At 73.8% G+C, this 55,012-nt stretch carries 49 protein-coding genes and 2 pseudogenes (1 of these 51 cut by a window edge); 25 read left to right on the top strand and 26 right to left on the bottom strand.

The genetic code is table 11. The annotated features are described in order from the left end of the window. From ACZ55U_RS26880 to ACZ55U_RS26870, 3 genes are all read right to left on the bottom strand, one after another. Positions 1 to 392, bottom strand: the 5' portion of a protein-coding gene (locus ACZ55U_RS26880; protein WP_465529833.1) for a MerR family transcriptional regulator. 367 nt of this gene lie to the left of the window's left edge; the window shows 392 of its 759 coding nt (coding positions 1-392); its start codon is at positions 390 to 392; its stop codon lies beyond the left edge, outside the window. Between the two features lie 219 nt (positions 393 to 611). Further along, on the bottom strand, positions 612 to 1,682 hold the full coding sequence (locus ACZ55U_RS26875) for a DUF2332 domain-containing protein (protein ID WP_465529831.1): 1,071 nt from the start codon (positions 1,680 to 1,682) through the stop codon (positions 612 to 614). 523 nt (positions 1,683 to 2,205) lie between these two features. Next, positions 2,206 to 3,144: a hypothetical protein gene (locus ACZ55U_RS26870; RefSeq protein WP_465529829.1), complete on the bottom strand. Its 939-nt coding sequence runs from the start codon at positions 3,142 to 3,144 to the stop codon at positions 2,206 to 2,208. 89 nt (positions 3,145 to 3,233) lie between these two features. Here ACZ55U_RS26870 and ACZ55U_RS26865 point away from each other — a divergent pair, with 89 nt between their 5' ends. After that, positions 3,234 to 3,797, top strand: coding sequence for an ATP/GTP-binding protein (locus tag ACZ55U_RS26865; protein WP_465529827.1), 564 nt, complete (start codon positions 3,234 to 3,236; stop codon positions 3,795 to 3,797). A gap of 187 nt (positions 3,798 to 3,984) precedes the next feature. Here ACZ55U_RS26865 and ACZ55U_RS26860 read toward each other — a convergent pair whose 3' ends face one another. After that, entirely contained in the window at positions 3,985 to 4,575 is a 591-nt protein-coding gene (locus tag ACZ55U_RS26860) for a DinB family protein (RefSeq protein WP_465529825.1), read from the bottom strand. A 137-nt stretch (positions 4,576 to 4,712) separates the two neighbouring features. Here ACZ55U_RS26860 and ACZ55U_RS26855 point away from each other — a divergent pair, with 137 nt between their 5' ends. Beyond that, positions 4,713 to 5,552, top strand: a complete 840-nt coding sequence (locus ACZ55U_RS26855; RefSeq protein WP_465529823.1) for a class I SAM-dependent methyltransferase — start codon at positions 4,713 to 4,715, stop codon at positions 5,550 to 5,552. 148 nt (positions 5,553 to 5,700) lie between these two features. On the opposite strand, the gene ACZ55U_RS26850 is transcribed toward ACZ55U_RS26855, so the two are convergent. After that, on the bottom strand, positions 5,701 to 6,273 hold the full coding sequence (locus ACZ55U_RS26850; RefSeq protein ID WP_465529821.1) for a dihydrofolate reductase family protein: 573 nt from the start codon (positions 6,271 to 6,273) through the stop codon (positions 5,701 to 5,703). A gap of 752 nt (positions 6,274 to 7,025) precedes the next feature. On the opposite strand from ACZ55U_RS26850, the gene ACZ55U_RS26845 reads away from it, so the two are divergent. From ACZ55U_RS26845 to ACZ55U_RS26835, 3 genes are all read left to right on the top strand, one after another. Further along, positions 7,026 to 7,721, top strand: coding sequence for a hypothetical protein (locus ACZ55U_RS26845; protein ID WP_465529819.1), 696 nt, complete (start codon positions 7,026 to 7,028; stop codon positions 7,719 to 7,721). A 1-nt stretch (position 7,722) separates the two neighbouring features. Continuing rightward, on the top strand, positions 7,723 to 9,516 hold the full coding sequence (locus tag ACZ55U_RS26840) for a DNA polymerase Y family protein (protein ID WP_465529817.1): 1,794 nt from the start codon (positions 7,723 to 7,725) through the stop codon (positions 9,514 to 9,516). Positions 9,517 to 9,734: 218 nt separating this feature from the next. Beyond that, positions 9,735 to 13,073, top strand: a complete 3,339-nt coding sequence (locus ACZ55U_RS26835; protein WP_465529815.1) for an error-prone DNA polymerase — start codon at positions 9,735 to 9,737, stop codon at positions 13,071 to 13,073. A gap of 106 nt (positions 13,074 to 13,179) precedes the next feature. Here ACZ55U_RS26835 and ACZ55U_RS26830 read toward each other — a convergent pair whose 3' ends face one another. Further along, positions 13,180 to 13,872: a hypothetical protein gene (locus tag ACZ55U_RS26830; RefSeq protein WP_465529813.1), complete on the bottom strand. Its 693-nt coding sequence runs from the start codon at positions 13,870 to 13,872 to the stop codon at positions 13,180 to 13,182. A gap of 232 nt (positions 13,873 to 14,104) precedes the next feature. Then, entirely contained in the window at positions 14,105 to 14,923 is an 819-nt protein-coding gene (locus tag ACZ55U_RS26825; protein WP_465529811.1) for a TIGR03084 family metal-binding protein, read from the bottom strand. Between the two features lie 186 nt (positions 14,924 to 15,109). On the opposite strand from ACZ55U_RS26825, the gene ACZ55U_RS26820 reads away from it, so the two are divergent. Continuing rightward, complete coding sequence (locus ACZ55U_RS26820; protein ID WP_465529809.1) at positions 15,110 to 15,886, top strand: helix-turn-helix transcriptional regulator; 777 nt, start codon at positions 15,110 to 15,112, stop codon at positions 15,884 to 15,886. Positions 15,887 to 15,893: 7 nt separating this feature from the next. On the opposite strand, the gene ACZ55U_RS26815 is transcribed toward ACZ55U_RS26820, so the two are convergent. Then, the gene (locus tag ACZ55U_RS26815; protein WP_465529807.1) at positions 15,894 to 17,429 is read right to left on the bottom strand and encodes an AMP-binding protein; all 1,536 of its coding nucleotides are present in this window, start codon (positions 17,427 to 17,429) and stop codon (positions 15,894 to 15,896) included. 302 nt (positions 17,430 to 17,731) lie between these two features. Here ACZ55U_RS26815 and ACZ55U_RS26810 point away from each other — a divergent pair, with 302 nt between their 5' ends. Then, a complete protein-coding gene (locus ACZ55U_RS26810; RefSeq protein WP_465529805.1) occupies positions 17,732 to 18,262 on the top strand; it encodes a GNAT family N-acetyltransferase in 531 nt (176 codons plus the stop codon). Between the two features lie 19 nt (positions 18,263 to 18,281). Beyond that, positions 18,282 to 18,668: a VOC family protein gene (locus tag ACZ55U_RS26805; protein WP_465529803.1), complete on the top strand. Its 387-nt coding sequence runs from the start codon at positions 18,282 to 18,284 to the stop codon at positions 18,666 to 18,668. A gap of 9 nt (positions 18,669 to 18,677) precedes the next feature. Here ACZ55U_RS26805 and ACZ55U_RS26800 read toward each other — a convergent pair whose 3' ends face one another. Next, on the bottom strand, positions 18,678 to 19,271 hold the full coding sequence (locus tag ACZ55U_RS26800) for a maleylpyruvate isomerase N-terminal domain-containing protein (RefSeq protein WP_465529801.1): 594 nt from the start codon (positions 19,269 to 19,271) through the stop codon (positions 18,678 to 18,680). A gap of 123 nt (positions 19,272 to 19,394) precedes the next feature. Between ACZ55U_RS26800 and ACZ55U_RS26795 the strand changes: the two genes are divergently transcribed. Beyond that, entirely contained in the window at positions 19,395 to 20,042 is a 648-nt protein-coding gene (locus tag ACZ55U_RS26795; RefSeq protein ID WP_465529799.1) for an NAD(P)-dependent oxidoreductase, read from the top strand. Positions 20,043 to 20,130: 88 nt separating this feature from the next. On the opposite strand, the gene ACZ55U_RS26790 is transcribed toward ACZ55U_RS26795, so the two are convergent. Beyond that, the gene (locus ACZ55U_RS26790) at positions 20,131 to 20,913 is read right to left on the bottom strand and encodes a dioxygenase family protein (RefSeq protein WP_465529797.1); all 783 of its coding nucleotides are present in this window, start codon (positions 20,911 to 20,913) and stop codon (positions 20,131 to 20,133) included. 170 nt (positions 20,914 to 21,083) lie between these two features. Here ACZ55U_RS26790 and ACZ55U_RS26785 point away from each other — a divergent pair, with 170 nt between their 5' ends. Continuing rightward, positions 21,084 to 21,548 (top strand): MarR family winged helix-turn-helix transcriptional regulator, encoded by a 465-nt coding sequence (locus ACZ55U_RS26785; RefSeq protein WP_465529867.1) that lies wholly within the window; start codon positions 21,084 to 21,086, stop codon positions 21,546 to 21,548. Positions 21,549 to 21,560: 12 nt separating this feature from the next. Here the strand turns inward: ACZ55U_RS26785 and ACZ55U_RS26780 are convergent, their stop codons facing one another. Together ACZ55U_RS26780 and ACZ55U_RS26775 are read right to left on the bottom strand one after the other, a co-directional pair. Next, positions 21,561 to 22,793 (bottom strand): RNA polymerase sigma factor, encoded by a 1,233-nt coding sequence (locus ACZ55U_RS26780; protein WP_465529795.1) that lies wholly within the window; start codon positions 22,791 to 22,793, stop codon positions 21,561 to 21,563. A 52-nt stretch (positions 22,794 to 22,845) separates the two neighbouring features. Next, positions 22,846 to 23,217 (bottom strand): YciI family protein, encoded by a 372-nt coding sequence (locus tag ACZ55U_RS26775; protein WP_465529793.1) that lies wholly within the window; start codon positions 23,215 to 23,217, stop codon positions 22,846 to 22,848. Between the two features lie 238 nt (positions 23,218 to 23,455). Here ACZ55U_RS26775 and ACZ55U_RS26770 point away from each other — a divergent pair, with 238 nt between their 5' ends. Both ACZ55U_RS26770 and ACZ55U_RS26765 read left to right on the top strand, forming a co-directional pair. Beyond that, on the top strand, positions 23,456 to 23,917 hold the full coding sequence (locus ACZ55U_RS26770; RefSeq protein ID WP_465529791.1) for a molybdopterin-dependent oxidoreductase: 462 nt from the start codon (positions 23,456 to 23,458) through the stop codon (positions 23,915 to 23,917). Between the two features lie 106 nt (positions 23,918 to 24,023). Next, a complete protein-coding gene (locus ACZ55U_RS26765; protein ID WP_465529789.1) occupies positions 24,024 to 24,542 on the top strand; it encodes a GNAT family N-acetyltransferase in 519 nt (172 codons plus the stop codon). A gap of 16 nt (positions 24,543 to 24,558) precedes the next feature. On the opposite strand, the gene ACZ55U_RS26760 is transcribed toward ACZ55U_RS26765, so the two are convergent. Further along, on the bottom strand, positions 24,559 to 25,584 hold the full coding sequence (locus tag ACZ55U_RS26760) for a LacI family DNA-binding transcriptional regulator (protein WP_465529786.1): 1,026 nt from the start codon (positions 25,582 to 25,584) through the stop codon (positions 24,559 to 24,561). Positions 25,585 to 25,794: 210 nt separating this feature from the next. Between ACZ55U_RS26760 and ACZ55U_RS26755 the strand changes: the two genes are divergently transcribed. Then, positions 25,795 to 26,748: a DUF4436 family protein gene (locus tag ACZ55U_RS26755; RefSeq protein WP_465529784.1), complete on the top strand. Its 954-nt coding sequence runs from the start codon at positions 25,795 to 25,797 to the stop codon at positions 26,746 to 26,748. A 714-nt stretch (positions 26,749 to 27,462) separates the two neighbouring features. Here the strand turns inward: ACZ55U_RS26755 and ACZ55U_RS26750 are convergent. The 4 genes from ACZ55U_RS26750 to ACZ55U_RS26735 all read right to left on the bottom strand — a co-directional run bounded on the left by ACZ55U_RS26750 (position 27,463) and on the right by ACZ55U_RS26735 (position 32,319). Then, positions 27,463 to 28,215 (bottom strand): GNAT family N-acetyltransferase, encoded by a 753-nt coding sequence (locus ACZ55U_RS26750; RefSeq protein ID WP_465529782.1) that lies wholly within the window; start codon positions 28,213 to 28,215, stop codon positions 27,463 to 27,465. A 168-nt stretch (positions 28,216 to 28,383) separates the two neighbouring features. After that, positions 28,384 to 29,478, bottom strand: a complete 1,095-nt coding sequence (locus ACZ55U_RS26745) for a WD40/YVTN/BNR-like repeat-containing protein (protein WP_465529780.1) — start codon at positions 29,476 to 29,478, stop codon at positions 28,384 to 28,386. A gap of 228 nt (positions 29,479 to 29,706) precedes the next feature. Then, positions 29,707 to 31,149 (bottom strand): dihydrolipoyl dehydrogenase family protein, encoded by a 1,443-nt coding sequence (locus tag ACZ55U_RS26740; protein WP_465529778.1) that lies wholly within the window; start codon positions 31,147 to 31,149, stop codon positions 29,707 to 29,709. A gap of 435 nt (positions 31,150 to 31,584) precedes the next feature. Further along, a complete protein-coding gene (locus ACZ55U_RS26735; RefSeq protein WP_465529776.1) occupies positions 31,585 to 32,319 on the bottom strand; it encodes an alpha/beta fold hydrolase in 735 nt (244 codons plus the stop codon). 245 nt (positions 32,320 to 32,564) lie between these two features. Here ACZ55U_RS26735 and ACZ55U_RS26730 point away from each other — a divergent pair, with 245 nt between their 5' ends. Then, positions 32,565 to 33,527 carry a helix-turn-helix transcriptional regulator gene (locus tag ACZ55U_RS26730; protein WP_465529774.1) on the top strand — a complete coding sequence of 321 codons (963 nt, stop codon included), beginning with the start codon at positions 32,565 to 32,567 and terminating at the stop codon, positions 33,525 to 33,527. 147 nt (positions 33,528 to 33,674) lie between these two features. Here the strand turns inward: ACZ55U_RS26730 and ACZ55U_RS26725 are convergent, their stop codons facing one another. After that, on the bottom strand, positions 33,675 to 34,064 hold the full coding sequence (locus ACZ55U_RS26725; RefSeq protein ID WP_465529772.1) for a thioredoxin family protein: 390 nt from the start codon (positions 34,062 to 34,064) through the stop codon (positions 33,675 to 33,677). Between the two features lie 308 nt (positions 34,065 to 34,372). On the opposite strand from ACZ55U_RS26725, the gene ACZ55U_RS26720 reads away from it, so the two are divergent. Further along, on the top strand, positions 34,373 to 34,642 hold the full coding sequence (locus tag ACZ55U_RS26720; protein WP_465529770.1) for a DUF1876 domain-containing protein: 270 nt from the start codon (positions 34,373 to 34,375) through the stop codon (positions 34,640 to 34,642). 128 nt (positions 34,643 to 34,770) lie between these two features. Here the strand turns inward: ACZ55U_RS26720 and ACZ55U_RS26715 are convergent, their stop codons facing one another. The 4 genes from ACZ55U_RS26715 to ACZ55U_RS26700 form a co-directional block, all read right to left on the bottom strand. Continuing rightward, positions 34,771 to 35,211: a PPOX class F420-dependent oxidoreductase gene (locus tag ACZ55U_RS26715; RefSeq protein ID WP_465529768.1), complete on the bottom strand. Its 441-nt coding sequence runs from the start codon at positions 35,209 to 35,211 to the stop codon at positions 34,771 to 34,773. 30 nt (positions 35,212 to 35,241) lie between these two features. Further along, entirely contained in the window at positions 35,242 to 36,852 is a 1,611-nt protein-coding gene (gene qcrB / locus ACZ55U_RS26710; protein WP_465529766.1) for a cytochrome bc1 complex cytochrome b subunit, read from the bottom strand. Positions 36,853 to 37,057: 205 nt separating this feature from the next. Next, the gene (locus ACZ55U_RS26705; RefSeq protein ID WP_465529764.1) at positions 37,058 to 38,584 is read right to left on the bottom strand and encodes an MFS transporter; all 1,527 of its coding nucleotides are present in this window, start codon (positions 38,582 to 38,584) and stop codon (positions 37,058 to 37,060) included. A 164-nt stretch (positions 38,585 to 38,748) separates the two neighbouring features. Continuing rightward, positions 38,749 to 39,426 (bottom strand): TetR/AcrR family transcriptional regulator, encoded by a 678-nt coding sequence (locus tag ACZ55U_RS26700; RefSeq protein ID WP_465529762.1) that lies wholly within the window; start codon positions 39,424 to 39,426, stop codon positions 38,749 to 38,751. A 671-nt stretch (positions 39,427 to 40,097) separates the two neighbouring features. Here ACZ55U_RS26700 and ACZ55U_RS26695 point away from each other — a divergent pair. Continuing rightward, on the top strand, positions 40,098 to 40,886 hold the full coding sequence (locus ACZ55U_RS26695; protein WP_465529760.1) for a VOC family protein: 789 nt from the start codon (positions 40,098 to 40,100) through the stop codon (positions 40,884 to 40,886). A 34-nt stretch (positions 40,887 to 40,920) separates the two neighbouring features. Here the strand turns inward: ACZ55U_RS26695 and ACZ55U_RS26690 are convergent, their stop codons facing one another. Continuing rightward, the gene (locus tag ACZ55U_RS26690) at positions 40,921 to 41,379 is read right to left on the bottom strand and encodes a hemerythrin domain-containing protein (RefSeq protein WP_465529758.1); all 459 of its coding nucleotides are present in this window, start codon (positions 41,377 to 41,379) and stop codon (positions 40,921 to 40,923) included. Between the two features lie 260 nt (positions 41,380 to 41,639). Continuing rightward, a complete protein-coding gene (locus ACZ55U_RS26685; protein ID WP_465529756.1) occupies positions 41,640 to 42,236 on the bottom strand; it encodes a TIGR03086 family metal-binding protein in 597 nt (198 codons plus the stop codon). Positions 42,237 to 42,448: 212 nt separating this feature from the next. On the opposite strand from ACZ55U_RS26685, the gene ACZ55U_RS26680 reads away from it, so the two are divergent. Both ACZ55U_RS26680 and ACZ55U_RS26675 read left to right on the top strand, forming a co-directional pair. Then, positions 42,449 to 43,018, top strand: coding sequence for a DoxX family protein (locus ACZ55U_RS26680; protein WP_465529754.1), 570 nt, complete (start codon positions 42,449 to 42,451; stop codon positions 43,016 to 43,018). Between the two features lie 344 nt (positions 43,019 to 43,362). Then, the gene (locus tag ACZ55U_RS26675; RefSeq protein ID WP_465529752.1) at positions 43,363 to 45,612 is read left to right on the top strand and encodes a M9 family metallopeptidase; all 2,250 of its coding nucleotides are present in this window, start codon (positions 43,363 to 43,365) and stop codon (positions 45,610 to 45,612) included. 106 nt (positions 45,613 to 45,718) lie between these two features. Here the strand turns inward: ACZ55U_RS26675 and ACZ55U_RS26670 are convergent, their stop codons facing one another. Beyond that, a complete protein-coding gene (locus tag ACZ55U_RS26670) occupies positions 45,719 to 46,480 on the bottom strand; it encodes a PP2C family protein-serine/threonine phosphatase (protein ID WP_465529750.1) in 762 nt (253 codons plus the stop codon). A gap of 186 nt (positions 46,481 to 46,666) precedes the next feature. Here ACZ55U_RS26670 and ACZ55U_RS26665 point away from each other — a divergent pair, with 186 nt between their 5' ends. From ACZ55U_RS26665 to ACZ55U_RS26635, 7 genes and pseudogenes are all read left to right on the top strand, one after another. Next, on the top strand, positions 46,667 to 47,773 hold the full coding sequence (locus ACZ55U_RS26665) for an LLM class flavin-dependent oxidoreductase (RefSeq protein ID WP_465529748.1): 1,107 nt from the start codon (positions 46,667 to 46,669) through the stop codon (positions 47,771 to 47,773). Further along, positions 47,770 to 48,393: an FMN reductase gene (locus tag ACZ55U_RS26660; RefSeq protein WP_465529746.1), complete on the top strand. Its 624-nt coding sequence runs from the start codon at positions 47,770 to 47,772 to the stop codon at positions 48,391 to 48,393. Before ACZ55U_RS26665 ends, ACZ55U_RS26660 begins: the two co-directional genes overlap by 4 nt. 348 nt (positions 48,394 to 48,741) lie before the next feature. After that, positions 48,742 to 49,023 (top strand): annotated as a pseudogene (locus ACZ55U_RS26655) (aspartate-alanine antiporter-like transporter); the annotation flags it as partial. A gap of 2 nt (positions 49,024 to 49,025) precedes the next feature. Continuing rightward, positions 49,026 to 49,649: pseudogene (locus ACZ55U_RS26650) on the top strand (aspartate-alanine antiporter-like transporter); the annotation flags it as partial. Positions 49,650 to 49,682: 33 nt separating this feature from the next. After that, positions 49,683 to 51,338 (top strand): bifunctional aspartate transaminase/aspartate 4-decarboxylase, encoded by a 1,656-nt coding sequence (locus ACZ55U_RS26645; RefSeq protein WP_465529744.1) that lies wholly within the window; start codon positions 49,683 to 49,685, stop codon positions 51,336 to 51,338. Positions 51,339 to 51,367: 29 nt separating this feature from the next. Next, positions 51,368 to 52,462 carry a Dyp-type peroxidase gene (locus ACZ55U_RS26640; RefSeq protein WP_465529865.1) on the top strand — a complete coding sequence of 365 codons (1,095 nt, stop codon included), beginning with the start codon at positions 51,368 to 51,370 and terminating at the stop codon, positions 52,460 to 52,462. Positions 52,463 to 52,488: 26 nt separating this feature from the next. Continuing rightward, positions 52,489 to 53,286: a family 1 encapsulin nanocompartment shell protein gene (locus tag ACZ55U_RS26635; RefSeq protein WP_465529742.1), complete on the top strand. Its 798-nt coding sequence runs from the start codon at positions 52,489 to 52,491 to the stop codon at positions 53,284 to 53,286. Positions 53,287 to 53,478: 192 nt separating this feature from the next. Here ACZ55U_RS26635 and ACZ55U_RS26630 read toward each other — a convergent pair whose 3' ends face one another. Then, positions 53,479 to 54,891, bottom strand: coding sequence for a tetratricopeptide repeat protein (locus tag ACZ55U_RS26630; RefSeq protein WP_465529740.1), 1,413 nt, complete (start codon positions 54,889 to 54,891; stop codon positions 53,479 to 53,481). Between the last annotated feature and the right edge of the window lie 121 nt (positions 54,892 to 55,012).

The following is a 55,012-nucleotide window of genomic DNA, read 5'->3' as shown; positions in this document are numbered from 1 at the left end:
GGCTGGATGCCCTCGAACAGGTTCTCGGGGCGGTTGATGGTCATGGGCGTGCCGTCCTTCCGTGAGCGTTCCAGGTCGGCGATCGTGCGGGACACGGTGGCGGCCAGGGCGTCGAGTCGGTCGCGCTCGGCGACCAGCCGCCGCCGGTGGCCCCGTAGGGCCTCCAACTCGTCCACCTGATCGCCCAGGATCCGGGCGATCTCGGTGAGCCCCACACCCAGGGCCCGCAGTACCAGGATCTGCTGCAGCTGGAGCAACTGCCGTTCCTCGTAGTAGCGGTGGCCGTTGGAACCGACCCAGGCCGGGGGGAGCAGTCCGATCTCGTCGTAGTGCCGCAGGGTCCGGGCTGTCACGCCCGACATCCGGGCGACCTCCGCGATAGGCCAGGCCATTGCTGCCTCCCTCGTTCCCACGTCCCGATGTTCCAACGTGCCGAAGTCCCCACGTTCGCTGGGACCGGGGCCGGAGTCTCCGGCCCTGGTCACGACGGTAGAAGCTGCCGTTGCGGCAGCTTCAAGCCCCAGACCCGTCGCGTCCGGCGCCCATGCTGCTCCGCCCTGCTCGACCCACCTCGCTCCGCCCCGCCCACCCGACCTTGCTCCGCCTGCGGTCTACTCCTCGCCGAACCAGTCCAGGGACTGCCCGTGCGGCCCGGTGAAGGCCACCGGCCGTTCGTCCAGGGCGAGCGCGAACAACCCGGAGCCGGCCGGGGCCGGACGGGGTAGGCGTTGGGCCACGGTCGGCAGGACCGAGACCGCCTCGTTGGAGATCCAGTGCCCGGGCAGCTCGCGCATGGTCACCGCGAACGCCTCCCGGTCCTCCGGGGACAGGTAGGCGAGCACTGCGCTGTGGAACACCACCGGCGTCGCGCCCGCCGGGGCTTGTGCCACCAACTCCCGCACCGTCGCGTTGAGATCGCCGCGCACCAGCAGCGGGGGTTCGGCCCGGGCGACTCGGACGGCGCCGCGCAACCGGTCCAGCCGGTGGGTCTGTTCGGGCCAGACCAGCGACTCCAGCCAGCGCATGTCCGCCTCGGCCCGCACGTCCAGCGGATTGAGGTCGATCCCGGCCCGCCACACCACCTCGGGCAGCCGCTCCCGCAGGGAGTCGGTGAGCGGCACCGGTCCGCTCACCACGCAGTCCAGCGTCACCGGGCTCGCCACGGCGCCGAACTCGGCCACTGGGGCGCCGGTCCGGCTCGCGTGCCCGCGCCCACTCACGCTCCCGAGTCCGCCTCCGCCTCCGCCTCCGTCCCCGTCCTGCTCCCCGGACAGGTAGCGGTAGCGGTACCGGTCCGGGTACAGGCAGAGCCCGGCCGAGGCGCCCACCTCGATCAGCGCGAGCGGCTGCGGCAACGTGGCCAGCAGCGGCAGCAGGGTGGCGCAGCGGCCGGCCTCGTTGGTCTGGGTCCGTCGCTCCAGCATCGTCGCCGAGACCTCGGCCCAGTGCGCCGTCGTCCAGTCGCGGAAGGCCGACCAGCCTTCCGTCACCGGCCCGTCCAGGTGCCGGACCGCGCCGAACAGCAGGTTCGGCTGCCGCTTCGTGGCCGGAAGGCCGTCCAGCAGCACGCACAACTGTCCGTCCCCGGCTACGTGTTCGGCCAGGTGCTGGTAGACCGGTGAGTTGCCGCGCGCCTCCCGCTCCGCGAACGCCCGGTAGAGCTCGCCTGTAACGCCGTTCATCCCTCGTGTGTCCCTTCCGACGCCCCTTCGAGTGGCCGAACCGGCACAGCCTACGCCCGGTCCACGAACCGACTCCGGGAGGCGACACAGCCATGCCGCCGACGCGGCCGTGCCGCCGACGCGACCGGCGAGATCGGCTGGGACATCTCAGCGGACTCCACCATCGTGCGCGCCCATCGCCCCAGAGGTCCCGGAAGGAAACCCGAGGTCCGTCCGGGTTCGAACGGCCGAGTGGGCATTGGCCGCGGGTACCGGGGCCAGCCGCGCTGCCCAGGCGACTACGGGGGTCCAGCCGGGCGGGTCCAGGCGGGAGTGGTGGGGCAGTGCGATGCCGTGATCGACCGCGAGTCAAGGGTCCGCGCCCCTGATGGTCGGCCGGGGAGGTCCTGGGCCGGGCACCGGTGCCGTCCCGAGGCGGGGTGCGGCGAGGCACTCGCACGGCGGCGGGGTCCGCACCGTCCGCCCTGGTCCCGTCCCGTCCTGGTCCCGTACCGCCCTGTTCCCGTACCGCTCGGGCGCACGGCTACGGCAGCGTGACCACGTCGACGTTCCACTGCTTCGGCAGGTCCGTGTCGCAGAAGGCGCAGACGTAGTGCTCCTCGCGCACGAGGTTGCACCGGGCGCACCGTGGGCAGCGGCGGAAGACCGCCGCGTACGTGAAGTCGCCGGGGTGAGGCAGTCCGAGGCGGGCGAGGGCGGAGGCGACGGCGGGCCAGGAGCTGGTGTCGGGGCAGTAGCCGGTGGAGTGGTTGCTGACCGTCTCGACCTCCCATCCGTCCCCCGCGCGCCGGAACCCGATCTCCCCGGCGCCCAGCACCAACTCGCCGCCCGTGCAGGCCACATGCTCACTGCGGCGTGGAGCCGTCCGCAGCGTGCCGCCGAGGTCGACCACGAAGGTGAACGGTTCCGCGAGCTCCGCCACCGTCCGGGCCTCCGCCCAGGCGGCGAACTCGCCCGGGGTGCGAAGCGGTTGACCACCCGGTCCGTCGGCGCCCGGCCGCAGCTCCGGAGGCCCCGCGTACCGGTAGGCCCGTCCGAACCCGTCCGTCACCTCGGCCGCGACTCCCCGCTCGGCCAGCCGCACCCGCCAGTACGCCATCTCGACGGCCGTTCCGCCCACGCCGAAGCCCTCCAGCTCGGCGAGGAGTTCCCGTACCTTCCGGAGCCCCGCCCCCGAGACCTCGCGGAGGACCCGGAGCACGGTCACCGGATCGTCGAGCGGCTCGGTCAGCCGGAGGCGGGCCGGCCCGTGGGTGGTCAGCAGCACCTCGCGGACCTCCTGTGGCGCCGGCCCCGAACTCCAGTCCTCGCAGCAGGTGGCGCCGCACTGCGGGCAGGAGCGCTCGGCGTCCCACCACAACTCACTGCCACGCATCAGGAACTGCCCGACGCTCCGGACGGCGGCGCCCCCGTAGTCCGTGCACCGGACGGCCGTCCTCACGCTCTGTTCCCGTCCCGCCATGCCCGACACCCTACGGCGCCCCTCCGGCCGCCCCGCCTCGTCCGCCCCACCCCGGCCACCCGCCACCCCCTGGCCCGTAGGGTGCGGGAATGAAGCGCTACCTGCTGACCGGCACCCCGGGGGCCGGCAAGACGGCGATCCTGCGCCGGCTGGAGTACGAGGGCTACCCGGTGGTCGAGGAGGCCGCCACGGACGTCATCGCGCTGCGGCAGGCCCAGGGTGAGCCCGAGCCGTGGACGGACCCGTCGTTCGTGGACGCGGTGGTCGCCCTGCAACGGCGGCGGCAGGAGTGGGCCGTCGGCCCGCCGGAGGAGGTGCGGTTCTTCGACCGCTCGCCGGTGTGCACGTACGCCCTGGCGGTGTACCTCGGCCATCCGGTGACTCCGGACCTCGCCCGGGAACTCGACCGGGTCCGGGCGGAGGAGGTCTATGAGCGCCGGGTGTTCTTCGTGGAGAGCCCGGGCTTCGTCACGCCGACCGAGGCGCGGCGCATCTCGTACGAGGAGTCGCTGCGGTTCGAGCGGATCCACCGGGAGGCCTACGCCGAGTTCGGGTACGAGTGCGTCCCGATCGCCCCGGGCCCCCTCGCCGACCGCGCGGCGGCCGTCGTACGACACCTCGGCACAGCCACCCGTGAACCGGCCGCCCCGTAAACCGGCCACCCCCTCCCTGACCCAGCCGTCCGAGGCCCAGCCGTCCCATGGCCCAGCCGCCTCATGAGACAGCGACCCCCGCCCCGGGCACAGCAGCCGCACCCGCTGCGCCCCTGCCCGCCCGTCCGCCCGTCCCGCCCGTCCGTCCGGAAGACCGGAGGCCTGCGGCGCGGGCACGGGCAAGGGCTCAGACGAGTCCGCCGGCCTCCAGCGCCGCCTGTTCCACGCGGTCGTGGTGGGCCCGCCACCAGTCGGCGTCGCCGGGGGCGGTGTTGGCGCCGTCGGAGCGCTGGCCGGTGGCGCCGTCCACGAGTTCGCGGACCAGGTCGGCGTGGCCGACGTGGCGGTGGGTCTCGGCGATCATGTGGACGAGGACCCGGTGCAGGGTCTGCTCGTGGCGGGCGCCGAACGGCACCTTGCCGACGGCGTCCAGCGGCAGGGCCTCGATGGTGGCGTCGGAGTGCGCCCAGACCCTCCGGTAGCGCCCGACGATCTCCTCGGTGCTCTCGTCCGCCCGCGCCCACATGTCGCCGTTCGGCTCGGTCTGGCCGGTGATCCACACCGGGGCCGGCTCGGGGAAGGGGCGTCCGAAGGTGTCGCCGAAGTACAGCGCCTCGGCGCCGGTGACGTGCTTGACCAGGCCCAGCAGGTTGGTTCCGGTGGGCGTGAGCGGGCGGCGCAGGTCGTACTCGGAGAGGCCTTCGAGCTTCCAGAGCAGGGCGTCGCGGGCGTCCTGGATGTAGATCCGCAGATCGTTCTTGTCATCTGTCGCTGTCATGGGATCAGTCTGTTGATCACGGGGCGCCTGTCCATCGATTTCCGATCCGGCCCGGCCCCGGCGGAGCCTCAACCCGTGCCATGATCGGGCGAGTTCACTTGCGAACCGAAACCCTGGCAGAAGGAAGAGGAACGGTCATGACCGGCGACACCTGGTCCTGGGACGAGACGCTGTTCGCCGGAACGGCAGCCCACTACACGCGCGGCAGGCACCCGTACGCCCCCGGGCTGGCGCAGGCGCTGGCCGAGGCGCTGGGGCTCGACGGGCGGGGGCGGCTGCTCGACGTGGGGTGCGGGCCGGGGACACTGGCGCTGGGGCTGGCAGACCTGTTCACCGAGGTCGTCGGGGTGGACCCGGACGCGGGGATGATCGCCGAGGCGCGGCGGGCGGGTGCGGGTGAGTCCAAGGCCACCTGGGTGCGGGCCCGGGCCGAGGAACTGCCGCCGGACCTCGGCACCTTCACCCTGGCGACCTTCGGCCAGTCCTTCCACTGGATGGACCGCGACCTGGTGGCGGCGACCGTACGGGGCCTGCTGCGGCCCGGCGGCGCCCTGGCGCACATCTCGGACCTGAAGGGCGAACCGCGACCCACCGAGGGGCTGCCGCACCCGCCGGTGCCGCACGCCGAGATCGGCGAGCTGGTGCGGCGCTACCTCGGCCCGGTCCGCCGCGCCGGGCAGGGGCTGCTGCCGCACGGCACGCCGGGCGACGAGGCCGCCGTCCTCGCCCGGGCGGGCTTCACCGGCCCGCAACGGATCGTCGTCCCGGGCGGGCAGCCGCTGGAGCGTACGGCCGACGACGCGGTCTCGGGCGTCTTCTCGCTCTCCTCCTCGGCCCCGCACCTCTTCGCGGAGCGTGGCCCGGCCTTCGAGGCGGACCTCCGCCGGCTCCTCGCCCGGGCCTCGCCGTCGGGCCTCTTCTCGGAGCGTCAGCCGAGCACCGAGGTGTTCGTCTGGCGCACCACACAGGAGCGTTGACGAGCCGGACCACCCCGAGCCGGCCCTCGACCACCCTGATCCGGACCACCCCAAGCCGACCCTGATCCGGACCACCCCGATTCCGGCCCCGTCCAAGCCCGGTCCCGCACCGTCCGCTCTGTCCGCCCCGTCCGCTCTGTCCGTCCCGTCAGTGGACGACGTCGAAGACCTGCTTCTGAAGGCCGTTCCCGTACGTCTCGTGCTCGACCAGCTTCAGCTTCTGGGTGTCCTTGTCCGTCGTGCTGAACAGGCGCTTGCCGGCGCCCAGCAGCAGCGGGAAGACGAGCAGGTGGTAGCGGTCGATCAGGCCGGCGTCCGAGAGGGCGCGGTTCAGGGCGGCACTGCCGTGGACGATGATCGGGCCGCCCTCGGTCTCCTTCAGCGCGGCGACCTCGTCGAGCGAGCGCAGGATGGTGGTCTCGCCCCAGTTCGGCACCAGGTCGTCCTCGGTGAGGGTGGTCGAGACGACGTACTTCGGCAGCGTCTTGTAGCGGGCGAACTCGGGCATGTCCGGCCACACCGGGCTGAACGCCTGGTAGCTGACCCGGCCCAGCAGCATCGCGGCGGCCTCCTCCTGCTCCCGTCCCTTGATCTCGAACGCCTCGGGGAGGAAGTCGATGTCCTTGAAGGTCCAACCGGAGTTGCGGTAACCGGGTTCACCGCCGGGGCCCTCGACGACGCCGTCGAGGGAGATGAAGGCGGTGCTGATCAGGGTGCGCATGGGTGGTTCCTCGATTCTCGTGGAGTCTGTGTTCGAAAGCTTCGTAGCTTCGTGAGCTCCGAGGGCTCTGAAGGCTCCGAAGCCCCGAAGTGCCCTGGAAGCTCCGGAAGTCCGGAAGAACTGCCGGGCCGTCGGTTCCGTCGGCTTCGTCGGTTCCGAAAGTCAGTGAGGACCCCGGCCGGCCACCCCTGCCAGGCGGCCTCCGCCCCCCTCCGGAGCAGCCCCGGCCTCCTGCACCAGCCGGGAGCCTAGTGCCAGCAGCCGGCGGGCGGAGAGCTGGTCGGGGGAGTGGGCGGGGTCCGGGCTCACGGCGACTTCCAGCACCGTGCCAGCCTGCGACCGGCAAAAAATTCGTCAAGGAGAAATCCCTTGTCGGTACCCCGCCCGGACGCGCCCGTCACCCCTTCGGACGGGTCCCGTCACCCCTCCGGGCGAGTGCCATCGCCCGCCCGACGGTGGCGGCGCGGAAGGCGTGGCGAGGGGCGTGGCCTCGCACCGGCCGAGTCCGTGCGCGAGGCGGCCTCGGCAGCGACGTCGTCACGGAGAGTGACGAGCGAGGCGGGTGATCGGACTTGAATCTTTGCGAACGAATGTTCGATCCTGGGGTTGTGCCCGTTTTCGAATCTGTTTTCGAATCCACCGCCGAGCAGCCCGCACGTCCCCTGCTCCGCCCGGTGGCGTCCCCGGCTGCCGCGCCGGGGGAACGGGGGGAGCGAGAGGGGCGGGCGGCGGAGCCCCGGGGCCTGCTGCCGGTGCCGCCCGCACTGCGGGAGGTGCTACCCGAGGCCGGGTTGCGCCGGGGGACGGCGGTGTCGGTGGCGGGCGGGGACACCGGGCTGCTGCTGGCGCTCGCCGCCGGGGTGAAGGAGACCGAGGGCGGCTGGGCCGCGGCGGTCGGACTGCCGGACCTGGGACTGGCCGCCGCCGAGGGGTACGGGCTGGACCTGCGGCGGCTGCTGGTCGCGGACGACCCGGGACCGCACTGGGCCGAGGTGGTGTCGGTGCTGGCCGGCGCGGTCGAGCTGATCATGCTGCGCCCGTCCGGGCCGGTGCCGTCGAAGCTGGCCGCCCGGTTGGCGGCGGTGCTGCGGCGCAGCGGTTGCGTCCTGCTGGTCGCCGGGCCGTGGCCGGGCGCGGTGCTGCGGCTGGGGGTGCGCTCCGGGCGCTGGTTCGGGCTGGGCGACGGCCACGGGCAGCTCACCGGTCGCCAGGTGGAGGTGGTGGCCGAGGGGCGCGGCTCGGCGGTGCGCGGCCGGACGGCCCGGCTCTGGCTGCCGGACGAGAACGGCGCGGCGCGCCCGCTCCAAGAGCAGCCATTCCAGGAGTTGCCGCTCAAGGAGCAGCCGTTCCAGGAGCTGCCCTTCCGGGAGCTGCCGCTTCGGGAACAGCTGCAGCCGGGAGTGGAACTGGCGGCGCGGGCGGCACCCAGAGTGGCGGCGGTGGTCTGAGATGGCGGACGACAGAACCCCCCGGGTGCTGGTGGTCTGGTGCCCGGACTGGCCGGTGGTGGCCGTCACCGGTGACGATCCGGTGGCGGTGACCGAGGGCGGGCGGATCCTCGCCTGCTCGGCGGGCGCCCGGGCGGCCGGGGTGCGGCAGGGGCAGCGGCTCAAGCTGGCCCAGCGGCTCTGCCCGGAGCTGGAGCTGCGCGACCGCGATCCGGAGGCGGAGACCCGCCGCTTCGAACCGGTGGTCGCGGCGGTGGAGGCGTTCACGCCCCGGGTGGAGGTGATCCGCCCGGGCCTGTGCGCGATCCCGGTGAAGGGCCCGGGCCGCTACTTCGGCGGCGAGGAGGCATTGGCCGACAAGGTCGGCCGCGCGGTGGCGGACGCCCTCGGGCAGCCGCTCCTCCCGGACGCCGCCCCGGGCGCGGTGGCCGTCGAGGGCTCGAACACCGCCCAGGCCTCGAACACCTCCCAAGCCCCGGCGACCGCCCAAGCCCAGAACACCGCCCAGAACCCGGTCACCACCCAGACCCCGAACACCGCCCAGACCCCGGACGCAGCCACAGCCGCCTCCGCAGCCCAGGGCACGGCAGAAGCCGAGGCCACAACCACACCCGAAGCCCCAACCACAGCCCCCGTCGGGGAGCAGCGGGCAGCCGCCCCGCAAGCCCAGGTGGGCGTCGCCGACGGCCTGTTCGCCGCCGTGCTCGCCGCCCGGGCCGGGGTGCTGGTCCCGGCCGGCCGGACGGCGGAGTTCCTCGCCCCGTACCCGGTGAGCGCGCTGGGCGACGAGGCGCTGGCCGAGTTGCTCGGGCGGCTCGGCCTGTCCACCGTCGGGGCCTTCGCCGCGCTGCCGGCCGAGTCGGTCGCGGACCGCTTCGGCCCGTCCGGGACGGTCGCGCACCGGCTGGCCCGCGGCTTGCAGCCGCGCCCGCTGGTGCCGCGCGACGAGGAGCCGGACCTCGCCGTCGAACAGCGCTTCGACCCGCCGGAGCCGCTGGCGGAACCGCTGGTGTTCGTCGCCCGCGCGCTGGCCGAGCAGCTGCACCAGCGGCTGGCCGGGGCCGGGCTGACCTGCCGCCGGGTGGCCGTCGAAGTGGCCTGCGCGGACGGCCGGACGGCCTCCCGGCTGTGGCGGCACGAGGGGCGGCTGTCCGCGACGGCGCTGGCCGAGCGGGTCCGCTGGCAACTCCAGGCCTGGCAGGGCGCGGGCACCTTCGCGGACGGTGACCAGTCGGGCTTCACCCTGCTCCGGCTGGCCCCCGATGGCCTCTCCCCGGACCAGGGCCGCCAGCTCGCCCTGTGGGGCCAGGCCGTCGCGGACGACCGGGTGGAGCGCGCGGTCGCCCGGGTGCAGGCGGTGCTCGGGCACGCCGGGCTGCGGCGGATCGAGCCGGCCGGCGGGCGCGGTCCGGGCGAGCAGGTGGTCAAGGTGCCGTGGGGCGAGCCGTACGAGGCGGCGGTGCCGGCCGACGCGCCCTGGCCCGGGCGGCTGCCCGAGGTGTGGCCCGCCGTGGTGTTGCGGGAGCCGGCACCGGTGCGGGTGCTCGACGGGGCCGGGCGACCGGTGACGGTGGACGGCCGGGCGGGGGTGTCGGCCCGGCCGGCCCTGGTGGTGGTCCGGGGGCGGGAGGAGCGGGTGGACGGCTGGACCGGGCCCTGGCCGGCGGTCGAGTACTGGTGGGACCAGTCGACGGCCCGCCGCCGGGCGCGGTTCCAGGTCGTGGTGGGCGGCGGCCGGGCGCTGCTGCTCACCGTGGAGGGGGGTGCCTGGTACCTGGAGGCCGGCTACGACTAGCGGTCCCGCACCCCGGAACGCAGCGCAGAGCCACCCGGAACGCAGAGACCAGCCGGAAACGCAGAGTCACCCGGAACGCGGAGACCAGCCGGAACGCGGAGCCGGGACGCGAAGCCCGGAGCGCGGAGACCAGCCGGGACGCAGAACCCGGAAGCGGGACCGACCCGGCACCCAGGGGGGAGCAGGAACGAGTACGAGAACGACGAAGGCACCCTCCGATGGGCTTCACCAGCCACCCCACCCTCCCCTGGAGCGAACTGCACCGCCGGCTGACCGGCGCGGCGCCGGACCGTACGGTCGTCCCGCTGCGCCGCCACGCCCCGGAACAGGAGCAGCCCCCGGCGCCGAAGGGCTCCCCGGACGACCCCGCCGGACCCACCCCCGGACCCACCCCCGACCTCGCCCCGGAACCCACCCCCGCCCCCGCACCCACCCCCGCCCCCGCACCCACCCCCGCCCCGGAACCCACCTCTACCCCCGAACCCTGGGCCGAACTGCACGTCCACTCCGCCTTCAGCTTCCTGGACGGCGCCAGCGACCCGGAGGACCTGGTCGCCGAGGCGCTCCGGCTGGGCGTGGAGACCCTCGCGATCACCGACCACGACGGCCTGTACGGCGCCGTCCGGCTCGCCGAGGCGGCTCGGGGAACGGGCCTGGCCACCGTGTTCGGCGCCGAACTGACGCTCCGTCACGAGAACTCGGTGGAGCACCTGTTGGTCCTCGCCCGCGACCCGGCCGGCTACCGCCGCCTCTCCGCCGCGATCGCCGCCGCCCAGCTGGCCGGCGGGGCCAAGGGCAACCCGGTGTACGACCTCGCCGCGCTCGCCGAGGCGCACCGGGGCCACTGGGCGGTGCTCACCGGCTGCCGGCTCGGCCGGGTCCCGGCGGCCCTGCCCGACGGCGCCGAAGCCGAGCGCCGACTCCACACCCTCACCGAGGCGTTCGGCCGCGAGAACGTCTACGTCGAGCTGATCGACCAGTGGCTGCCCGGCGACGACCGGCGCAACGACGCCCTCGCCGCCCTCGCGGCGACGGCCCGGCTCCCCGTCGTCGCCTCCACCAACGCCCACCACGCCGGCCCGGCCCAGGGCCGCCTCGCCCAGAGCCTCGCCGCCCTGCACGAACGCCGCACCCTCCAGGACGCGGTCGGCTGGACCAGGGCGGCCGGCACCGCGCACCTGCGCTCGGGCCGCGAGATGGCCGCCCGGCTGGCCCGCTTCCCCGGGGTGCGGCGGGCCACCGCCGACCTCGGCCGGGCCTGCGCCTTCGACTTCGCCAAGCTGGACCCGGAACTGCCCGGCTTCCCCGTCCCCGAGGGCGAGACCGAGATCAGCCACCTGCGCGCCCTGGTCGCGGCCGGCGGCCCGGCCCGCTTCGGCCCCGGCAACACCGCCGCCCGCCGCCAGCTCGCCAAGGAGCTGGACGTGATCGAGGACCTCGACCTGGCCGGCTACTTCCTGATCGTCCACGACATCGTGGACTTCTGCCGGAGCCGGGAGATCTGGTGCCAGGGCCGGGGCTCGGCCGCCAACTCGGCGGTCTGCTACGCCCTCGGGATCACCGCCGTCGACCCGATCCACTACAAGCTGCTGTTCGAACGCTTCCTCTCCACCGCCCGGGACGGGCCGCCCGACATCGACCTGGACATCGAGAACCGCCGCCGCGAGGAGGTCATCCAGTACGTCTACGGCCGGTACGGGCGCGAGCACGCCGCCCAGGTCGCCAACGTGATCACCTACCGGCCCCGGCTGGCGATCCGCGACGCCGCCCGGGTGCTCGGCTACCCCCAGGGGCAGGTGGACGCGTTCAGCCGGCAGACCGACTTCCGCTCCGCCCCCGGTGCGGACGCCGTCATCCCCGCCGACGTGCTCCAGCTCGCCACCCAGCTCCACGGCCTGCCCCGCCACCTGGGCATCCACTCGGGCGGCATGGTGCTCACCCGGGAGCCGATCGGCGAGATCTGCCCCACCGAGTGGGCCCGGATGCCGGGGCGCTCGGTGCTCCAGTGGGACAAGGAGTCCACCGCCGGCGCCGGGCTGGTGAAGATCGACCTGCTCGGCCTCGGCATGCTCGCCGCCCTGCACGACGCCTGCGACCTGGTCGCCGAGCACCACGGCCTGCGCTACGACCTGGCCACCATCCCGGACGACGACGCGGGCGTGTACGGGATGCTGCGCCGGGCCGACACCGTCGGCGTGTTCCAGGTCGAGTCCCGGGCCCAGATGGCGACCCTGCCCCGGCTCAAGCCGGACCACTTCTACGACCTGGTGGTCGAGGTGGCGCTGATCCGCCCCGGCCCCATCCAGGGCGGATCCGTCCACCCGTACCTGCGCCGCCGTGCCGGGGTGGAGCCGCCGGGCTGCCCGCACCCGCTGATGGAGAACGCGCTCGGCAAGACCTTCGGGGTGCCGCTGTTCCAGGAGCAGATGATGCAACTCGCCATCGACTGCGCCGGGTTCACCCCCGCCGAGGCCGACCGGTTGCGCCAGGCGATGGGCGCCAAGCGCTCGCACGAGCGGGTCGCCCGGCTGCGCGAGCGGCTGCTCACCGGGATGGCCGAGCGCGGCATCCCGCCGGAGGTGGCCGAGGACGTCTACGGCAAGATCGAGGCCTTCTCCAACTACGGCTTCCCGGAGAGCCACGCGATCAGCTTCGCCTACCTGGTGTACGCCAGCGCCTGGCTCAAGTACCACTTCCCGGCGGCCTTCACCTGCGCGCTGCTGGCCAACCAGCCGATGGGCTTCTACTCGCCGCTCAGCCTGGTCGCGGACGTCCGGCGGCACGGCGTACGGGTGCGCGGGGTGGACGTCAACGCCAGCGGGGCCAGGCCCACCCTGGAGCCGTACCGGGGGCCGACCCCGAAACCGCCGCTGACCGCCGGGCGCCCGCAGCCGGCGATCCGGCTCGGCCTGGAGACGGTGCGCGGCATCGGCACCCCGCAGGCCGAGGCGATCGTGGCGGGGCAGCCGTACGCCGACCTGGAGGACTTCGCCCGCCGCACCGGTCTGCCCGGTCCCGTCCTGGAGGCGCTGGCGACGGCGGGCGCCTTCGACTGCTTCGGGCTGACGCGTCGTCAGGCGCTGTGGGCGGCCGGGGCGTTCGCCGGGATCTCGGCGGACCTGATCCCCGGCACCACCCCCGGCACCGAGGCGCCGGAGCTGCCCGGCATGAGCCCGGTCGAGGAGACCATCGCCGACCTGTGGGCCACCGGCACCTCCGCCACCAGCCACCCGCTCCAGCACCTGCGCGGCCACCTGGAGCGCGGCGGCGCCCTCTCGGCCGCCCAACTCCCGGACGTGCCACCGGGGACGGCGGTGGTGGTCGGCGGCCTGGTCACCCACCGGCAGCGGCCGCCGACGGCCGGCGGGGTGCTCTTCCTCAGCCTGGAGGACGAGACCGGGCTGATCAACGTGATCTGCAACCGCCCGGTCTGGGAGTCCCAACGCCGCACCGCCCTGGACCGGGCCGGGCTGCTGGTGCACGGCCACATCGAGCGCGACCGGGGTGCCACCAACCTGATCGCCACCCGGCTCACCCCGCTGCGGATCGGCCTCTGAGCGGGGTGGGCCCACGGCCCGATGGGACACGGGTCCTCCTGCTGCGGCCGATCCCGGGTACCCGATCCCTGTCCGGTACCCCCGTCCCTGCTCCGGTACCCGATCCCTACTGCGGGTAGCCGATCGCCGCCAGGTCCTCGGCGAGTTCGTCGAGGTCGGTGTCCGGGTTGAGCGCCGCCACCACGGCCGGGGTGAGCGGGCGCAGTGCCAGGACGTGTTCGACCGCGCCGAGGTCCAGCTCGTGCTCCGGCTCGAAGTAGTCCCGGGCCCACGCCCGGTAGGCCTCGGCCGGGTCGTCACCGAAGCCTGCGGCCGGGCCGTCGGCTTCGGCCGGCTCCTCGGCGGAGCCGTCGGCCGGGCCACCCGTCCGCAGGGCGAACTCCAGCATGGTGAACAGGTGCTCGCCACCGCGCTCGGCGGCCACGCCGTGCCAGCCGCCGTCCCCGGTGGCGCGCCAGAAGCAGCGGGTGACCGTCGGGCCGTCCTCGTCTCCGAAGGCGGGCTCCTCGGCGAAGCGGCGGAACTCCTCGGGCACGGACCCGAGCAGCTCCGGGGCGTTGGGTGCCTCGTGGTCGAAGCCGCGCCCGTAGACGCCGGCGGGGGAGAACACCACGAACCAGTCGTCGCCCTGGCCGTTGCGCATCGAGGCCATCTCCTCGCCCTCGCCCCAGCCGGAGTCGAAGGAGTGGTACCGCGAGTCCCAGTCGTCCGGACAGAGGATCGCGTCGAGGGCGGCCAGGGCGCGGCAGCGGTCGCGCAGGTCGGGGATCGCGGGCAGGGCGCTGAGCAGGGCGTTCATGCCGTCATTCAACCCCGGAGGTCGGACAGCGCATCCCTCGGGTCGGTTCACGCCGACGGTCGCCGCCCCCCTCACTCGGATCGGGTCGGTTCACGCCCCGGCTGCCGCCCCCCTTGCCCGGGTCGGGCCGGTTCACACCTCGGCTGCCGCCCCCCCTTGTCCGGATCGGGTGGCCCCGAAGCCCGGATCGGGCCGCCCCGAACTGCCGCCCCCTCACCCGGATCGGGTCGGCTCAGGCCGCCGGTCGCCGCCCCTTGCCCGGCGCCCCGGCGAAGGCCTGGGCGATCGGCAGCCAGGCGGTGGCGACCGGGCCGGTGGCGGTGAGGGCGAGGTCGTCCCGGTGGCGGCGCTGGGTCACCAGCAGGCAGAAGTCCAGGGCCGGGCCGGCCACCACGTCCTCGGCGCCGGCCGGGCCGATGGACCAGGTCCCGCCGTCCGGCGCGGTCAGTTCGAGCCGGACCGGGCGCTCGGGCGCGGGCAGGCCGTGCAGGGCGAAGGCGAAGCCCAGGGTGCGCAGCCCCAGGTGGGCGATGTGCCGCAGCCGGGCGGTGGGCTCGCGGGTGGCGCCGAGCGCGTCCGCGACGTCCTGGCCGTGCGCCCAGGTCTCCATCAGCCGGGCGGTCGCCATCGAGGCGGGCTTCATCGGCGGGCCGAACCAGGGCAGCCGGACACCGGGCGGCGCGGCGCCGAGCGCGGCCTGCACCTCCTGCCGCCCGGCCCGCCAGCGGGCGAGCAGCGCGGCGGGCGCGGCGGCAGCGCCCTCGCGGGCGCCCTCCTCGACCGGATCGGCGCCGGATTCCAGCAGGTCGGTGAAGCGACCGCCGAGCGAGGCGCCGAAGCCCTCCGGGTCGCGCGCGGCCAGCGCCGTCCAGTCGTCGGTCCAGGCCAGGTGGGCGATCTGGTGCGCCACCGTCCAGCCCTCGGCGGGCGTCGGTCGGGCCCAGTCCTCGGCCGGAAGCCCGGCGACCAGGCCGTCCAGCACCGCGCTCTCGGCCCGCAGGTCCGCCAGCAGCCCGTCCAGGACGTCACCCGCGGTGTTCGAGTCGGTCATCGGTTCTCCCTCCGGCACCGGATCCCCTTGCGGCCACGGCAGTTGCCAGCGGGAGGCCCGCCGGCTGCTACCCGCCGGTAGCGTCCGGCGCACCCTACGCCCGGCCGGCCACCGTTGTCCGCCACTCCACGAAACACGCACGTCAGGACTCTCGCCACCGGCCGCACCGCGTGTGACAATTCCGCGATGACAAGGGCTGCGGACCCCCACCTTGCGCAACCCGTCGGCGACGCTGCGCAACCCGATGACCCCGAACTCACCGCGCGCGCCGCCGAGCTGGTGCGGGACGCCGTGCTGGGCGACCTCGCCCGCCGGGTGGTGGCCGAGTGCGGCGCCGACGTCGGCCTGGTCGGTGTGCCGGAGCCGCTGCCCGGGAGCCGCCCCGGCAGCGAGGGCATGGTGCTGCGCCACTGGGCCGGCACCCGGGCCGACCTGCTGCACGACGTGCCCGTCCCGGCCGGACTCGGCCTCGGCGGCCGGGCGCTCGCCGAGCGGGCGCCCACCTGGGTGCCCGACTACCGCGCGGCGACGACCATTTCGCACCACTACGACGCGGCCGTGGCCGCCGAGGACCTGTACGCGATGCTCACCGTCCCGCTGATGGACGGCGACACCGTGCACGGCGTGGTGTACGCCTCGCTGCGCGCCGTCGTCCCCTTCGGTGACGTGCGGATCTCGGCGGTCGGCAAGCTGGCCCGGACCGCGACCAGGGCGCTCGCCGGGACGGCCGCGTGGAGCCGCGCGCGGCCCCGGCAGGCCGCCCCCGTACCGCCGTTGACCCCGCGCGAGCACGAGGTGCTGCGGTGGGCGGCGACCGGCCGGACCAACCCGGAGATCGCCGCCCACCTGGGCCTGACCTGCAACACCGTGACCGGCTACCTGAAGTCCGCGATGCACAAGCTCGGCGTCCGCAACCGGACCGAACTCGCCCTCGCCGCCCGGGAGTCGGGGCTCGTGGACTGACGGTGCGTCAGTTGACCTGGCGGTCCCGCCCGGCCCAGTACGGCTCGCGCAGCCGGAACTTCTGGAGCTTCCCGGTGGCGGTGCGCGGCAGCCCGTCCCGGAACTCCACCGTGGTCGGCGACTTGTAGCCGGCCAGCCGCTGCTTGCAGTGCGCGATCAACTCGGCCTCGGTGACCGTCTCGTGGCCCTCCCGGAGCACCACCAGCGCCTTCACCGTCTCACCCCACTTCTCGTGCGGCACGCCGATCACCGCGACCTCGGCGACGGCCGGGTGGTCGTACAGGCAGTCCTCCACCTCGATCGAGGAGACGTTTTCCCCGCCGCTGATGATGACGTCCTTCTTGCGGTCCGAGATGGTCAGCTGGCCGTCGGTGAGGGTGCCGCCGTCGCCGGTGTGGAACCAGCCGTCCCGCAGTGCCTCCGCGCTCGCCTCCGGCTGCCGCCAGTAGCCGTCCAGCACGGTGTTGGAGCGCACCAGCACCTCCCCGGAGGGGTCGATCCGCAGCTGGGTGCCGAGCGCCGGGGCCCCGGCCCGCACCAGCTTCTCGGCCCGCTCGGCGGCCGGCAGCGCGTCCCACTCGGCCCGCGAGCGGTTGACCGTCACCACCGGGGAGGTCTCGGTCAGACCGTAGAGCTGCATGAACTCCCAGCCGAGCTGCTCCTCGACCTGCTGGATCACCGAGGTGGGCGGCGGGGCGCCGGCCACCACCATCCGCACCCGGTCCCGGCCGGGCACCGGGCCGTCCCACTCGGCGGCCGCGTCCAGCACCATCTGGACGACGGCGGGCGCGCCGGACAGGAAGGTCACCCCGTGCCGCTCGACCCGGCGCAGGATCTCCGCGCCGTCCACCTTGCGCAGCACGACGTGCCGGCCGCCCAGGCCGGTGATCGCGAACGGCATGCCCCAGCCGTTGGCGTGGAACATCGGCAGGGTGTGCAGGTAGACGTCCCGGTCGCTCGCGCCGTAGTGCAGGGCCATCAGCGTCGCGTTCAGCCAGGCGTTGCGGTGGGTGACCTGAACGCCCTTGGGGCGGGCGGTCGTTCCGCTGGTGTAGTTGATGGTGGCGGTGTCGTTCTCGTCCACCGCGTACCGTCGCGGGGTGCCGTCGAAGTCGTAGAGCACGGCGTCGCTGTCCGCGCCGAGCACGAACTTGTGCTTGGCCACCACCCCGCTCAGGGAGTCGGCCACCTCGGGGTCGACCAGCAGCACGGACGCGCCGCTCTGCTCGACGATGTACGACACCTCCTCGGCCCGCAGCCGGAAGTTCACCGGCACCAGCACCCGGCCGTACCCGCTCACCCCGAAGAACGAGGTCAGCAGCCGGGCCGAGTTGTGCGAGACGACCGCGACCCGCTCGCCCGGCCCGACACCGAGCCGGTCCAGCCCGGCCGCCTGGGCCCGGGCCAGCTCGGCGACCCGCCGGTAGCTCAGCTCGCCCCAGGATTCGGCCGGCTGCACCGGCTCGTCGACGATGCCGACCCGGTCGCCGTAGACCAGCTCGGCCCGGTCGAGGAAGTCCATCACGGAGAGTGGAATCTGCATGGGGCCCACTGTCCTCCCCCGTCCGGCCCGTGCACACCCCCGATCGGGGGTATCACCCCTGCGGGTCCGCCCCGTCCGCCGCCCCGGTGACCACCACGACCCGGCCCGCTGTCCCGCTCTCGTCGCTCATGGCCCCACCCTCCGACCCTGCCGCCGGCGTCAAGGTCAAGCGGGAGCCCCGGGCCCTCCGCCCGCGAAGGGCCCGGGGCGAACGGCGGGCCCGGGGCGCCGGCCCCGCCGTACACCTGGCAGGATCGCGACGCACGGTCACCACCCACCGGGGGAGTACGGGGGAGCACGCCATGAACGACCACCCGACAGCCGACGGACTGCTGCTGCGCCCCTTCGAGGACGCCGACGCGCCCGCCCTGATCGAGATCTACCGGGACGAGACGCTGCGCCGCTTCACCCGCACTCCGGTGGACGGCCCCGAGCAGGCCGCGCACTGGCTGCGGCTCCAGGACGAGGGCCGGGCGGCCGGCACCCGCTACAGCTTCGCCGTCCTGGACGGCGGCGCACTCGTCGCCAACGTCGTGCTCAAGCGCCCCGCGCCGGGCGGGGAGTCGGCCGAGGTGGGGTACTGGACGGCGGCCCCGGCCCGCGGCCGAGGGGTGGCCCCGCGCGCGGTGGAGGCCCTCACCGCCTGGGCCTTCGCCGCCTTCGCCGCCGACGGCCTGCGCCGGATCGACCTGCTGCACCAGGTGGACAACCCCGCCTCCTGCCGGGTCGCCGAGAAGGCCGGCTACCGCCTCACGGAGATCGTCCCGGCCTTCCCGCCGTACCCGCTGGACGGCCACCGGCACTCCCGAAAATGGCTGGACGGATCCCGATGACGCAGGTCAGAGTGGTCGAATGGCTTCTCTGGTACGACATGTGACGATCGACTGCGCCGACCCGTACGCCCTGGCCGGCTTCTGGGTCCAGGTCCTGGACGGCACCCGCGGCGAGGACGACCACCCCGAGGACCCGATGGCGGTGGTGGAGTCCGCCGGTGCCTCGCTGCTCTTCATCCGGGTGCCCGACGAGAAGTCGGTGAAGAACCGGCTCCACCTCGACCTCCAGCCGCAGGACCGCAGCCGGGAGGAGGAGGTGGAGCGCCTGGTCGCCCTCGGCGCCACCGTGCTGGCGGACCACCGTCTCCCGAACGGCAAGGGCTGGGTCATCCTGGCGGACCCGGAGGGCAACGAGTTCTGCGTCGAGCGCAGCCAGGCGCAGCGGGTCGCCACCGGCGACGCCTGAGCGAGCGGATCAGTCCGGCCACTCGCCCATGGCCGCCCGCCAGTTCCAGGAGGACTTGCGCGGGCGGCCGTTCAGTTCCCCGCGCCCGGTGCACCAGAGCAGGACCTCCGCCGGGTGGGCGTCCGGTTCCTCCGGAGCGTGCGGGAAGAGCCGGTCGAGCACGAAGCGGCACGGCTCGGCGGGCGGTCGCCAGGGCAGACCGAGACCGCAGGTGATGTCGTGGGTGTGCAGCAGGGTCTCGGCGACCCCCATCGCGGCGAAGCCCGGCGGATCGCAGGGCCCGTGGTGGTAGGCGCGCAGCTCGGGCGGGGCGGCGTCCAGGGCGGTGGCCAGCAACTGCCCGGCCGCGCGCACCACGCCGAGCACCTGCGCCGGGTCGGCCTCGGGCCGGACGGTGAGGTCCAGCGGCAGGTAACGGTCCCGGGGGCGGGCGGCGAGCTGACCGGCGTAGGCGAGCAGGTCGTGGGCGGTGTGGGCGGCCGTGTCGCGGCAGCTCCACTCCAGGAGCCCGGCGGGCGCGTCCCAGTCGCGGTCCCCGGTGTGCGGGGTGAGGACCGCCAGTGAGGCGTCCAGGGCGGTTCGTACGGAGTCGCCGTTGCGCATGATCACTCCTCGGACGGGGTGTCACACGATAGGCCCAACGCCCGAGCCCGCGCCGGGAGTCCGTCCGATAATCGACCCTGGCTGACGCCATCCCGCACCTCCACCGCACCAGGCAGGTACCCCATGGCCACAATCGCCGTGATCGGCGCCAACGGCACCATCGGCAGCGCCCTCGTCACGGAGGCGGCGGCGCGCGGGCACGAGGTCACCGCCGTGGTCCGCGACCCGGATCGCTACCGGGGCGAGGCCGCCGCCGTGGAGCGCGCGGACGTCCTGGACCCGGCGGACGTGGCCCGGGTCGCGGCCGGCCGGGACGTCCTGGTGAGCGCCGTCGGCGGCGGCGACGGCCCGGGCCACCTGGCGCTGATCGAGCCCGCCGCCCGCTCCCTGGTCGAGGGCCTGCGCCGGCTCGGCGGCGCCGCGCCCCGGCTGATCGCGGTCGGCGGGGCGGGCAGCCTGGAGACCGCGCCGGGCGTGCGGGTCTGGGACGACCCGCGGCTGCCGGAGCCGATCCTCCAGATCATGCACGCGCACGGTGCGGCGCTGGACTACTTCCGGACGGTCTTCGACCTGCGCTGGACGGTGCTCAGCCCGGCCGCCGAGATCGGCCCGGGGGAGCGGACCGGCCGGTACCACACCGGCCTGGACCAGCTGCTCACCGACGCCCAGGGGCGCAGCCGGATCTCGGTGCCGGACTACGCGGCCGCCCTGGTGGACGAGATCGAGCAGCCCGAGCACATCGGCGAGCGCTTCACCTGCTGCTCCTGGTGAGGCCACCGGGACCTGCGCTGCTCCTGTGAGGCCGCCGGGCCCGGGAGCAGACTCCGGGCCCCAGCGCCCGGTGAGCGTCCCGCCCGGGTCAGCCCAGCTGGACCGAGCGCTTGGCCAGGCCCATCCAGAACCCGTCGATGACGCTGCGCTGGCTGTCCAGGTCGGCCTCGCCGGCCCCGAGGGTGACGAACAGCGGCGCGAAGTGCTCGGTGCGCGGGTGGGCGAGGCGCCCGGCCGGGGCCTTGTGCTCGAAGTCGAGCAGGGCGTCCAGGTCGTGGGCCTCCAGGGCGCGCCGCCCCCAGTCGTCGAACTCGGCCATCACCGAGCTGACCCGCCCGTCGCTGCTGAGCGCCCGCAGGTTGTGGGTGAAGAAGCCGCTGCCGACGATCAGCACGCCCTCGTCCCGCAGCGGGGCGAGCTTGCGGCCGATCTCCATCAGCCGCCGCGGGTCGAGGGTGGGCAGCGAGATCTGGAGCACCGGGACGTCGGCGTCCGGATACATCTCCACCAGCGGGACGTACGCGCCGTGGTCGAGTCCGCGGTCGGGGATGTCCTGGACGGGCGTGCCGGGGGCGCGCAGCAGCTTGCGCACGCGCTCGGCGAGCTCCGGCGCGCCGGGGGCCGCGTACCGGACCCGGTAGTAGTGCTCGGGGAAGCCCCAGAAGTCGTACACCAGCGGGACGGTGGTGACGGCGCCGAGGGCGAGCGGGGCCTCCTCCCAGTGCGCGGAGACCATCAGGACGGCCTTGGGCCGGGGCAGCTCGGCGGACCAGGCGGCCAGCTCGCCCGGCCAGATCGGGTCGTCGGCCAGCGGCGGAGCGCCGTGCGACAGGTACAGGGCGGGCATGCGCTCGGGGGCCGCGGCGCTCATGGCGTCCTCCTCGGAGGTTCGGGGTTCGGGGCTCAGGGTTCGGGTGGGAAGAGGCGATCGGGGGCGGAGGGGGCGGTGCAAGGTAGTTCAAATTTGAACGTCTACTGCGATCGACGGTACACCTTCGTTCGAATTTGAACAACAGGAGTAGGCTTCACCCCATGTCCCCACTGAGCGAACCCCGCTGGCTGGACCCGGACGAGGCGGCCGCCTGGCGGGGCTTCGTCACCGCGAGCAACCTGCTGAACCGGCGGCTGGAACGCCAGCTCAAGGAGGACTCCGGGCTCTCCCACCAGCAGTACGAGATCCTGGTGCACCTGTCCGCCGCCCCCGGCGACTCGCTGCGGATGACCGAACTGGCCGACAATCTGGTCACCTCCAAGAGCGGCCTGACCTACCAGATCACCCAGCTGGAGCGGATCGGCCTGGTCGCCCGCCGCTCCTGCCCCAGTGACGTCCGCGGCGTCATCGCCGAACTCACCGACCAGGGCCGGGAGGTGCTGCGCCAGGCCGCGCCCGGGCACGTCGCCCTGGTGCGCGAGCTGCTGATCGACGTGCTCAGCCGCGAGCAGCTCGCGGTGCTCGCCGAGGGGCTCGGAGCGGTCAGCGCCCGGCTGCGCCAGGACGACGCCTGAGACCCAGCGGGCTCAGCCCCGCAGGCCTGCCGCCCGCTCCAGCAGCAGCTCCCGCTCCCGTTCGTTGCGGGTCAGCCCCGCCGCCCGCTCGAACTCGGCCCGGGCCTCCGCCGGCCGGCCCAGCCGGGCCAGCAGGTCGCCCCGCACGCTCGGCAGCAGGTGGTAGCCGCGCAGCGCGGGCTCCGCCGCCAGCTCGTCCACCAGCTCCAGCCCGGCCGCCGGCCCCCGGTCCATCGAGACCGCCACCGCCCGGTTCAGCGCCACGACCGGGGACGGGGTCAGTGCGAGCAGCCGCTCGTACAGCGCGGCGATCATCGCCCAGTCGGTGTCCGCGTAGCGCCGCGCCTTGGCGTGGCAGGCGGCGATCGCGGCCTGCACCGCGTACGGCCCGGTGCCCGCCCGCTGGAGGGCGTCGAAACCGCGCCGGATCAGCAGCCCGTCCCAGCGGGCCCGGTTCTGCTCGGCCAGCAGCACCGGCCGGCCGTCCGGCCCGGTCCGGGCGGCCGTGCGCGAGGCCTGGAACTCCAGCAGCGCGGCCAGCCCGTGCGCCTCCGGCTCGGCCGGCATCAGCGCGGCCAGCACCCGGGCCAGCCGCAGGGCGTCCTCGCACAGCCCGGGGCGCAGCAGGTCGTCCCCCGCGGTCGCCGAGTAGCCCTCGTTGAAGATCAGGTAGATGACCTCCAGCACCGAGGAGAGCCGCCGCGCCCGGTCCTCCCCGTACGGCACCTCGAACGGCACCCCGGCCTTCGCCAGCGCCCGCTTCGCCCGGACGATCCGCTGTGCCACCGTGGGCTCGGGCACCAGGAAGGCGCGGGCGATCTCCGGGGTGGTCAGCCCGCCGAGCAGCCGGAGGGTGAGCGCGATCCGGCCCTCCGCCGGCAGCACCGGGTGGCAGGCGGTGAAGACCAGCCGCAGCAGGTCGTCGTCGATGTCCTCCGGCCCGGCCGGCTCCGGCGCCGGCACGTCCTCCAGCGCCCGCCCCACCTCGGCGAGCTTGCGGGCGTAGACCTCCCGGCGGCGGACCAGGTCGATCGCCCGGTGCTTGGCGGTGGCCGTCAGCCAGGCGCCGGGGTTGTCCGGGACGCCCTCGCGCGGCCACTGTTCCAGCGCGGCCACCAGGGCGTCCTGCGCCAGCTCCTCGGCGATGCCGACGTCCCGGACGATCCGCGCGGCCCCCGCGATGATCCGCGCGGACTCGATCCGGAACACCGTCTCGACGGCCGCCGCCGCCTCCCTGTCCGTCACGGCCACCCATCAGAGCAGCCGGGACGGTGGGAGGCAAACGCGGGCACGGTCGTTACTTCGGCGGCTCCGGCATCTCGTCGATCTGCCGGACCTCCGCCTCGACCGGCCAGTGCGCGGGGTGGGTCCGCAGGAAGCGCCGCGTCCACTCCAGGGCCTCGGCGCGGTCCTTGCACTGGAGGATGGCGTAGCCGCCGACGACCTCCTTGGTCTCGGTGAACGGCCCGTCGGTGTAGCCGATCTTCCCGTCGTTCCAGGTCACCCGGGTGCCCTGGGAGGTCGGGGTCAGCCCGGCGGTCTCCAGCATCACCCCGGCCTTGGTGATCTCCTCGAACAGGGCTCCCATCCGCTGCTCGAAGCCCGGGTCCGGCGCCCAGCCGGCGCGGGCGTTCTCGTCGATGCGGATCAGCGTCAAGAAGCGCGGCATGGTGACTCCTCGGTCGTGCGGGCGGGGCCTCTCCCCGCCTCTCGCCCCTGCGTCGAACGGGCCGGCGCCGGATCGACACCCGTCGCGAAGAATTCTTCCGCTTCTTTCCGTTCCCCGCCCGAGACCAGCACCTGCGAGCCGATAGCGACTTGGTCCCTCGCATCTGCGAATGGCTGGGCCGTGGTTCGGGTAGGGCTCCTGCGGGTCACGGCTCGGTGGCCCGGAGGAGGGAGCCCCCATGTCCCCGGTGAGACCGACCGTCCGCCTGCACGGCCACCTCGACCGACCCGCCGAGCTGACGGTCGCCGAGTTGCGGGCCCTGCCCGCCCACCGGGTCGAGGCCGGCTTCCACTGCCTGACCTCGGGCGAGCGGCGCCACGGCTACGAGGGCCCGGCGCTGCTGGACGTGCTGCGCGCGGCCCGGCCCCGGATCGACTTCTCCGGCCGCAAGCAGCGGCTGCGCTTCCTGCTCTCCGTGGACGGCGCCGACGGGCACCGGGCGGTGGTCTCGTGGGCCGAGATCGACCCGGACTTCGGCGGCCGGCGCATCCTGCTCGCCACCAGCGTGGACGGCGCCCCGCTGGACGCCGTCGGCCCCCAGCTCGTGGTGCCCGACGACCACTGCGGCGCCCGCTACGTCAGCGCCGTCACCGCGGTCTGGCTCGGCCCCCTCGGCGACCCGGCGCGCCCCACCGCGTGACGCCCGGCCGCCCGCGCCGCCGGGCCCGACCGCCGCAGGTCGGAAGGGCCGGACGGCGGCCCCAAATCACTCGCCGGAGCCGGGTTTCCGTGCCAACATGCCCCATATGGGGACGATTCTGCACGGCACCTTGGTCACGCTCCGCCCGGCCACCAGCGAGGACATCCCGGCCCTCGCGGCCATCCGCGGCACGCCCGAGGTGTTCTCCCGCTGGCGGGGCGGCGACGACCTCGCCGACGAGGTCGCCAACGACCTGGAATCGCCCGGCACCGAGACCTTCGCGATCGAGATCGACGACAAGGTGGTCGGCGCCATCCAGTGGTACGCCAACAACGACGACGAGTACCGGCACGCCGGCATGGACCTCTACCTCGACCCGGCGGTGCACGGCATGGGCCTGGGCACCGACGCGGTGCGCACGATGGCCCGGCACCTGGTGCACGAGCACCACTACCACCGCCTGGTGATCGATCCGGCCGCGGACAACCTCGCCGCCATCCGCTGCTACGCCAAGGTCGGCTTCCGCACCGTCGGCACCATGCGCCAGTACGAGCGCGGCCCGGACGGCACCTGGCACGACAACCTGCTGATGGACCTGCTGGCGGACGAACTGCTCGAAGAGTAGGGGAGCGGCCCCGGCGTCAGGCCGGGGTGGGCGGCGGGCAGCCGCAGGAGCGCCGGACCACCAGCTTGGCCGGGAAGGTCCGGGCGCCCCGGGCCCGGCGCTCCGGCCCGCCGAGGACGAGTTCCAGCGCGGCGCGGGCCATCTCGTCCTGCGCCGTGGTGACGGTGGTCAGCGCGGGGCCGGCGATCACCGCCTCGGCGATGTCGTCGAAGCCGGCCACCGCGAGGTCCTCCGGCACCCGGATGCCGAGGTCGTCGGCGGCCCGCAGCAGGCCGATCGCCTGGTCGTCGGTCGCGCAGAACACCGCGGACGGCCGGTCCGGCCGGGCGAGCAGGGCGAGGGCCTCGCGGTGCGCCCGGACCCGGTCGAACGGCGCCGGGACGAGCCGCCCCTCGGTGGGCAGCCCGGCCTCCTCCAGCGCGGCGATCCAGCCGGCCGTCCGCCCGGTGACGGGGTCGTGCGGGCTGAGCGCGAGGGTGCCGCCGAAGCAGTGCACCTCGGAGTGCCCGTGCCCCAGCAGGTGGCGGACCACCTCGCGGGCGCCGCCCTCGTCGTCCGCGACCACGGCGACGCCGTCCTCGCTCTCCGCCCTGTGGTGCAGCAGCACCACAGGGGTGCCGTCGGCCACGTCGAAGCCGGTCAGCCCGGGGGTGGCCGGGTCCTGGGTGACCAGGATCAGACCGTCCACCTGCATCCCGAGGAAGGCCCGGATGTAGTGCGCCTCGCGCTCGTCGGCGTAGTCGGAGTTGCCGATCAGCAGCAGCCGGCCGTGCTCGGCGGCGGCCTGCTCGACGGCGTGGGCGAGCCCGGCGAAGAAGGGCTGGCGGGCGTCCGGCACGACCATCCCGAGCAGGTCGGTCCGCCGCCGGGCCATCGCCTGGGCGACCCGGTTCGGCCGGTAGCCGAGTTCCTCGACCGCCGCGAGCACCCGCGCCCGGGTGGCCGGCGCCACCGGCCGCGGCCCGTCGTTGATCACATAACTCACGACCGCCGTGGACGTCCCCGCCACCCGCGCCACATCGTCCCGCGTCACCCTCGCCATGACCGTTGAGCCTACACAGCCCGTCGATCGGCCCCGATCAGCGCGTTTGCCGGGCCCACGAGGGGGCCGCGCCGGAGCTGTGCCGGAGCTGTGCCGGGCCTGCGCCGGACCCCGATCGGCCCTCTGCGGTTGCCCGCCGCCACGGCCGCCCGGAGGGTGGCGGGACGGGCGGCACCCGCAGCCGCCACCGCCGACCGTGGGAGCCGGCCGATGAGCGAGCCGCCGCACCGGCGGGCCGTCCGGAGCACGCGTCCGGCGGGCCGGCCGCGGATCCGCCTCCACCCCCGGGTACGGGCCGCGGGCTCCCCGCCGCCGGTGCCCCGGGTCGCGCCGTGGCGCCCGTACGCGGTGCTGGCGGCGATCCTGCTGTTCTGCGCGGCCGGGCTGCTGCTCTACCTCGACGAGCGCTCCAGCCGCGGCCACCCCCAGGTGGTGGGCACGGCCCCCGGCCCGGACTTCCTGGAGGTCGACGTGACGCTCCAGCGGGTGGACGCGGCCGCGCAGACGCTCGCCGCGAAGGTCCTGGTCCAGCCGCACGGCGCCCTGCGCCAGGCGGACAGCCCGCTGGTCCCGGCGGCGGACGTGGTGCTGGAGACCACCTCCCTGGAGCAGACCTCGCTCGGCTTCCCGGCCGGGCGGCAGATCGGCTCCAGCGCGGTGTCCTTCAGCCTCTTCGACGGGCGGGTCTCGGACTACCCGTTCGACCACTACAACGCGGTCGTCGGTTTCCGGGGCACCGCGGGCGGGCGCCCCGTCCCGGTGGTGATCGGCCTCCAGGAGGCCGACCCCTTCTTCGTGTTCCGGCGGACCGAGCAGGAGAACGAGGGCCTCGGCATCGCCGTCACCGAGCGGATCACCCGCTCGCGCAGCACCTTCATCCTGGCCTGGTTCATGATCGCCGCGATGTGGGCGCTGGCACTGTCCGTGCTGGTGGCCGCCTGGCTGATCGTCCGGCAGCGGCGCGGCATCGTCTGGCCCGCCCTCGGCTGGATGGCGGCCACGCTGTTCGCCCTGGTCGGCATGCGCAACGCCGCGCCCGGCAACCCGCCGATCGGCTCGCTGCTGGACTACGCGGCGTTCTTCTGGGCGGAACTGCTGGTCGCGGTCGGCCTGACCATGGTCGTGGTGCGCGGGGCCCGGGTCGAGGGCGGGCACAAGGAGTAGGTGCAGGAGGCGTGGTCCGCCGAGAGGCCGAGGGCGCGTGCGTCGAGCGGGCCGCGCAAGACGGCAGGGTCTGGACCAGCGGGTCCACGACGGCCGGTCGGCCGGGGCCCGGCCGGCCGTGGTCTCCGGGCCGGGGAGCAGGTGCTGTCCGCCCGCCACCAGGGTCAGGGTGGTCGTCCCGGTCAGCGGTGAGCGGGCGTAGCCGGTGAGCGCCGGCACCCGGCTTCGCGGGCCGGCCGGCGGCGTCCACCACGCTGCGGGTGGCGCCGGTGTGGCCGACGGCCGGGCAGACGGCGCTGGGCCCGAGCCCCGCGGCGGCCGGCCGGGCGGTGACCGGATCGGCCGGGGCGTCCACCAGCAGGCCGAGCGCGCGGCCGATGGGCGCGGTCGGGCACCACCGGCGCCGGACAGCCCGGTGCCGAGCAGCACCACCCGGCGCACGCCGTCCAGCAGTTCGGCGGCGGGCTCGCGGGTCGGCCGCATGGAGGGGGCGGTGAGGCCGTCCGGGGCGGCCCGGGCGGCGTGCGGCGTCTCGGCCAGCGCCCGGGCCGCCGGATCGCCCCCCGTCGGCGGGGCGTGCGGCGGTGGGGCCGTCGGGCGGCGGCGGCCTTCGGCTCCTGGTAGCCGCGAAAAGCCCGGCCGCCGGCAGGCCCGGACCACCGAGGAGCCGCCGGACGCGGACGCGGGCGAGGGCGAGGGCGGTGGTCGGAACGGCTAGGCGGCGTCGGGCACGACCACCGTCAACGAGGTCTCCTGGTGCAGGAAGCCCAGCGCCTCGTAGACCCGGCGGGCCGGGTTGCCCTCGGTCACCACCAGGGTGATGTCCGCGAGCCCGCGGGCGGCGGCGTCGCCGATCGCCCGGCGCAGCAGGTCGGTGCCGAGGCCGCGGTAGCCGCGCACCGGGTGGCGGAAGACGTCGGCGACCCACGGCCGGCCGTCGCGGTCCGTGAGGATCAGTCCGGCGACGACGCGGTCCTCGGAGTCCACCGCGAGGAGGCTGGAGGGCAGCACCGGACCGATGACGTCCCCGGCGAGCAGCGGGGCGATTCGCTCGGCGAGCACTTGGGCGTCCTCGCCCGGGTAGAAGTCGACGTGGTCGGCGGCGAAGGCGGCCCGCCAGGCCTCGTACAGCTCCTCGGGCGCGCGGTCGCAGGGCACCGCCCGCAGGCCCTCGCGCAGCGGCGTCCCGGCCCAGTCGGCGGGCGGGGGATCGGCGCGCAGGTCGCGGCGGAGGGTGTGGGCGTGCCGCAGCACCCGGGCGCCCCGCGCCACCAGTTCCCGCCCGAGTTCCGGGGAGCCGGAGACCACCCAGCCCGGCAGCTCGGCGCGGATGAACCCGGCGGCGTCCACCGACTCGTCCAGGACCTCCAGCAGATCGGCCCAGGGCCGCCCCTCCCGCTCGTCCAGCAGGTAGCGCAGCACCGGCTCGCCGTCGGCACCCCGCCTGATGACCCGGTCCTCGGCCATGGCCCCACCCCGTCCCGCACTCGCGTGATCGTCCGTCGGCGGCCATGCTCACCGAGGACCCTCCTGCGGGCAACCGGTTTTCCGGGGCGGTCGGCCGATGGTCCGCGGGATTGCGGACCGCGGGCCACCGACCCCGACGGGCACCGGGAGCGTGGGGTCGACGCCGCCTCAGGACACCACGGCCGCCCGGAGACAGAGCACGTCCGGCAGGTGGGAGATCAGCAGCGACCAGCTCTCGCCCTCGTCGTGGCTGCCGTACACGTCGCCGGTCCGGTTGCCGAAGTAGATCCCGGCCGGGTCGGCGTCGTCGGTGCGCAGGGCGTCGCGCAGCACGATGCCGTAGTGGTCCTCGCCGGGCAGGCCCTCGGCGAGCTGCTCCCAGCTGGTGCCGCCGTCGGTGGTGCGGAAGACCCGGCAGCGGCGGCCGGGCGGGATACGGTCGTCCGCCCCGCCGAGCGGGAAGAGGTAGGCGGTGTCGCCCCGGCGCGGGTGGGCGGCCACCGCGAAGCCGAACTCGGCGGGCAGCCCGTCCGCGATCGAGCGCCAGCTGCCGCCCCAGTCGTCGCTGCGGTAGACGCCGCCGTGGTTCTGGAGGTAGAGCCGGTCCGGGTGGACCGGGTCCTGGGCGATCTTGTGCACGCACTGGCCGAACTCGGGGTACTGGCTCTCCTCCGGGAAGAACTCGGCGCGCAGGCCGGTGTTGGAGGGCTCCCAGCTGTCGCCGCCGTCCTTGCTGCGGTAGACGCCGCCGCTGGAGACGGCGACCAGCAGCCGCTGCGGGTCGCGCGGGTCGGTCAGGATGGTGTGCAGGCCCTGGCCGCCGTAGCCGGCGCCCCACTGCGGCCGCTGCGGGTGGTTCCAGAGCGACTCGACCAGCGCGAAGGTCTCGCCGCCGTCGGTGGAGCGGAACAGCGCGGCCGGTTCGGTGCCGGCGTAGACGACGCCGGGGGCCTCCGGCCCGGCGGGCTGGAGCTGCCAGACCCGGGTGAGCGAGGCGCCGGTGGACTCGGGGAAGCGGATGGCCGGCCGCGGCGGCTCGAACCAGCTCGCGCCGAGGTCGTCGGAGCGCCAGACCGACGGGCCCCAGTGGCTGCTGTCGGCCCCGATCAGCAGTCTGGTCCGGCCGTCCCGGCGGTCGATGGACATCGAGTAGATCGCGTTCATCGGGAAGTGCGGCCCGCTGAAATCCCACGTCAGCCGGTCGCGGCTACGGCCGAGAAAGAGGCCCTTCTCGGTTCCGACGGCCAACAGCACCTCGTTCATGCCACACACCACCTGGTCACGAGCACGGCCCCCCGGGACGTCCCCCGAATGCCAGTGTCCCGCCGACCACCGGTGGCGACATCTCGCCGCGCCGGTCGCGCCGGTCGCCCCGGTCGCCCCGGGCGGCCGACCGGGGCGCGGATCGGCGCGCGCGGGCCGGTGGGAGCGCGCGGAGGCCGACGGGCGCGCGGTGGCCGCCGGTGCGCCCGGGCGCGCGCCCGGACGGGCTCACCCCCGGCACCCCTCCAGCAGCCGCAGCCACACCTCGCTGATCGTCGGGTACGCGGGCACCGCGTGCCAGAGCCGGTCGATCGGCACCTCGCCGACCACCGCGACGGTCGCCGAGTGCAGCAGCTCGGCCACTCCGGGGCCGACCAGGCAGGCGCCGACGATCACCTCCCGGTCCAGGTCGAAGAGCACCCGGGCGCGGCCCCGGTAGTCGTCGGCGTAGAGCGAGGCCCCGGCGACGGAGCCGATCTCGTGGTCGACGGTCTTCACCCGCAGCCCGGCCTCCTCCGCGGCGGCCTTGGTGAGGCCGACGGCGGCGACCTCCGGCTGGGTGAACACCACCTGGGGCGCGCCGGCGAGGTCGGCGGACGCGGCGTGCGCGCCCCAGCGCGAGGTGTCCAGTGGGCGCCCCTGAGCGCGCGCGGCGATCGCCGCGCCGGCGATCCTGGCCTGGTACTTGCCCTGGTGGGTGAGCAGGGCCCGGTGGTTGACGTCCCCGGCGGCGTAGAGCCACTCGCCGTCGACGCCCAGCACCGTGCAGCTGTCGTCCACCTCCAGCCAGTCGCCCGGCTTCAGGCCGACCTGCTCCAGCCCGACGTCGGCGGTGCGCGGGGCCCGCCCGGTCGCGTACAGCACCTCGTCGGCCGTCAGCGTTCCGCCGTCGTCCAGCGTGAGGGTCACCGGCCCCGAGCCGTCGGCCCGCTCCAGCGCGGTGACCTCGGTGCCGAAGCGCACGTCCACCCCGGCCGCCCGCAGGCCGTCGGCGACCAGCTCGCCGGCGAACGGCTCCATCCGGGGCAGCAGGCCCCGGCCGCGCACCAGCAGCACCACCTCGGAGCCCAGGGCCCGCCAGGCGGCGGCCATCTCCACCCCGACGACCCCGCCGCCGACCACCGCCAGCCGTCCGGGGACGGTCCGCGCGCCGGTCGCCTCGCGGTTGGTCCAGGGGTGGACCCCGGCGAGTCCGGGCACGTGCCCGGGCAGCACCGGCCGGCTGCCGGTGCACACCGCCACGGCGTGCCGGGCGGTGAGCACCCGCTCGCTGCCGTCCTCGGCCTCCACCGTCACCGTCCGGACCCCGGCCAGCCGGCCGTGGCCGCGGACCAGCTCGATGCCGGTGTCGCGCAGCCACCGCACCTGGCCGTCGTCCTTCCAGTCCGAGGTGAAGGAGTTCCGCCGGGCCAGCACCGCGTCCGGGTCCAGCCGCCGGTCACCGACCGCCTCCCGGGAGCCGGCCACCGCCCGGGCGTCGGCCAGCGCGGCCACCGGGCGCAGCAGCGCCTTGCTCGGCATGCAGGCCCAGTACGAGCACTCGCCGCCGACCAGTTCGGCTTCCACGATCACGGTGCGCAGCCCGGCGGCGACGGTCCGGTCGGCCACGTTCTCGCCGGTCGGTCCCGCCCCCAGGACGATGACGTCGTACTCCTCGGCGGTGCTGGTCATGCCCGGTCCTCCGTCGTCTCGATGGCCGCCCCCGGCCCGTGCGGCGGGGGCGGTGGTCGGTGCGCCCCCACGGCGGATCGGGCCGCGGTCGCCTTCGGTTCCGTACCCGAGCCTGACCCGGACCGCCTGCGACGGCCACTTCTCGCGGTGGCCGCGCGTCCGCGGGGGGCCACGGCGCGGGAGCCGAGCGAGGCGTGCGGCCGGGCGCCCGGCCTCAGGCCCAGGGCCGCCCCGTGGCCCCGGACCGCCCCGAACTCCGGCACGGCGGCGGGCTGTTCGGTACGGCTCGGCTGCTCGCTCACGGGGCTTGCTCTCCGCTCGGGTACGGCGTGGGCCCCATCCTGCCGAACCGGGCGCGGTCGCGCGACGGACGGACACGCCGAGGGCGCCGTCGGAACAGCGGCGGACACGGACGGAACAGGCCTGCGGGCCCGCCTACAGCTCGGCGAGCTCCGCCAGCACCGCCGCGGTGTCGGCCGGGCGGGAGAACATCGGCCAGTGCCCGGTGGGCAGTTCGCGCAGCTCCCAGTTCGGCCCGGCCAGCCCGGCGAAGAACGGGTGCCCGGCGGCGATCAGCTCGCGGACCTGGTCCAGCGGGAACGAGCAGGAGACCAGCGCCTGCGGCAGCTTCGCCCCGGCACCGGTCAGCCGCAGCCGGTCGCGGAACGCCCCGGCCGGTTCCGGGGTGGCGAGGGAGCGGACGCGGTCGAGGGTGGCCCCGTCCAGTCCGGCCACGCTCGAACCGTGCTCGGCCAGGAACTCCCAGGACGGCAGCGGGAAGCGGCCGTCCACCGTCGAGGCGTCCGCCGTCCGCCGGAAGTCCGGCTGCCACAGCTCGTACACGGACGAGCCGTCGGTCATCGGGCCGCTGTCCAGGTAGACCACCCGGCGGATCCGCTCCGGCATCCGGTCCGCGAGCCCGCCCACCGGCGCGCTTGCGCCGCTGTGCGCGACCAGCACGACCTCCCACAGGTCCTCCCGGACCAGCAGCTCGGCCAGGTCGGCGATGTGCTCCTCCAGCCCGGGCTCGCCTTCCTCAGCCGCCCGTTCGGCCAGCCCGGGCAGGCTCACGGCATGGACGCGGTGCCCGGCCGCGCGCAGCGGCGCGGCCACCTCGTCCCAGGCCCAGGCGCCGAGCCAGAACCCGGGGACCAGTACGAACGTGCTCATGGCGGATCACTCCTTCGATCGGTGGGAACGTCACCGGTGGCACTTCACCGGTGGGACTTCCTCGGTGGGACGTGCGGGCGGCGGCCGCGTCCGGGGAGGGGCGCACGGGGTCGGGCTTCGCCCGGTGTGGCCGGCCTCCTCCACCGCCGACTCTAGGATCGAATCCGGACAGAAGTCGCCCGGATTTCCGCCCGCGCCCCCGACGGGTGCGGCGGAGGGCCGGCCCGGAGCGGGAGGAGTGCCCGGTGGAGCACCCGGTCAGCCGCGTCCTCGCCCTGCTGGAACTGCTCCAGGACCGCCCCGGCCTCACCGGCGCCGAACTGGCCGCCCGGCTCGACGTGGACGAGCGCACCGTCCGCCGCTACGCCGCCCGGCTGGCCGAACTCGGCATCCCCGTGGAGGCCGAGCGCGGCCGCTACGGCGGCTACCGCCTGCGGCCGGGCTACCGGTTGCCGCCGCTGATGCTCAATCCGGACGAGGCCGCCTCCGTCGTGCTCGGCCTGCTGGCCGGCCGCAGTTCCGGTCTGTCGGTGGGGGAGGGAGCCACCGAGTCCGCGCTCGCCAAGATCCAGCGGGTGCTGCCCCCGCCGCTGCGCGAACGGGTCGCCGCCGTCGAACAGACCCTCGGCCTGACCGCCACCCCGGCCGCCGGCCCCAGCCCGGCCGCCACCGCGCTGTTCACCCTGGCCGAGGCGGCCCGCCGGAGGCGCCGGGTGCGGCTCGGCTACCGGGACCGCGAGGACAGGCCCAGCGAGCGCGAGTTCGACCCGTACGGGCTGGTCTTCCACTCCGGCCGCTGGTACACCACCGGGCTCGACCACCGCAGCGGCGAACCGCGCACCTTCCGGCTGGACCGGATCACCCGGGTGGAGCAGGGCGAGGAGGGGTTCGAGCCGCCGGAGGGCTTCGACCCGGTCCAGCGGGTGGTGGAGTCCCTGGCCGGGGCGCCTTGGCGGCACCGGGTGGAGGTGGAGCTGGGGACCACCCTCGCCGAGGCCCGCCGCCGGCTGCCGCCCGCCGCCGGAACGCTCACCGAACTCGCCGGGGGCCGGGTGCTGCTGCGGGCCCGGGCGCAGAACCTGGACGGCGTCGCGGTGCTGCTGGCCGGCCTGGGGTGGCCGTTCACCGTCCGCGAGCCCGCCGCGCTGCGCGCCGAGGTCCGGGCCCTCGCGGCCCGGCTCGCCGCCTGGGGCGCGGAGCCGGTCTGACCGGCCAGGCCCCGAACAGACCGGACCGGCCCCGGCCTGACCGCCTCGGCCCCGGCCTGACCGCCTCGGCCCCGGACACGCCGCCCCGGCCCCGGACACGGCGGAGGCCCAGGGAGACGATGCTCCCCGGGCCTCCGCCGTGCCGGATCAGGCCTGCCCGCCGGCCGCCTGGTCCTCGGCGACCTTGCGCTTCACCTCGGCCATGTCCAGGCCACGGGCCTGCCCGATCAGGTCCTCGAACACCGCCTCCGGCAGCGCGCCGGGCTGCGAGAAGACGAGCACGCCCTCGCGGATGATCGCCAGCGTCGGGATCGACTGGATGCCGAACGCGGCGGCCAGCTCCTGCTGCGCCTCGGTGTCCACCTTGGCGAAGACCAGGTCCGAGTGGCGCTCGGCCGCCTTCTCGTACACCGGGGCGAACTGGCGGCACGGGCCGCACCACCCCGCCCAGAAGTCGATGAAGACGAAGTCCTTGCCCTCCGGGCCCGGGACGATGTCGTCGAAGTTCTCCTTGGTCAGCTCGACCGTGTTGCTCATCTCGTGACCTTCCCTTCCGGAGGTGGTGGCGGTCCAGGTCATCCAGCCGCCACAACCGCCCCGGTCGGCGGGGTATTCCGCACACTGCCGACGCCCGGTCGAGCGGTCGGCGGCCGACGCCCGGACCGGAGGGTGCCCGGTCCGTCCCGCGCCGGCCCGCCGGGGGAGGCACCGTGCCCTGGTCACCGGCTCCGCACGGCGCACCGAGCGCCATCGGCCCGCCAGGGGTCGCCGCCGCCCCCGGCTGGCCTGGTGTTCACCGGGGGTGCGGCGCACCCTGGAGGAGTAACCGATGGAGGTGATCCGCCATGAAGACTCTGGTCGGTTGGCACATCGAGATGGAGTTCCGCGAGGAGGGGCCGCGGACCAGTGCGGCCGCGCTGCTGCGGCTCGGCGACGGGAGCGAACTGCGAGCCCACGGCTACAGCAGCCGGCACCCCTCCGACCCGGAACAGCTGAGGGTCGGCGAGGAGATCGCGGGGGCTCGCGCGCTCAACGAGCTCGCCTCGCAGCTGCTCACCAAGGCCCACGGCGAGATCCAGGAGGTCAGCCCGGTCCCGACCCACCCGCTGTCCTGACGGGCCGGTGGCCGGGCGACAGCCCGGGAAACGCCGAGCGCCGGGGCCCGCCCCGCCCCCGGGGCCCCGGCGCTCGGCGTTTCGCGTCTCCTTCGATCGTCGTAGGGATCAAGTGAGTTGACGGTAGGTCAGTTGACGCTGTAGGTGGCCGGTGGCAGCCACTCCGGCCCCACCAGCCGCTGTTCCAGCTCGTTGGGCGTGATCCGGATGCCGACCGTCCCGGCCAGCCCCACCCGGAACCGGCTGCGGGCCAGGGCGATCAGCGCCGTCAGGCCGTACTTGTTGATCAGCGAGGTGCGGTAGCGCGCGGTGTCGTCGGCGTCGCAGAACCGGGCCCGGGCCGGGACGGCGCGGCCGGTGGGGCGCCCGTGGGCGTCGCAGGGGCCGATCAGCACCCGCGGGTGGCGGCGGATCCGTTCGGCCTCGCCGGAGTGGGCCGGGGTCCAGACCCCGAGGGCGGTGCCGTCCGGCACCACCCAGAGCTGGGACTCGATCCGGCTGCCGTCCTCGCCGAAGGTGGTGAGCAGGAGGTACCTGCTGTCGGCGAGCCGGTCGGTTCGGTGGTGCACCTGTCCTCCCTGTGCCGTCGGGGGGTCGGGTCAGTGCCCGTGGCCCTCGGTGATCTCGCGGTACTCCTCGGCGGTGGGCTTGGCGATCCGGCCGCTCTCGCCGTGGAACCCGCGGGAGAGCCGGCTCCGGGTGCGGGTGGGCACCCCCGCCGGGCGGGCCACTCCATTCTCGTCCACCGGGGCGGGCAGTTCGAGGGGGCGGGGCTGTTCGTGCGCCGTGAGCCGGTGCAGTTCCGCCGGTGAGAGCCGGGCGTGCACCTCCGTGAACTCGCCGTGCGGCAGGCGCTTGACGACGCCGGTCTCCCGCCCGTGCAGCACCTTGTCGCGGTCCCGGCGCTGGAGGCCCAGGCACCAGCGCCTGGTGACGGTGAAGACGACCACCGGGACGGCGAAGAAGCCGACGCGGGCGGCGTAGGTGATGGAGTTGAGCGACAGGTGCAGATGGGTGGCGATGAGGTCGTTGCCGCCGGCCACGAGCGCCACCAGGTACAGGCTGATCCAGGCGGCGCCGAGGGCGGTGCGCACGGGTGCGTTGCGCGGCCGGTCGAGCAGGTGGTGCTCCCGCTCGTCGTCGGTCAGCCAGTTCTCCACGAACGGGTGGACCGCGATGGCGCCCAGCACCAGCGGGAACAGCGCGAACGGGATGAGCACCCCGAGGTTGAGGGTGTGCCCCCACAGCCCGACCTCCCAGCCGGGCATGATCCGGATCAGCCCCTCGGCGAAGCCCATGTACCAGTCCGGCTGGGCGTCGGTGGAGACCTGGTCCGGACGGTACGGGCCGTACGCCCAGATCGGGTTGACGGTCGCGACCGCCGACACCAGCGCGATGATGCCGAACACCAGGAAGAAGAACCCGCCGGCCTTGGCCGTGTAGACCGGCATCAGCGGCATGCCGACGACGTTCTTCTCGGTCCTGCCGGGGCCCGCCCACTGGGTGTGCTTGTGGTGGAAGACCAGGATCAGGTGCGCGACCAGCAGGCCGAGCATGATGCCGGGGATCAGCAGCACGTGGATGGTGAAGAACCGCGGCACGATGTCGTGCCCGGGGAACTCGCCCCCGAACAGGAACATCTGGACGTAGGTGCCGACCAGCGGGACGGCGAGGATCGAGCCCTCGATGAAGCGGATGCCGGTCCCGGAGAGCAGGTCGTCCGGCAGCGAGTAGCCGAAGAAGCCGTCCAGCATGCCGAGGAAGAGCAGCAGGAAGCCGAAGACCCAGTTGATCTCGCGCGGCTTGCGGAACGCGCCGGTGAAGAACACCCGCATCATGTGGACGAACATGGCCGCGACGAAGACGATCGCCGCCCAGTGGTGGATCTGCCGGATCAGCAGGCCGCCGCGCACCTCGAAGCTGATGTCCACGGTGGAGGCGTACGCCTCCGACATCGGGACGCCCTTGAGCGGCACGTACGAGCCGTCGTAGACCACCTCGCCCATGCTCGGCTTGAAGAACAGCGTCAGCCAGACACCGGTCAGGATGATGATCAGGAAGGTGTAGAGGCAGATCTCGCCCAGCATGAAGGACCAGTGGTCCGGGAAGATCTTCCGCAGGTTCGCCCTGGCCAGGGAGTAGATCCCCAGCCGGCCGTCCGCCCAGTCGGCGGCCCGCCGCCCCCGCCCTGGGCTCTGATTCCGGGTCATGTGCACGCACCTCGGTCCAAGGAAACGGGGATGAGTCCCCGATTCGCGCTGGGGCCCACCATAATCGGGGAGTGATCCCCACTTCTACTCGGGGGCCTTCCTGCGCGAGGTCCGGGCCGGCCGGGAACGGCGAACGGCCCGTCCGGTGCCGTGGAAGACACCGGACGGGCCGTCTACGCACCCGTGCGGACAGGACCCCCTGGGGTCAGTGCGCCAGCACCGGCACCTCGTTCTTCGCCTCCGCGCCCGTTGCTGAGCCGGTCACGGCCCCGGGCCGCCCGGCGTTGACGAAGGTGAAGGCGACCGCGGCCGCCGCCACCAGGATGCCGAAGGACACCCAGATCGCGGTCGAGAAGCCGTGCACCATGCCCTGGAACTGGATCGCCCTCGCGGCCTCCGGCGAGGCGGCCGAGGCGACCGCGTGCGAGGCCAGCCAGCCGGCGGTCGCGCTGGCCGCGATGGTGTTCAGCAGCGCGGTGCCGATGGCGCCGCCGACCTGCTGCGAGGTGTTGACCATGGCCGAGGCCACGCCCGCGTCGCGCGGCTGGACACCGTGCGTGGCGAGGCTCATGGCCGGCATGAACGCGGTGCCCATGCCGAGGCCCATCAGGACCAGGCCGGGCAGGATCAGCGCCGGGTAGGAGGTGTCCAGGCCGATGTGGGTCAGCAGGAACATGCCGGACGAGGCGACCAGGAAGCCGGGCGTCATCAGGTACCGGGCCGGGACCCTGGTCATCAGCCGGGCGCCGATCTGGGTCGAGCCGGTGATCATGCCCGCCACCATCGGCAGGAAGGCGACACCGGTCAGCACCGGGCTGTAGCCGAGCACGATCTGCAGGTAGTAGGTCAGGAAGAGGAACAGGCCGAACATGCCGATCACGGCCATGCCCAGCGACAGGTACACCCCGCCGCGGTTGCGGTCGAGCACCACGCGCAGCGGCAGCAGCGGGGCCTTGACGAAGGACTCCACCGCCACGAAGGCGGACAGCAGCACGGCGGCCGCGACGAACAGCCCGATGGTGGTGCCGGACGACCAGCCGTCCGACTCGGCGCGGGTGAAGCCGTACACCAGCGAGACCAGGCCGGCGGTCACCAGCAGCACGCCGGGGACGTCCAGCTTGTTGCGGTTGCGGCCCTCGGCGGGCTCGCGGATCACCAGCACGGCGCCGGCGGCGGCCACGATGGCGAACGGGATGTTGACGAAGAACGTCCAGCGCCAGTTCATGTACTCGGTGAGCAGGCCGCCGAGGATCAGGCCGATGGCGCCACCGCCACCGGCGATCGCGCCGTAGATGCCGAAGGCCTTGGCGCGTTCCTTGGCCTCGGTGAAGGTCACCGCGAGCAGCGACAGCGCGGCCGGCGCGAGCAGCGCGCCGAACACGCCCTGGAGCGCGCGGGCGCCGAGCAGCATCGCGGTGTTGGCGGCGGCGCCGCCGAGCGCGGAGGCGAGGGCGAAGCCGGTCAGACCGACGACGAAGGCCCGCTTGCGGCCCCAAAGGTCCGCGATCCGGCCGCCGAACAGCAGCAGGCCGCCGAAGGCCAGCGCGTAGGCGGTGATCACCCACTGGCGGTTGCCGTCGGAGATGCCCAGGTCCCGCTGTGCGGACGGCAGGGCGATGTTCACGATGGTCGCGTCGAGCACGACCATCAGCTGGGCGAGGCCGATGAATATCAGCGCCTTCCAGCGCCGGGGATCGGGCAGCGTCGCCGGTCGGGCGTCGGTCTGAGGCATGGAGGTACTCACTTCACGGTGCGTATGGGCGTGCGCGAACGGTCGACCGCCGTACGGGAACGGCAGGTCGCCGTACGGGCGGGCGCGGTGAGAACGGCGTACGGGGGCGCGGTGGAGCGCGCCGCCCGGCGGCCGGTGTCGGTGGTCGGTGCTGGTGGGGTGGGTCAGTTCCTGTTCTGGAAGTCCTCGAAGGTCGCGGCCCGGCCGGGCAGCGCCGAAGGCGCCGGCGCGCGCAGGCCGTCCAGGAAGATCTGCAGGTGCCGGTGGACGAACTCGTCGAGCAGCCGGCAGGAGGTGTTCGGCAGCGGGCGGGTCAGCTGGCTCATCGCGATGAACAGGTCACCGGGGTCGACGTCCGGCCGCAGCTCGCCCGCGGCCCGGGCCTGCTCCATCAGCCCGCCCACGGCGGACTGGAGGCGCTCCCGGACTTCGGTGAACTCCGGGTCGTGCGGGTCGAGTCGGCTGCTGAGCAGGGCGCAGAGGCCGCCGACCCGCTCCTCGACGGAGGCGTGCGCGAACTGCTGGAGGGCGTCGAACGGGCCGTCGCCGTCAGGGGCGCCCGCCTGTGCCATCGCCAGCTCGGCGCGGGCCAGGAGGCGGTTCTTGACGAGCAGCACCACCTCGCGGATCAGCGCCACCCGGTCCGGGAAGTTCCGGTACAGCGTGGCGTTGCCGACCCCCGCCCGCTTCGCGATCTCGTCCAGCGGCACGTCCGCGCCGAACTCGACGAACGCGTCCCGGGCCGCCAGCACGATCCGCTCCCGGTTCCGGCTCGCGTCCGCACGCAACTTCGGCGTACGCACACTCCCCGCGGGGCGGGCCGGTTCGGTGGCGGTGGTCACGACGACTGCTCCTCTTCAGGATGCGGGGAACTTCTCCCCGCTTCTTCCAACGTACTCGGAAACGGGGAATCCGTCCCCGGAATTTCCGGCACTCATGTGACCTGCGTCACATCGATGGCCTGTCGACCGGCCGGCCGGTGTCGCGCTCTCGCCCTGCGGTTGCCGCATGTGCATGAGTCGTGGCGCATCGCGTCGGCCGCGGATGTGTCCCGAAGAGTTCGAGGAACCCGCTCGCCTGGCTTCCGGGTACTCGAAGGCCTCCGGTCGGAGTTCCTCGGGCGGACGGCTGCGGGTCAGGCCTCGACCGCACGGCGACGACGCCCGAGTGGTCGAGTGGTCGGCACGGAGGTGCCGCCGCGCGCGGTCGGAGCCGTGGCTGCGCAGCCACGGCCTGAAGGCCCGGGGGCGAGCGCTGGCCGCGCGTCCACGGCCGGTCCGACGGCGTCCGCTACGAGACCGTCCGGACCCTCCCCTTCGGCAGGACCGTCCGGTTGCCTGACCCGGGGGGATCTCCCTGGAGACCGAAACGCTCAAGAACCGGGTGCGCTGATCCCGGGCATGGCTTCCCCGGGGTGGCGCGGGTGGCCGCCTAGGCTGTGGGCGTCCCGGGCGGCCGGTGGGCCGTCGGAGTCGGGAGAGGCCCGGCGGTCGGGTGGCGGAGGAGGTTCGCGATGGGCAGCGGTGAGACGGTCGCCAGGGTGCGCTGTGTGGCGGCCGTGCCGTGCTGGGTGAGCCTGATGGCCCGGGACCTGGAGGACGCGACGGCGTTCTACGGGCCGCTGCTCGGCTGGGAGTTCGAGCCGGGCCCGGACCGCTTCGGGCCGTACCTGCACGCGGTGTCCGGCGGTGAGGCGGTGGCCGGGCTGGGCGTCGCCGAGTTCGGGGCCGTCCCGCTCGCGTGGACCAGCTACTTCGGGACGGAGAGCGCCGACGCCGCCGCCGACGCGGTGCGTGAGCGCGGCGCGACGCTGGCGGTCGGTCCGCTGGCCTTCGACGCCGGCCGGGTGGCCTTCGCGGCGGACCCGGCGGGCGCGGTGTTCGGCATCTGGGAGGGCCCGCTGGGCCGGGCCAGGAGGCTGACCCTGCCCGGGGCACCGGTCTGGATCGAGCTGCGCACCCCGGACCCCTTCGCGGCGGCGCTGTTCTACGGCGAGGTGTTCCGCTGGGACGGCCGCGACCCGGAGCGCTTCGACGTCCGCTGGGAGCACGACCGGGTGGTGCTGCGCGCCGAGGGCCACAGCGTCGCGGCGCTGGCCAAGGAGCAGGCGGGCGGCCCGGCCGGGATGCCGCCGCACTGGGAGGTGTCCTTCGCCGTCCCGGACACGGACCGGGCGGTGGCCCGTGCCGCCGAGCTGGGCGGCGGGGCGCTCGGACCGGCCTTCGACTCCCCGTACGGGCGGGTGGCCCGGCTGCGGGACCGCGAGGGCGCCCGGTTCGCGGTGATCAGCCCCAAGAACTGAGCCCCTGGCGCTCGGCCCGGCTCGCGGGAGCCGGTCAGCCCCGGGCGTCGAGTTCCGCCCGCTCCGCCCGCAGCCGCTCGCCCAGCGCGGCCCGGGCGGACGCGGGCAGCGCCTTGCGGGCCGCCGGGAACAGCCGCTTCTCCTCGCTGCGCAGGTGCCGCCGCAGGGTTTCGGCGAGGCCGCCCAGCAGGGTGTCGAAGGCCGGATCGCCCGGCGCGAGCCCCTGGAGGTCGGAGAGGTACTGCCCGATCGCGAGGTGGTCGTGGATGCTGCCGAAGACCAGCGCCCCGCCGTCGGGCACGTCGTGCTGCACCAGCGGGAAGAGGTGTTCCTCCTCGTCGGCGCAGTGGGCGAAGAGCAGGTCGGTCAGCCGGGACACCAGCTCGCCGCGTTCGGGGTCGCCGGACGGCGCGGCCTCGATGCGGTCGAGCAGCTCGCCGGCCGCCCGGTGGTCGGCGGTGAACTCGCCGAGGATGTCCGGCCTGCGGCTCATGGCCAGCCCGCCTCTCGCACGGAAGACTGCCCCCACCGCCTTCCAGTATCCGGCGTCGGGCCACCCGCCCGGGAAGCGCGCCCGGTCCGCGAGGCGCCGCGCGCCCGTGGGGCGCCCGCCGCCAGCCAGGCGTCCCGCGTCGGTCAGGCGCGCCCCACCTGTGAGGCGTCCCGCGCCCGTGGGGCGCCCGCCGCCCGTCAGGCGCGCCGCGCCCGGCGCGTGCGCCCCCGTCCCGGGAGTGCGCCCGAGGAACACGCCGGTCACCCGCCGTCCCGCCGCCCGGCGAGGGCGAGCAGCCGGGTCTGCGGGTCGGCGTCCGCGGGCACCGGTAGCGGCGGGTCGAAGAGCCCGCTGCCGGAGAGGTCCCCGTACCCGGCGAGCTCGCCGAGCGCGAACCCGACGAGATCGGCCGGGAGCCGGGTGAGGCGTCCGGTGCCCTCGGCGAGGTCCCAGGTGTGGATCACCAGGTCGGTGGTGAGCTGGTCCAGGTAGTACTGGCCCGAGGCGTCCCCGAAGGAGAGGTGGACGGTCAGCTCGGTGGCGCCGGGCACGGCCCAGGCCTCCCGGGCGGCTTCGGCGGCCTCCGTCCAGGCGGTGACCGGGTCGTCGCCGAGCACGTCGCCGTCGAAGCGCCCGCCGACCTCGCCGACGGTGGCGCCCATCAGCAGCTCGGGCACCCAGAGCTGCTCGCCGGTGAGGTGGTTGACCAGGTCGCGGACGGACCAGTCGGCGCACGGGGTGGGGGAGCCCCACTGGTCGGGGGTGACCAGCCGGACCCGTTCGCCGAAGGCGGCCAGCGCCTCGGGGTACGGGGTGCCGGCCCGCGCCGCCCGTCGGTGGTGCCTGCGGTGAGCCATGCCTCCACCCTCCCCGCCCCGCCCGGGGCCCGCGAGTCGCCGATGGACCGTCAGTTGTTCAAATTCGAACTTCGGGGTACGGTCGGGAGAGCGGCAGGTTCAAATTTGAACAATGGCCCCGGGTGACGATCCGCGCCCGCCGCACCACCACACCCCTTGACCGCGTCCGGCCGTGCCGGACGACGACCGAACCCCGATCGATGGAGACGCGCATGCCGAGCAGCAGCCCGAGCACGACCGCCGCCACCACCACCGTCAGCCCGGCCCGGGACACCTCCGGACCCGCGACGACCTCCCCGCACGCCTATGACGCCGGGCTCCTGCTCCTGCGCCTGGTCCTCGGCCTGACCATGGCCGCGCACGGCAGCCAGAAGCTGTTCGGCTGGTTCGGCGGCGGCGGGATCGACGGCACCGGTCAGTTCTTCACCATGAGCGGCTACCCGGCCGGCCACGCCATGGCCGTGGTCGCCGGCCTCACCGAGACGCTGGGCGGACTCGCCCTCGCCGTCGGCCTGTTGACCCCGCTGGCGGGCGCCGCGATCGTCGGCACCATGGTCAACGCGATAGCCGTCACCTGGGGCGGCGGCTTCTTCGCCCCGAAGGGCAGCGAGTACGAGCTGCTGCTGACGGCCGGGGCGGCCGCGCTCGCCCTGACCGGTCCCGGCCGTTACGCCGTGGACCGCTTCCTCCCGGTGGTGCGGGCGCACCGCCTGGCGTACGGCGTGGCCGCGGTCGTGGTCGGCCTGGTGACGGCGGGCGTGATCCTGCTGCTCCGCAAGTAGCGGTCCTGGCGAGGAGGACCGACCGGCCGTCGCCGCGGGTGCCCTGAGGCTCCCGGCGCGACGCGCCGGCCCCGGAGGCCGTGGTGGCGAACCGTCACCACGGCCTGCTCGCGTTTCCCCCGCAATCCGCGCACAGCATCCAGGGTTCCCAAGGCCATGTGAGATGTGCCATGGTACATGTCACACTCCCCACCGTGTTCACGGCGGACCCGCCCCCACGCGGCGCCGCCGCCAACGGTCCTCGACACCCCCACCGGCCGCGCCCGACTCGCGGCCGACGACGGCCCGGAGGCCCCCACGTGAGCCCTTCCCGTCTGCCGCGGTTCCCGCGGCCGGCAAGCTTGTTGACCTTGCTGCTGTCCCTGTTCCTCGCGGTCGGACTGTTCGCCCCGCAGAGCCAGGCCGCTCCCGCCGCCCCCGGCGGCACCCCCACCGCGGGCAATCCCACCGCGGGCACCCCCGCCGGGCCGGCCCCGCAGCCCGCCACCGGCACCCCCCAACTCGCCGACGGCGAGCGGCAGTCGGCCTCGGCCGACCGGCGCGCCCCACTGCCGCTGGACACCCGGCCGGCCGAGGTGCGGCGGTCCGCCACCCCCGACGGCCTCGCCGCGTCGGCCCAACAGGCGTGCAGCACCGGCGACTTCACCGGCCGGACCGGGAGCGACCTGGTCCAGCACGTCAAGGCGGCCGACATCGCCTGCATCAACGGCCTGTTCCAGCTCACCGGCGGCGACGCGCGAGGAGCGTTCCGCGAGGAGCAGATGACCACGGTGGCCTACGCGCTGCGCGACGCGGCGGGCAGCTACCCGGGCGACAACTCCACCTCCGTCGAGCAGTTGGTGCTGTTCCTGCGCGCCGGCTACTACGTGCAGTGGTACCACCCGGGTGACGTCGGCACGTACGGCACCGCCCTCCAGAGCGCGATCCGCTCCGGGCTGGACGCGTTCTTCGGCAGCGCCCGCTCCCACGACGTCAGCCAGGGCAACGCGCCCGTCCTGGGCGAGGCCGTCACCCTGATCGACAGCGCGCAGGAGAACATCCGCTACCTGCCGGTGGTCAAGCGGCTGCTGACCGACTACACCGGCTCCACCTGGAACCCGGCCGGCATGGCCTGGAGCCTGAACCCGGTGTTCACCGTGCTGTTCCGCGGCCACCAGGTGCCCGGCTTCGACGCGGCCGTCGAGGCTGACCCGAGCGTGCTGGACGCGCTGTCGGGCTTCGCCGCCCGCAACAACGACCTGCTCGGCGGCGACTACGGGGTGCTGGTCTACAACGCGGCCAAGGAGCTGACCCGCTTCCTGAAGGACACCGCGCTCCAGGCCAAGGTCCGTCCGCTGGCCAAGGCGCTGGTCGACACGTCGGCGCCGAACGGGCGCACCGTCTTCCAGTGGGCCGCGGTCGCCGAGGCGGTCGGCTACTACGACGCCGCCAACTGCTCGTACTACGGCACCTGCGGCGCCGCCGACCGGCTCAAGGCCGGCGTGCTGACCGTGAACCACACCTGTAGTGCGAGCATCAAGCTGATCGCCCAGGCGCTGGACACCACCCAGCTGGGCACCGCCTGCACCAGCCTGACCGGCCAGGACGCGTTCTTCCACGCCGTGGTCAGGGACAACGGCCCGGTCAAGGACGACCTGAACAGCACGATCGAGGTCGTGGTCTTCCACTCCTCGCTGGACTACCAGGTGCTGGCCGCCGCGATCTACGGCATCGACACCAACAACGGCGGCATGTACCTGGAGGGCGACCCGGCCGCCGTCGGCAACCAGCCGCGCTTCCTCTGCTACGAGGCCGAGTGGGCCCGCCCGTCCTTCGAGATCTGGAACCTCAACCACGAGTACACCCACTACCTCGACGGCCGGTTCGACATGTACGGCGACTTCGACGCCGGCATGACCACCCCGACCGTCTGGTGGGTCGAGGGCTTCGCCGAGTACGTCTCCTACTCCTACCGCAAGGTGGCCGACGACGGCGCCATCGCGGTGGCCGGGCGGCACACCTACAAGCTGAGTGACCTCTTCGACACCGGCTACGGCGACCAGGACCGGGTCTACCGCTGGGGCTACCTCGCCGTCCGCTACATGCTGGAGCAGCGCCGCTCCGACGTGGACGCCCTCCTCGCCAAGTACCGGACGGGGGACTGGGCGGGCGCCCGCACCCTGCTGAAGACCACCATCGGCACCCGCTACGACGCCGACTTCGACACCTGGCTGACGGCGTGCGCGAACGGCGCCTGCGCCACCACCCCGACCGTGCCGCAGGTGCCCGAGTGCACCGCCGCCGACACCCGGCGGCTGGACGCCGGCTGCGCCCGCAGCAACGTCGCGGCCGCCACGGGCGACTACGCGCACTTCTACCTCCTGGTGCCGGCCGGCACCAAGCAGGTGAAGGTCACCACCAGCGGGGGCACCGGCAACGGCGACCTCTACTACAACCCGGCGAGCTGGGCGTACACCGGCAGCTACACCGCGCGCTCGGCGGGCCCGGACAACTCCGAGACGCTGACCGTGACCAACCCGCCGGCCGGCTACGTCTACTTCAGCCTCTACGCCCAGCAGGGCTTCGGCGGGGTGACGGTGACGGCCTCCATGTGAGCCGCCCCGCCGGGTGGGGGTCCGCCCGGCGAACGGAACGGTGACCGCCCCGGGCGGAGCGCTGCGGCGCCCCGCCCGGGGCGGACCGCCGTCGTCCGGGCGAGCCCTACGCGCCGACCCGCACCAGCGCCAGGGTGATGTTGTCCGGCCCGCCGGCCTCGATGGCCGCCTTCCACAGCTCGAACGCCGCCCTGCCGTCCGAGCGGTCCGGCCCCTCGTAGGACCGTTCCAGCAGCCCGGCCAGTTCCTCCTCGGGCACCGGGTCGGTCAGGCCGTCGCTGCACACCAGGTACCGGTCCCCGGCGGCCAGTGGCGCGGCCCGCACGTGCGGTTCGACGAAGGTGAGTCCGAGCGAGCCGCCCAGGGTCTGGGTGACCACCGAGGTGGTGCGCCGCCCGGGCGGCAGCGGCGGGCTGTCGTCCACGCTCACCCGGCGCAGCCCGTCCCCGGTGATCCGGTAGACCCGGCTGTCGCCGACGTTGAAGGCCAGGGCCCGCTCGGGCAGCAGCACCAGCCCGGCGACGGTGGTGCCCATCGCGGCCAGTTCCGGTTCCTCGGCGGCGGCCGCGTAGACGGCCCGGTTGCACGCCTGGAGCTCCTCGTGGACGGCCTCCTCACCGTCCAGGGCCCCGCCGGCGAGGGCGAGCCGGCGGGCGACCAGCGCGCTGGCCACCTCGCCGCCGGGGTGGCCGCCCAGGCCGTCGGCCACCGCGACCACGCAGGGCGGGCCGAGCGGGAAGAGCAGGGTCTGGGGGTTGGTGGTCACCGTGGCGCAGAGCGTCCACGGCCCCACCGTGAGGCTGTCCTCGTTGCGTTCCCGCACCAGGCCCTCGTGGCTCAGCGCGCTCACCGCGATGTACGGACCCATCGTCCGCCGCCCTTCCGGAGCCTTCCCCCGCCCGCCCGCGTCTTCTTCGCCCGCCTCCGCCTTCCCTTGCCCGCCCGCGCCTTCCATTGTCCTCGCAGGGAACGGGTGGCAGCCAGGGGGAATATCCACCCCCACCCGGGTGCTAAAGTCGTTGAAAGTTTTACTACCTGGGATCTGGTGAGCAGCATGCAGTTCGGAATCTTCTCCGTCGGCGACGTGACGACCGACCCCACCACCGGCCGCACCCCGACCGAGCACGAGCGGATCAAGGCCATGGTGGCCATCGCCCGCAAGGCCGAGGAGGTGGGCCTGGACGTCTTCGCCATGGGTGAGCACCACAACCCGCCGTTCGTCCCGTCCTCGCCGACGACGATGCTCGGCTACATCGCCGCGCAGACCGACCGCATCATCCTGTCCACCTCGACCACGCTGATCACCACCAACGACCCGGTGAAGATCGCCGAGGACTACGCGATGCTCCAGCACCTGGCCGAGGGCCGGGTGGACCTCATGATGGGCCGCGGCAACACCGGCCCGGTCTACCCGTGGTTCGGCAAGGACATCCGCCAGGGCATCCCGCTCGCGATCGAGAACTACGCGCTGCTGCGCCAGCTGTGGCGCGAGGAGGTCGTGGACTGGCAGGGCCGCTTCCGCACCCCGCTCCAGGGCTTCACCTCCACCCCGCGCCCGCTGGACGACGTCCCGCCGTTCGTCTGGCACGGCTCGATCCGCAGCCCCGAGATCGCCGAGCAGGCCGCCTACTACGGTGACGGCTTCTTCGCGAACAACATCTTCTGGCCCAAGGAGCACTTCCGGAAGCTGATCGAGCTCTACCGCGAGCGCTACGCCCACTACGGCCACGGCACGCCCGAGCAGGCGATCGTCGGCCTCGGCGGGCAGGTGTTCATGCGCAAGAACTCCCAGGACGCGGTGCGCGAGTTCCGCCCGTACTTCGACAACGCGCCGGTGTACGGCCACGGGCCCTCGCTGGAGGAGTTCACCGAGGAGACCCCGCTGACCGTCGGCAGCCCGCAGGAGGTCATCGAGCGGACGCTGACCTTCCGCGAGACCTTCGGCGACTACCAGCGCCAGCTGTTCCTGATGGACCACGCCGGCCTGCCGCTGAAGACGGTGCTGGAGCAGCTGGACCTGCTCGGCGAGGAGGTCGTGCCGGTGCTGCGCGAGGAGTTCGCCAAGGGCCGCCCGGCCGAGGTGCCGGACGGGCCGACCCACGCCGCGCTGGTCGCGGCCCGGGACGCCCGCGAGAACGAGACGACGGAGGTGGCCAAGTGACCGCGTACAAGCTGGTGGTGGTGAGCGCCGGACTGAGCAAGCCGTCCTCGACGCGGCTGCTGGCGGACCGGCTCGCCGACTCGACCGTGCGCCGACTCGCCCAGGAGGGGCGGGAGGTGGACGTCACCGTGGTCGAACTGCGCGACCTGGCGGTGGAGATCGCCAACAACTTCGTCACCGGCTTCCCCGGTGCCGGGCTGCGCGCGGCGATCGAGGCGGTGTCGGAGGCGGACGCCCTGATCGCGGTGACACCGGTCTTCAAGGCCTCGTACAGCGGTCTGTTCAAGTCCTTCTTCGACGTGATCGACGACGACGCGCTCACCGGCAAGCCGGTGCTGATCGCCGCCACCGGCGGCACGCCCCGGCACTCGCTGGTGCTGGACCACGCCGTGCGCCCGCTGTTCGGCTACCTGCGCGCGGTGGTGCTGCCGACCGGCGTCTACGCGGCCACCGACGACTGGGGCACGGCGGGGGACGGGCGCACCGACGGCCTGCCGCGCCGGATCGAGCGGGCGGCCGGCGAGCTGGCGGCCCTGCTGGCCGGGCGCGGCCCGGCGGGGCCGGCGCTGCCCGAGCAGGTGGTGCCGTTCGCCGAGCAGCTGGCGGCGCTGCGGGCCTGAGCCCGGGAGGGAGGGCGGCGGCGCGGGGTCGCCGCGAGGGGGCGGGAGAGGGGCCTGAGGGGCGGGTGCGCGGACAGGGCGTGCCCGCCCCTCGGCGTTCCTGACGATCCCTCGGGGGCTCGCGGGGGCGCGGGGGAGCGGTTCGGCCCAGTCGGAAGGCCCTGTCGGAGGTGGCTCCGGCAGGGCCTTTCGGCTCCTGGAGCCGGGCCGTTCGGGAAGTGTGTCGGGTGCGGCGAATTGTCCGCTATGCGATGTAATCATGCTCATGATCAGATTAGTACTGTTCCGTCCACTCATTGGTACCTCTGGCCGTGGCACCGCCGAGCCGTACCGGGAACGGCGGCGCCGGTGAACCTGCTGCGGGAGAATCCCGTCCTCGCCCTGTTCGTCTGCCTCGGGCTCGGCTACCTGGCCGGAAAGCTGCGCGTCGGGCCGATCCAACTCGGCGGTATCTGCGGCACGTTGATCGTCGCCATGCTGATCGGCAGCCGGCACGTCAGCGTCCACGCGGATGTCAAGAACGTCGCCTTCGCGCTGTTCATCTTCTCGCTCGGCTACATCGCCGGCCCCCAGTTCTTCGCCAACCTCAACGCCAAGGGCCTGCGCTTCGCGGTGCTCTGCGTGATGGAGGCGGCGACACCCTGGTGCTCTCCGGCCCCAAGCGGCTGGTCGACCCGGCCTGCCGGGCGCTCGGCAAGCCGGTGCCGACCAGCTTCGCCACCGACATGACCTGGGTGGGCCTGGGCATCTTCCTCGGTGGCTGCATCGGCATCCCGGCGCTCACCGCGGGCGGCGTGCCGATCAGCCTCTCCACCTCCGGCGGCGCGCTGATCATGGGCCTGCTCTTCGGCTGGATCCGCGGCAAGTACCCGACGTACGGCAACGTGCCGCCCGGCGCGCAGTGGTTCATGGACACCTTCGGGCTGTGCGCCTTCGTCGCGATCGTCGGCATCAACGCCGGGCCGGGCTTCACCAGTGGCCTCTCCCAGGCGGGTTGGGGGCTGCTGCTGTGGGGAGCGGTGGCCACCGTGCTGCCGTTGGTCGCCGGACTGCTGGTCGGGCGGCTGGTGTTCGGGATGCGCACCCCGATCCTGATGGGCGTGGTGGCCGGCGCCCAGACCACGACCGCGGCCATCGGTGCCATCAACGAGTCCGCCCGCAGCCAGATCCCGACCCTCGGCTACACCATCCCGTACGCGGCGGGCAACGTCCTGCTGACCATCTGGGGCGCCGTCATCGTCGCCCTGCTGGGCTGAACGCCCCTCTTACCAAGGAGAGTTGAGAAAACCATGACGAAGCCCACCGCAGGTCGCGAGGAGATCCGCCGACTGGCCCGGCTCAGCCCCTTCGAGCTGAAGGCCGAGTTCATCCGGCTCGCCGAGGCCTATCAGCGCAACGAGCCCGGACAGAAGGAGAAGAGCACCGCCCACATGCTCAACGCCGGGCGCGGCAACCCGAACTGGGTCTGCACCGGCCCCCGTGAGGCCTACCTCGCGCTCGGCCACTTCGCGCTGGGGGAGAGCCGCCGAGTCTGGACCGCCGACGACCTCGGCGGCATGCCCGAGCGGGCCGGCATCGACGGCCGCTTCGACGCCTTCGTCCGCAGCCACCCCGACCTGCCCGGCATCGAACTGCTCCGGCGCAGCGTCGAACTCGCCGTCGACCGCTTCGGGTTCGAGCGCGACGCCTTCCTCCACGAACTCACCGACGCGAGCATCGGCGACAACTACCCCGTTCCCGACCGGATGCTGGTGCACGCCGAGCGGGTCGTCCGGGGCTACCTCCAGGAAGAGCTGATGGACCGGCGGCCCGCCTCGCCCCAGCAGCCCGAGCTGTTCGCCACCGAGGGCGGCACCGCCGCGATGTGCTACGTCTTCGACTCCCTGATGAAGAACGGCCTGCTGCACAAGGGCGACAAGATCGCCCTGATGGTGCCGGTGTTCACCCCGTACATCGAGATCCCCGAACTGGACACCTACGACTTCGACGTGGTGAGGATCGAGGCCGGCAAGCTGGTCGAGACCGGCGTGCGGGAGTGGCGCTACCCGGCCGAGGAGGTCGCCAAGCTGGCCGATCCCGAGATCAAGGTGCTCTGCCTGGTCAACCCCAGCAACCCGCCCTCGCTCGCGCTGTCCCGGCGGGTCACCGAGCAGATCAAGGAGATCGTGGCGACCGCCAACCCCAACCTGGTGATCGTCACCGACGACGTCTACGGCACCTTCGTGGACGGCTTCCGCACCCTGGCGGCGGAACTGCCCCGCAACACCCTGCTGGTCTACTCCTACTCCAAGCACTACGGTGCCACCGGCCACCGCCTCGGCGTGATCGGCCTGGACCGGGACAACGTGATCGACGAGCTGATCGCCGCCCTTCCGGCGGAACAGCGGGAGCGCCTCGCGAAGCGGTATGGCACGCTCAGCCTGGAGCCCGAGAAGATCCGCTTCATCGACCGGTTGGTCGCCGACTCCCGGCAGGTCGCGCTCAACCACACCGCTGGGCTCAGCCTGCCGCAGCAGGTCCAGATGGTGCTCTTCTCGCTGTTCGCGCTGCTGCCCGAGGGCAAGGCGTACAAGGAGCGGGTGCAGGGCATCGTCCGCCGGCGGCTCGACCTGCTGATGGAGGGCTCCGGGATGAAGATCGCGGACGACCCCGGGCGGGCCGGCTACTACGTCGAACTCGACCTGCTGGCCGAGGCCGAGCGGGTGGCGGGCAAGGACTTCGCCACCTTCCTGGAGGAGAACTACGAGCCCACCGAGCCGCTGTTCCGGCTCGCCGAGCAGACCGGCGTGGTGCTGCTCAACGGCGGCGGCTTCGACGGGCCGGAGTGGTCGGTCCGGGTGTCGCTCGCCAACCTCGACGACCTCGACTACCTGAAGATCGGGCACCACCTGAAGCAGATCTTCGCCGACTACCGAGCCGAGTGGGAAGCCGCCCAGGCGATCTGAGGAGCATCGTGACCGTGCAGCCCGACCTGCTGGGCGGGGGCCCCGACCCCGCCCCCGTGCCCGTGCCCGCTTCCGGCGCAGCCCCCGCCCCGCAGGCCGTGCTGTCGCCGCTGACCGGTGCGGCGATCTTCCTTGTCCTCACCGTCCGGCCCGGCGGCGAGGCCGCCGTCCGCGACCTGCTGCCCGACCTCGCCGGACTGCGCCGCTCGGTCGGCTTCCGGGCCCCCGAGGGCGGCCTCACCTGCGTCACCGGGATCGGCTCCGACCTCTGGGACCGCCTCTTCGACGGCCCCCGGCCGGCCCTCCTGCACTCCTTCCAGGAGGTGGCCGGCCCCCGCCACCGGGCCCCGGCCACCCCCGGTGACCTGCTGCTGCACCTGCGGGCCGAGCGGATGGACCTCTGCTTCGAGCTGGCCGGGCAACTCGTCGACCGGCTCGCCGGGGCCGCCACCGTGGCCGACTCCGTCCAGGGCTTCCGGTACTTCGACGACCGGGACCTCCTCGGTTTCGTCGACGGCACCGAGAACCCGGAGGGCCGGGCGGCGGTGAGCGCCGCCCTGGTCGGCGCGGAGGACCGGGAGTTCGCCGGCGGCAGCTACGTCGTGGTCCAGAAGTACCTGCACGACCTGGACAAGTGGAACGCGCTGAGCGTCGAGCAGCAGGAGGGGGCGGTCGGCCGCACCAAGCTCACCGACATCGAACTCCCCGACGACGTCAAACCCGCCGACTCCCACGTGGCGCTCACCGTGATCACCGGCCCGGACGGCGAGGAGCGGAAGATCGTCCGCTTCAACATGGCGTTCGGCTCCTTCGACCGGGGCGGGGAGTTCGGCACCTACTTCATCGGCTACGCGGCCGACCCAGGGGTGACGGAGGAGATGCTGCGCAACATGTTCGTCGGGAACCCGCCGGGCACCACGGACCGGCTGCTCGACTTCTCCACCGCCGTCACCGGCGGGCTGTTCTTCGTCCCGACCGCCGACTTCCTCGACGCCCCGCCACCGGCGCCGCCCGCCGACGCCCCGGCTCCCGACTCCGCCGCCCGTCCCGCCCCCGCCGCCGGCCCCGGTCCGGCTCCCGGGGACGGCTCGCTCGGCATCGGCAGCCTCAAGCAGACCTCCTGAAACCAGCCCCGAACAGGACCGCGCCCATGAACAACCTCCACCGGGACCTCGCCCCGATCTCCGCCGCCGCCTGGGCGGAGATCGAGGAGGAAGCCCGCCAGACCTTCAAGCTCCACATCGCCGGCCGCCGGGTGGTCGACCTCGCCGGCCCCGACGGCGCCACCCTCGCCGCCGTCGGCACCGGCCACCTGACCGCCATCGACCCCCCGACCGACGGGATCCAGGCCCGCGCCCGCACCGTCCAGCCGGTGGTCGAGCTGCGCGTGCCCTTCACCGTCCGCCGCGACGCCGTGGACGACGTCGAGCGCGGCTCCCGGGACTCCGACTGGCAGCCCGTCAAGGACGCCGCCCGCAAGCTCGCCCTGGCCGAGGACCGCGCCGTCTTCGAGGGCTACCGCGCCGCCGCCATCGAGGGCATCCGCGCCGCCTCCACCAACCCCCCGGTCCAGCTCCCCGAGGACGTCCGCGAGTACCCGGAGGCGGTGAGCCACGCCCTCACCGCCCTCCGCCTCGCCGGCGTCGGCGGCCCCTACTCACTCCTGCTCGGCGCCGCGGCCTTCACCGCCGTCAACGAGACCAGCGACCACGGCTACCCGATCCACAACCACCTCGCCCGCCTCCTCGACGGCGACATCATCTGGGCGCCGGCCATCGAGGGCGCCTACCTGCTGTCCACCCGCGGCGGCGACTTCGAACTCCACCTCGGCCAGGACGCCTCGGTGGGCTACCTCTCCCACGACGCCGAAACGATCCAGCTCTACCTCCAGGAGAGCCTGACCTTCCGGGTCTACACGGGAGAGGCCGCCGTCGTCCTACAAGCCTAGGAGGAGACACCAGAGCGGGCTCGAAGTGAAGACGTCGGATATGCACGTGAACATGCTCATGGTGCTCTTGCCTTCTGATCCGGTTCGATCGGCTATGGGCCGCTTGGTGGCAGAGCTTTGCATGAACAGGCAGGGATATCCAAATCGTTTCCGATAATCGAACTTCTTTTCTAGCAGGGGTGGTCGGTTAAACTACAATCCAAGCTCTGCGAGTGCGGAGCGGGCGCGCGCGGCCTCATCCGCGATGTCTATCTGCTCGGCCAGGTGGATGGCTGCTGTCAGGTTGGCCAGAGCGGCGGGAAGGTTTCCGGCTGCCGCCTCGCAGAGACCTATGCCGCGCAGAGCCGCAGCCTGCTCGCGGCCCGTGCCGATGGAACGGGCGAGCTCCAGGGCGAGTGCGTGCTGCGCCCGGGCCTCTTCGTGGCGGCCGGCGGCGAGCAGGGTCTGGCCGAGCCCGTTACGACTGTCTGCCTCGTGGCGGGCGGCTCCGAATTCACGGAAATTCGTCAGTGCCGACCGGTAGAGGGCGAGAGCGGTTTCGAGCTCGTCCGGGATTCGCAGTGTTTCCGCAAAGTTCGCGCGGGCCACGGAAAGGGCCAGTAAAGGAATCGTGTCGTCGACGTCTTCCAGGATGTCTTCGAAGATCGCCCGGGCCATCGGGATTTGGCCGGCACTGAGGTGAAGTTCTCCGATGTTGTTCAGTGCCCGGAATTCGAGGGCCCGGTCATTGAATTTCCGGGCCAGCGGCAGCGCCTTGGTGTAAACGGTGTGAGCCGATTTCGAATCCCCCAGCGAGCGATGCAGGATGCCGATGTTGACGAGGCAGCGGGCGGCGTTCCACTGGTCCTCCTGCTTCTCTCGAATGGACAGCACTTCCTGTTGGATCGCGAGTGCCTCGTGGAGCCGGGTTTGCTCCCAGTGCAGCCGGCTGAGCAGGTTGAGGGCGTTCGCCGTAGCGTCCAGGTCGCCGCCTGCCCGGGCGAGGCGGAGGCCTCGTTCGAGGGCCTCGGTCGCGGGCTCGTAGCGGGAGGCGTTGGCGAGCGTCGACCCGAGATCGATCAGGGCCCGTGCCTCTTGTCGGTCGTTCGCCTGCGACCGCCAGTAGGCCGCAGCTGCTCGGTGCATGTCCTGGGCCTCGCTCCAGTAGGCCTCGGCGTCCAGGTGGCCGGCCAGGACATGGGCGAGCCAGGCTCCGCTCTCGGTGAGGCCGGATCGGGATGCCTGCGCCGTCAGGGCGATCAGGGTGGCGTGTTCGGTATCCAGCCAAGTCTGCGCCGATTCGGTTGAGTTCATCTCGATATCGGTCAAAAGATCTGCCAGGTCGCCGAGTTGTCGATCCTCGGGGGTTCGGGTTCTCGATCTATGGGGATAGAGCAGCCGGTCCGCGTGGTCGGCCGCGTGTAGGGCGAAGCGGAGCAGCCGTTCCGTCGCCGCTTCCCGCTGGTCCTGCTCCACGCCCAATGCCACCGCGAACTCACGTAACAGGTCGTGCAGTTGGTACCGGTCCGGTGAGATCTCGATGATCATGTGGACGTTCAACAGCGCCTCAAGTACCTCGTCCGTTTTGTCGAGCGTCCATCCGAGCAGGGCCGCCGCCGCGTGCACGCCGAAATCCGGTCCCGGATACAGCCCTAGTGTGATGCGTCAGAAGTTTTGAGGCTTAGTCAGTTCGGTTTTCCTGTCGGGGGTGATCCTGGCGAGATAGTCGGCGAGGGAGTTCAGGATC

The organism is Kitasatospora sp. NPDC034533 (assembly GCF_055575155.1).
Note: the sequence above shows the minus strand (reverse complement) of the source record. Positions and strands in the feature narration are given on the sequence as shown.

Bases quoted from the DNA above. Each gene is read 5' to 3' on its own strand.
- ACZ55U_RS26765 (WP_465529789.1), top strand. From the start codon at position 24,024: ATGGGGACGATTCTGCACGGCACCTTGGTCACGCTCCGCCCGGCCACC.
- ACZ55U_RS26815 (WP_465529807.1), bottom strand. From the start codon at position 17,429: ATGCAGATTCCACTCTCCGTGATGGACTTCCTCGACCGGGCCGAGCTG.
- ACZ55U_RS26680 (WP_465529754.1), top strand. From the start codon at position 42,449: ATGCCGAGCAGCAGCCCGAGCACGACCGCCGCCACCACCACCGTCAGC.
- ACZ55U_RS26720 (WP_465529770.1), top strand. From the start codon at position 34,373: ATGAAGACTCTGGTCGGTTGGCACATCGAGATGGAGTTCCGCGAGGAG.
- ACZ55U_RS26745 (WP_465529780.1), bottom strand. From the start codon at position 29,478: ATGAACGAGGTGCTGTTGGCCGTCGGAACCGAGAAGGGCCTCTTTCTC.
- ACZ55U_RS26665 (WP_465529748.1), top strand. From the start codon at position 46,667: ATGCAGTTCGGAATCTTCTCCGTCGGCGACGTGACGACCGACCCCACC.
- ACZ55U_RS26820 (WP_465529809.1), top strand. From the start codon at position 15,110: ATGACAAGGGCTGCGGACCCCCACCTTGCGCAACCCGTCGGCGACGCT.
- ACZ55U_RS26695 (WP_465529760.1), top strand. From the start codon at position 40,098: ATGGGCAGCGGTGAGACGGTCGCCAGGGTGCGCTGTGTGGCGGCCGTG.
- ACZ55U_RS26670 (WP_465529750.1), bottom strand. From the start codon at position 46,480: ATGGGTCCGTACATCGCGGTGAGCGCGCTGAGCCACGAGGGCCTGGTG.
- ACZ55U_RS26755 (WP_465529784.1), top strand. From the start codon at position 25,795: ATGAGCGAGCCGCCGCACCGGCGGGCCGTCCGGAGCACGCGTCCGGCG.
- ACZ55U_RS26795 (WP_465529799.1), top strand. From the start codon at position 19,395: ATGGCCACAATCGCCGTGATCGGCGCCAACGGCACCATCGGCAGCGCC.
- ACZ55U_RS26645 (WP_465529744.1), top strand. From the start codon at position 49,683: ATGACGAAGCCCACCGCAGGTCGCGAGGAGATCCGCCGACTGGCCCGG.
- ACZ55U_RS26805 (WP_465529803.1), top strand. From the start codon at position 18,282: ATGGCTTCTCTGGTACGACATGTGACGATCGACTGCGCCGACCCGTAC.
- ACZ55U_RS26705 (WP_465529764.1), bottom strand. From the start codon at position 38,584: ATGCCTCAGACCGACGCCCGACCGGCGACGCTGCCCGATCCCCGGCGC.
- ACZ55U_RS26800 (WP_465529801.1), bottom strand. From the start codon at position 19,271: ATGCGCAACGGCGACTCCGTACGAACCGCCCTGGACGCCTCACTGGCG.
- ACZ55U_RS26830 (WP_465529813.1), bottom strand. From the start codon at position 13,872: ATGAACGCCCTGCTCAGCGCCCTGCCCGCGATCCCCGACCTGCGCGAC.
- ACZ55U_RS26690 (WP_465529758.1), bottom strand. From the start codon at position 41,379: ATGAGCCGCAGGCCGGACATCCTCGGCGAGTTCACCGCCGACCACCGG.
- ACZ55U_RS26740 (WP_465529778.1), bottom strand. From the start codon at position 31,149: ATGACCAGCACCGCCGAGGAGTACGACGTCATCGTCCTGGGGGCGGGA.
- ACZ55U_RS26685 (WP_465529756.1), bottom strand. From the start codon at position 42,236: ATGGCTCACCGCAGGCACCACCGACGGGCGGCGCGGGCCGGCACCCCG.
- ACZ55U_RS26725 (WP_465529772.1), bottom strand. From the start codon at position 34,064: ATGAGCAACACGGTCGAGCTGACCAAGGAGAACTTCGACGACATCGTC.
- ACZ55U_RS26770 (WP_465529791.1), top strand. From the start codon at position 23,456: ATGTCCCCGGTGAGACCGACCGTCCGCCTGCACGGCCACCTCGACCGA.
- ACZ55U_RS26835 (WP_465529815.1), top strand. From the start codon at position 9,735: ATGGGCTTCACCAGCCACCCCACCCTCCCCTGGAGCGAACTGCACCGC.
- ACZ55U_RS26735 (WP_465529776.1), bottom strand. From the start codon at position 32,319: ATGAGCACGTTCGTACTGGTCCCCGGGTTCTGGCTCGGCGCCTGGGCC.
- ACZ55U_RS26875 (WP_465529831.1), bottom strand. From the start codon at position 1,682: ATGAACGGCGTTACAGGCGAGCTCTACCGGGCGTTCGCGGAGCGGGAG.
- ACZ55U_RS26790 (WP_465529797.1), bottom strand. From the start codon at position 20,913: ATGAGCGCCGCGGCCCCCGAGCGCATGCCCGCCCTGTACCTGTCGCAC.
- ACZ55U_RS26850 (WP_465529821.1), bottom strand. From the start codon at position 6,273: ATGCGCACCCTGATCAGCACCGCCTTCATCTCCCTCGACGGCGTCGTC.
- ACZ55U_RS26750 (WP_465529782.1), bottom strand. From the start codon at position 28,215: ATGGCCGAGGACCGGGTCATCAGGCGGGGTGCCGACGGCGAGCCGGTG.
- ACZ55U_RS26810 (WP_465529805.1), top strand. From the start codon at position 17,732: ATGAACGACCACCCGACAGCCGACGGACTGCTGCTGCGCCCCTTCGAG.
- qcrB (WP_465529766.1), bottom strand. From the start codon at position 36,852: ATGACCCGGAATCAGAGCCCAGGGCGGGGGCGGCGGGCCGCCGACTGG.
- ACZ55U_RS26855 (WP_465529823.1), top strand. From the start codon at position 4,713: ATGACCGGCGACACCTGGTCCTGGGACGAGACGCTGTTCGCCGGAACG.
- ACZ55U_RS26860 (WP_465529825.1), bottom strand. From the start codon at position 4,575: ATGACAGCGACAGATGACAAGAACGATCTGCGGATCTACATCCAGGAC.
- ACZ55U_RS26825 (WP_465529811.1), bottom strand. From the start codon at position 14,923: ATGACCGACTCGAACACCGCGGGTGACGTCCTGGACGGGCTGCTGGCG.
- ACZ55U_RS26635 (WP_465529742.1), top strand. From the start codon at position 52,489: ATGAACAACCTCCACCGGGACCTCGCCCCGATCTCCGCCGCCGCCTGG.
- ACZ55U_RS26870 (WP_465529829.1), bottom strand. From the start codon at position 3,144: ATGGCGGGACGGGAACAGAGCGTGAGGACGGCCGTCCGGTGCACGGAC.
- ACZ55U_RS26865 (WP_465529827.1), top strand. From the start codon at position 3,234: ATGAAGCGCTACCTGCTGACCGGCACCCCGGGGGCCGGCAAGACGGCG.
- ACZ55U_RS26760 (WP_465529786.1), bottom strand. From the start codon at position 25,584: ATGGCGAGGGTGACGCGGGACGATGTGGCGCGGGTGGCGGGGACGTCC.
- ACZ55U_RS26775 (WP_465529793.1), bottom strand. From the start codon at position 23,217: ATGCCGCGCTTCTTGACGCTGATCCGCATCGACGAGAACGCCCGCGCC.
- ACZ55U_RS26840 (WP_465529817.1), top strand. From the start codon at position 7,723: ATGGCGGACGACAGAACCCCCCGGGTGCTGGTGGTCTGGTGCCCGGAC.